General features: G+C 68.2%; 50 protein-coding genes and 3 pseudogenes (2 of these 53 running past the window's edge). 29 read left to right on the top strand and 24 right to left on the bottom strand.

The window, feature by feature from the left end:
- Positions 1 to 493, top strand: the end of a protein-coding gene (locus FB390_RS24135) for an AurF N-oxygenase family protein (protein WP_141811001.1). Its footprint begins 497 nt before the window's first position; only the last 493 of its 990 coding nucleotides appear in the window; its start codon lies beyond the left edge, outside the window; it ends in the stop codon at positions 491 to 493.
- 16 nt (positions 494 to 509) lie between these two features.
- On the opposite strand, the gene FB390_RS24130 is transcribed toward FB390_RS24135, so the two are convergent.
- A complete protein-coding gene (locus FB390_RS24130; protein ID WP_246124344.1) occupies positions 510 to 1,238 on the bottom strand; it encodes a TetR/AcrR family transcriptional regulator in 729 nt (242 codons plus the stop codon).
- Positions 1,239 to 1,615: 377 nt separating this feature from the next.
- Between FB390_RS24130 and ctaD the strand changes: the two genes are divergently transcribed.
- The gene (ctaD, locus tag FB390_RS24125; RefSeq protein ID WP_141810999.1) at positions 1,616 to 3,370 is read left to right on the top strand and encodes an aa3-type cytochrome oxidase subunit I; all 1,755 of its coding nucleotides are present in this window, start codon (positions 1,616 to 1,618) and stop codon (positions 3,368 to 3,370) included.
- A gap of 13 nt (positions 3,371 to 3,383) precedes the next feature.
- On the opposite strand, the gene FB390_RS24120 is transcribed toward ctaD, so the two are convergent.
- A complete protein-coding gene (locus FB390_RS24120; RefSeq protein WP_141810998.1) occupies positions 3,384 to 3,941 on the bottom strand; it encodes a TetR/AcrR family transcriptional regulator in 558 nt (185 codons plus the stop codon).
- A complete protein-coding gene (locus FB390_RS24115) occupies positions 3,938 to 5,158 on the bottom strand; it encodes a cytochrome P450 (RefSeq protein ID WP_141810997.1) in 1,221 nt (406 codons plus the stop codon). The genes FB390_RS24120 and FB390_RS24115 overlap by 4 nt, the downstream gene beginning before the upstream one ends.
- Positions 5,159 to 5,371: 213 nt before the next feature.
- Here FB390_RS24115 and FB390_RS24110 point away from each other — a divergent pair, with 213 nt between their 5' ends.
- Entirely contained in the window at positions 5,372 to 6,991 is a 1,620-nt protein-coding gene (locus FB390_RS24110) for an amidohydrolase (protein ID WP_141810996.1), read from the top strand.
- A 140-nt stretch (positions 6,992 to 7,131) separates the two neighbouring features.
- A complete protein-coding gene (locus tag FB390_RS24105; protein ID WP_425465879.1) occupies positions 7,132 to 8,448 on the top strand; it encodes a PucR family transcriptional regulator in 1,317 nt (438 codons plus the stop codon).
- Positions 8,449 to 8,488: 40 nt separating this feature from the next.
- Here the strand turns inward: FB390_RS24105 and FB390_RS24100 are convergent, their stop codons facing one another.
- The 3 genes from FB390_RS24100 to FB390_RS24090 all read right to left on the bottom strand — a co-directional run bounded on the left by FB390_RS24100 (position 8,489) and on the right by FB390_RS24090 (position 13,347).
- Positions 8,489 to 9,814: a family 1 glycosylhydrolase gene (locus tag FB390_RS24100; RefSeq protein WP_141810995.1), complete on the bottom strand. Its 1,326-nt coding sequence runs from the start codon at positions 9,812 to 9,814 to the stop codon at positions 8,489 to 8,491.
- Between the two features lie 399 nt (positions 9,815 to 10,213).
- A complete protein-coding gene (locus FB390_RS24095; RefSeq protein WP_141810994.1) occupies positions 10,214 to 11,014 on the bottom strand; it encodes a class I SAM-dependent methyltransferase in 801 nt (266 codons plus the stop codon).
- A 110-nt stretch (positions 11,015 to 11,124) separates the two neighbouring features.
- Positions 11,125 to 13,347 carry an MMPL family transporter gene (locus tag FB390_RS24090; RefSeq protein WP_141810993.1) on the bottom strand — a complete coding sequence of 741 codons (2,223 nt, stop codon included), beginning with the start codon at positions 13,345 to 13,347 and terminating at the stop codon, positions 11,125 to 11,127.
- Positions 13,348 to 13,647: 300 nt separating this feature from the next.
- On the opposite strand from FB390_RS24090, the gene FB390_RS24085 reads away from it, so the two are divergent.
- Positions 13,648 to 14,124, top strand: coding sequence for a nitroreductase family deazaflavin-dependent oxidoreductase (locus FB390_RS24085; RefSeq protein WP_141810992.1), 477 nt, complete (start codon positions 13,648 to 13,650; stop codon positions 14,122 to 14,124).
- Positions 14,125 to 14,130: 6 nt separating this feature from the next.
- On the opposite strand, the gene FB390_RS24080 is transcribed toward FB390_RS24085, so the two are convergent.
- Positions 14,131 to 15,003, bottom strand: coding sequence for a LysR family transcriptional regulator (locus FB390_RS24080; RefSeq protein ID WP_141810991.1), 873 nt, complete (start codon positions 15,001 to 15,003; stop codon positions 14,131 to 14,133).
- A gap of 70 nt (positions 15,004 to 15,073) precedes the next feature.
- Between FB390_RS24080 and FB390_RS24075 the strand changes: the two genes are divergently transcribed.
- Both FB390_RS24075 and FB390_RS24070 read left to right on the top strand, forming a co-directional pair.
- The gene (locus tag FB390_RS24075) at positions 15,074 to 15,976 is read left to right on the top strand and encodes a 4-hydroxy-tetrahydrodipicolinate synthase family protein (RefSeq protein ID WP_141810990.1); all 903 of its coding nucleotides are present in this window, start codon (positions 15,074 to 15,076) and stop codon (positions 15,974 to 15,976) included.
- 88 nt (positions 15,977 to 16,064) lie between these two features.
- The gene (locus tag FB390_RS24070) at positions 16,065 to 16,772 is read left to right on the top strand and encodes a TylF/MycF/NovP-related O-methyltransferase (RefSeq protein WP_221639356.1); all 708 of its coding nucleotides are present in this window, start codon (positions 16,065 to 16,067) and stop codon (positions 16,770 to 16,772) included.
- 1 nt (position 16,773) lies between these two features.
- Here the strand turns inward: FB390_RS24070 and FB390_RS34420 are convergent, their stop codons facing one another.
- Positions 16,774 to 17,634, bottom strand: a complete 861-nt coding sequence (locus FB390_RS34420; RefSeq protein WP_246124184.1) for an HIT domain-containing protein — start codon at positions 17,632 to 17,634, stop codon at positions 16,774 to 16,776.
- Between the two features lie 49 nt (positions 17,635 to 17,683).
- Positions 17,684 to 17,728: pseudogene (locus FB390_RS34415) on the bottom strand (hypothetical protein); the annotation flags it as partial.
- Between the two features lie 16 nt (positions 17,729 to 17,744).
- Between FB390_RS34415 and FB390_RS34410 the strand changes: the two are divergent.
- Positions 17,745 to 17,927 carry a hypothetical protein gene (locus FB390_RS34410; RefSeq protein WP_246124183.1) on the top strand — a complete coding sequence of 61 codons (183 nt, stop codon included), beginning with the start codon at positions 17,745 to 17,747 and terminating at the stop codon, positions 17,925 to 17,927.
- Between the two features lie 118 nt (positions 17,928 to 18,045).
- Positions 18,046 to 19,662 (top strand): FAD-dependent monooxygenase, encoded by a 1,617-nt coding sequence (locus tag FB390_RS24055; RefSeq protein WP_141810989.1) that lies wholly within the window; start codon positions 18,046 to 18,048, stop codon positions 19,660 to 19,662.
- Positions 19,663 to 19,750: 88 nt separating this feature from the next.
- Here FB390_RS24055 and FB390_RS24050 read toward each other — a convergent pair whose 3' ends face one another.
- Positions 19,751 to 21,202: an APC family permease gene (locus FB390_RS24050; RefSeq protein ID WP_141810988.1), complete on the bottom strand. Its 1,452-nt coding sequence runs from the start codon at positions 21,200 to 21,202 to the stop codon at positions 19,751 to 19,753.
- Positions 21,203 to 21,514: 312 nt separating this feature from the next.
- Here FB390_RS24050 and FB390_RS24045 point away from each other — a divergent pair, with 312 nt between their 5' ends.
- The gene (locus tag FB390_RS24045; protein WP_141810987.1) at positions 21,515 to 22,258 is read left to right on the top strand and encodes an oxygen-binding di-iron domain-containing protein; all 744 of its coding nucleotides are present in this window, start codon (positions 21,515 to 21,517) and stop codon (positions 22,256 to 22,258) included.
- A 189-nt stretch (positions 22,259 to 22,447) separates the two neighbouring features.
- On the opposite strand, the gene FB390_RS24040 is transcribed toward FB390_RS24045, so the two are convergent.
- From FB390_RS24040 to FB390_RS24030, 3 genes are all read right to left on the bottom strand, one after another.
- Positions 22,448 to 22,990 (bottom strand): GNAT family N-acetyltransferase, encoded by a 543-nt coding sequence (locus FB390_RS24040; protein ID WP_185757153.1) that lies wholly within the window; start codon positions 22,988 to 22,990, stop codon positions 22,448 to 22,450.
- Entirely contained in the window at positions 22,950 to 24,542 is a 1,593-nt protein-coding gene (locus FB390_RS24035; protein WP_141810985.1) for an amidase, read from the bottom strand. Before FB390_RS24035 ends, FB390_RS24040 begins: the two co-directional genes overlap by 41 nt.
- 247 nt (positions 24,543 to 24,789) lie before the next feature.
- Entirely contained in the window at positions 24,790 to 25,992 is a 1,203-nt protein-coding gene (locus tag FB390_RS24030; RefSeq protein ID WP_141810984.1) for a site-specific integrase, read from the bottom strand.
- A gap of 234 nt (positions 25,993 to 26,226) precedes the next feature.
- Between FB390_RS24030 and FB390_RS24025 the strand changes: the two genes are divergently transcribed.
- Complete coding sequence (locus FB390_RS24025; protein ID WP_141810983.1) at positions 26,227 to 27,084, top strand: TIGR03619 family F420-dependent LLM class oxidoreductase; 858 nt, start codon at positions 26,227 to 26,229, stop codon at positions 27,082 to 27,084.
- 124 nt (positions 27,085 to 27,208) lie between these two features.
- Here the strand turns inward: FB390_RS24025 and FB390_RS24020 are convergent, their stop codons facing one another.
- Positions 27,209 to 28,426, bottom strand: coding sequence for a pyridoxal phosphate-dependent aminotransferase (locus FB390_RS24020; protein WP_425465878.1), 1,218 nt, complete (start codon positions 28,424 to 28,426; stop codon positions 27,209 to 27,211).
- Positions 28,427 to 28,508: 82 nt separating this feature from the next.
- Between FB390_RS24020 and FB390_RS24015 the strand changes: the two genes are divergently transcribed.
- The gene (locus FB390_RS24015) at positions 28,509 to 29,084 is read left to right on the top strand and encodes a winged helix-turn-helix transcriptional regulator (protein ID WP_425465877.1); all 576 of its coding nucleotides are present in this window, start codon (positions 28,509 to 28,511) and stop codon (positions 29,082 to 29,084) included.
- 84 nt (positions 29,085 to 29,168) lie between these two features.
- Here the strand turns inward: FB390_RS24015 and FB390_RS24010 are convergent, their stop codons facing one another.
- Both FB390_RS24010 and cynR read right to left on the bottom strand, forming a co-directional pair.
- A complete protein-coding gene (locus FB390_RS24010; protein ID WP_141810980.1) occupies positions 29,169 to 30,206 on the bottom strand; it encodes a fused (3R)-hydroxyacyl-ACP dehydratase subunits HadA/HadB in 1,038 nt (345 codons plus the stop codon).
- 166 nt (positions 30,207 to 30,372) lie between these two features.
- Positions 30,373 to 31,257 carry a transcriptional regulator CynR gene (gene cynR, locus FB390_RS24005; protein ID WP_141810979.1) on the bottom strand — a complete coding sequence of 295 codons (885 nt, stop codon included), beginning with the start codon at positions 31,255 to 31,257 and terminating at the stop codon, positions 30,373 to 30,375.
- A 104-nt stretch (positions 31,258 to 31,361) separates the two neighbouring features.
- On the opposite strand from cynR, the gene FB390_RS24000 reads away from it, so the two are divergent.
- Positions 31,362 to 32,105, top strand: coding sequence for an ankyrin repeat domain-containing protein (locus tag FB390_RS24000; RefSeq protein WP_141810978.1), 744 nt, complete (start codon positions 31,362 to 31,364; stop codon positions 32,103 to 32,105).
- Between the two features lie 13 nt (positions 32,106 to 32,118).
- On the opposite strand, the gene sigJ is transcribed toward FB390_RS24000, so the two are convergent.
- Positions 32,119 to 33,009 carry an RNA polymerase sigma factor SigJ gene (gene sigJ / locus FB390_RS23995; RefSeq protein ID WP_141810977.1) on the bottom strand — a complete coding sequence of 297 codons (891 nt, stop codon included), beginning with the start codon at positions 33,007 to 33,009 and terminating at the stop codon, positions 32,119 to 32,121.
- 142 nt (positions 33,010 to 33,151) lie between these two features.
- Between sigJ and FB390_RS23990 the strand changes: the two genes are divergently transcribed.
- Positions 33,152 to 33,652 (top strand): YybH family protein, encoded by a 501-nt coding sequence (locus FB390_RS23990; protein ID WP_246124182.1) that lies wholly within the window; start codon positions 33,152 to 33,154, stop codon positions 33,650 to 33,652.
- Positions 33,653 to 33,714: 62 nt separating this feature from the next.
- On the opposite strand, the gene FB390_RS23985 is transcribed toward FB390_RS23990, so the two are convergent.
- Both FB390_RS23985 and FB390_RS34910 read right to left on the bottom strand, forming a co-directional pair.
- Positions 33,715 to 35,214, bottom strand: a complete 1,500-nt coding sequence (locus FB390_RS23985) for a carboxylesterase/lipase family protein (protein ID WP_141810976.1) — start codon at positions 35,212 to 35,214, stop codon at positions 33,715 to 33,717.
- Positions 35,215 to 35,303: 89 nt separating this feature from the next.
- Positions 35,304 to 35,455, bottom strand: a pseudogene (locus tag FB390_RS34910) (transcriptional regulator); the annotation flags it as partial.
- Positions 35,456 to 35,515: 60 nt separating this feature from the next.
- On the opposite strand from FB390_RS34910, the gene FB390_RS23975 reads away from it, so the two are divergent.
- From FB390_RS23975 to FB390_RS23925, 11 genes are all read left to right on the top strand, one after another.
- The gene (locus FB390_RS23975) at positions 35,516 to 36,541 is read left to right on the top strand and encodes a zinc-dependent alcohol dehydrogenase family protein (RefSeq protein ID WP_221639355.1); all 1,026 of its coding nucleotides are present in this window, start codon (positions 35,516 to 35,518) and stop codon (positions 36,539 to 36,541) included.
- 79 nt (positions 36,542 to 36,620) lie between these two features.
- Positions 36,621 to 37,139 carry an HAD domain-containing protein gene (locus FB390_RS23970; RefSeq protein WP_141810975.1) on the top strand — a complete coding sequence of 173 codons (519 nt, stop codon included), beginning with the start codon at positions 36,621 to 36,623 and terminating at the stop codon, positions 37,137 to 37,139.
- A gap of 770 nt (positions 37,140 to 37,909) precedes the next feature.
- Complete coding sequence (locus FB390_RS23965; RefSeq protein WP_141810974.1) at positions 37,910 to 38,854, top strand: coiled-coil domain-containing protein; 945 nt, start codon at positions 37,910 to 37,912, stop codon at positions 38,852 to 38,854.
- Positions 38,855 to 38,927: 73 nt separating this feature from the next.
- Complete coding sequence (locus tag FB390_RS23960; RefSeq protein WP_246124181.1) at positions 38,928 to 39,548, top strand: maltokinase N-terminal cap-like domain-containing protein; 621 nt, start codon at positions 38,928 to 38,930, stop codon at positions 39,546 to 39,548.
- Between the two features lie 265 nt (positions 39,549 to 39,813).
- Positions 39,814 to 40,206, top strand: coding sequence for a DoxX family protein (locus tag FB390_RS23955; RefSeq protein WP_141810972.1), 393 nt, complete (start codon positions 39,814 to 39,816; stop codon positions 40,204 to 40,206).
- 234 nt (positions 40,207 to 40,440) lie between these two features.
- Positions 40,441 to 41,040, top strand: a complete 600-nt coding sequence (locus FB390_RS23950) for a DUF308 domain-containing protein (RefSeq protein ID WP_141810971.1) — start codon at positions 40,441 to 40,443, stop codon at positions 41,038 to 41,040.
- A gap of 37 nt (positions 41,041 to 41,077) precedes the next feature.
- Positions 41,078 to 42,541, top strand: coding sequence for a S8 family peptidase (locus FB390_RS23945; RefSeq protein WP_141810970.1), 1,464 nt, complete (start codon positions 41,078 to 41,080; stop codon positions 42,539 to 42,541).
- 342 nt (positions 42,542 to 42,883) lie between these two features.
- Positions 42,884 to 44,257 carry a three-helix bundle dimerization domain-containing protein gene (locus tag FB390_RS23940; RefSeq protein WP_246124180.1) on the top strand — a complete coding sequence of 458 codons (1,374 nt, stop codon included), beginning with the start codon at positions 42,884 to 42,886 and terminating at the stop codon, positions 44,255 to 44,257.
- Between the two features lie 199 nt (positions 44,258 to 44,456).
- Complete coding sequence (locus tag FB390_RS23935) at positions 44,457 to 45,212, top strand: hypothetical protein (protein WP_141810969.1); 756 nt, start codon at positions 44,457 to 44,459, stop codon at positions 45,210 to 45,212.
- A gap of 119 nt (positions 45,213 to 45,331) precedes the next feature.
- A complete protein-coding gene (locus FB390_RS23930) occupies positions 45,332 to 46,549 on the top strand; it encodes a DUF418 domain-containing protein (RefSeq protein ID WP_141810968.1) in 1,218 nt (405 codons plus the stop codon).
- A 193-nt stretch (positions 46,550 to 46,742) separates the two neighbouring features.
- Entirely contained in the window at positions 46,743 to 48,371 is a 1,629-nt protein-coding gene (locus FB390_RS23925) for a TlrC/CarA/OleB/SrmB family ABC-F type ribosomal protection protein (protein ID WP_141810967.1), read from the top strand.
- Positions 48,372 to 48,450: 79 nt separating this feature from the next.
- Here FB390_RS23925 and FB390_RS23920 read toward each other — a convergent pair whose 3' ends face one another.
- Entirely contained in the window at positions 48,451 to 48,633 is a 183-nt protein-coding gene (locus FB390_RS23920) for a hypothetical protein (protein ID WP_342780429.1), read from the bottom strand.
- Here FB390_RS23920 and coaD point away from each other — a divergent pair.
- Positions 48,627 to 48,944 (top strand): annotated as a pseudogene (coaD, locus tag FB390_RS23915) (pantetheine-phosphate adenylyltransferase); the annotation flags it as partial. The gene FB390_RS23920 and the pseudogene coaD overlap by 7 nt on opposite strands.
- Positions 48,945 to 49,303: 359 nt before the next feature.
- On the opposite strand, the gene FB390_RS23910 reads toward coaD, so the two are convergent.
- Entirely contained in the window at positions 49,304 to 50,050 is a 747-nt protein-coding gene (locus FB390_RS23910) for an NADPH-dependent F420 reductase (protein WP_141810965.1), read from the bottom strand.
- A 156-nt stretch (positions 50,051 to 50,206) separates the two neighbouring features.
- Between FB390_RS23910 and FB390_RS23905 the strand changes: the two genes are divergently transcribed.
- On the top strand, positions 50,207 to 51,052 hold the full coding sequence (locus FB390_RS23905; RefSeq protein WP_141810964.1) for a helix-turn-helix domain-containing protein: 846 nt from the start codon (positions 50,207 to 50,209) through the stop codon (positions 51,050 to 51,052).
- Between the two features lie 69 nt (positions 51,053 to 51,121).
- Here FB390_RS23905 and FB390_RS23900 read toward each other — a convergent pair whose 3' ends face one another.
- A complete protein-coding gene (locus FB390_RS23900) occupies positions 51,122 to 52,036 on the bottom strand; it encodes an RNA polymerase sigma-70 factor (protein WP_141810963.1) in 915 nt (304 codons plus the stop codon).
- Between the two features lie 334 nt (positions 52,037 to 52,370).
- Between FB390_RS23900 and FB390_RS23895 the strand changes: the two genes are divergently transcribed.
- Together FB390_RS23895 and FB390_RS23890 are read left to right on the top strand one after the other, a co-directional pair.
- Entirely contained in the window at positions 52,371 to 53,108 is a 738-nt protein-coding gene (locus tag FB390_RS23895) for an SDR family NAD(P)-dependent oxidoreductase (protein WP_141810962.1), read from the top strand.
- Positions 53,109 to 53,280: 172 nt separating this feature from the next.
- Positions 53,281 to 54,933 (top strand): hypothetical protein, encoded by a 1,653-nt coding sequence (locus FB390_RS23890; protein WP_221639354.1) that lies wholly within the window; start codon positions 53,281 to 53,283, stop codon positions 54,931 to 54,933.
- Positions 54,934 to 54,992: 59 nt separating this feature from the next.
- Here the strand turns inward: FB390_RS23890 and nuoN are convergent, their stop codons facing one another.
- Both nuoN and FB390_RS23880 read right to left on the bottom strand, forming a co-directional pair.
- Complete coding sequence (gene nuoN / locus FB390_RS23885) at positions 54,993 to 56,612, bottom strand: NADH-quinone oxidoreductase subunit NuoN (protein ID WP_141810961.1); 1,620 nt, start codon at positions 56,610 to 56,612, stop codon at positions 54,993 to 54,995.
- Positions 56,609 to 57,671, bottom strand: the 3' portion of a protein-coding gene (locus FB390_RS23880) for an NADH-quinone oxidoreductase subunit M (protein ID WP_185757152.1). Its footprint extends 560 nt past the window's final position; the window shows 1,063 of its 1,623 coding nt (coding positions 561-1,623); the start codon falls outside the window, past its right edge — the gene reads right to left on this strand; its stop codon occupies positions 56,609 to 56,611. The genes nuoN and FB390_RS23880 overlap by 4 nt, the downstream gene beginning before the upstream one ends.

Here is a 57,671-nt window from a genome sequence, read left to right as displayed (position 1 = left end):
GCACGTCATCCTGTTCATCGGCATTCTCGGCGGCGAGGAACCGATCGACCACTATCAGAAGGCGATCATCCGCGACGGCGGCAACATCCCGCCCGCCGTGCTGCGCACCATGGAGATCCACATCGCCGAGGAGGCTCGGCACATCTCCTTCGCCAACGAGTTCCTGAAGGCGCACATCGATCGGATGAGCCCCGCGGGTAAAGCCGTGTGCGCCTTGGCCTTTCCGTTGGCCATGCGCTGGCTGGCCGGGGAGATCATGGTGCCGCCGCGCTCGTTCGCCAAGGAGTTCGACATCCCGCGCGAGGTGTTCCGCGACGCGTTCTGGCGGGCGCCGCAGTCGCGCCGGATCCTGTCCGGCTACTTCGGCGACATCCGCAAACTCGCGAGCGAACTGGGTCTGATGAACCCGGTCACCAAGCGGGTGTGGTCGATGCTGCACATCGACGGCGACGCCGCGCGCTACCGCAGCGAACCCGAACGCCGCATCGCCTGAGGTCTTTCGCGGCGCGTCAGGAGGAGCTGTCGACGCTCGCCAACCGAGTGAGCGCGGCGAGCAGCGGTTCGTCGGGATCCAGCGCGAGATGGTGCGCCCGCGCGACTCCGTCCAGCACGCTCCACGTGTAACCGGCGAGCTCGGCGACGAGTTCGTCGCGGCTCATCGGGCGTTCCGGAGCGCGCGCCCAGCGCGACACGGTGGCCTCCGTCATGGACACGATGGCGAAGGTCATCGTGTCCGCGGCCGCCTCGTCCACCACGCCGACCACTCCGGCCAGGCCGGAGACCAGCTGGCGGGTGCGTGCCGCGATCCGGTCCTTCAGGCTGCTCACGCCGTCCACGTCGTTGGGGTCGCCGAGCGCGGGACCGCGGCGCAGGAAGTCGTAGAGACGCGCGTGCTGGTCGATCCAGTCCACCACCTCGGCGATGGTGCGGCGCAGGATGACGTGGATGGAACCGTCGGAGATGTCGAGCGCGGCGTCGATGTCGTCGGTGAACCGATCGCCGATCACCGTCCTGGTGCGCCGGTCGAGTTCCTCGCGACCTGAGAACTGCCGGTACACCACCGATTTCGACAATCCGGAGCGCTCGGTGATCCGCTGCATCGAGACCTCGACGCCCATCGGCGTCTCCTCGATCAATTCGATCAGGGCCGTCACGATGAGCTCGCGCCGCCGAGTGTTGTGCGGCTGCCAGCGCGCCTGCCTGCCACCGGTGGGCTGCGGGGCGGGTGACGACGTCATCGACACGGCTCGAGTTTAGAGCACCGGTGAGATCGCGGGTGGGGATGGCCATGACCGCCGGACCCGCAGGGTGGTGTCGCAAGGGCACCGAGCCCGGCGGTCATGACGTGCCGACCCTAACCGAGTTGTTCGCGGTTCTCTGGAGAATCGCGGTCGGCGCGGTGTGTCACCGGGAATCGACGCGAAACCGCACCGCGAGCCAAACGTATGCGGTTCACATTTACGCAGGTCGGACGGCACACAACGACACGGCAACAAGGTGCCCGAAACTCCACTCTTGCGTAATTGCTCGGCGTATGCTCGCCGTCGTTCGATCGTGGGGATCCGCAGCGGAAACTCGAGCTACGGACCGGAATATGACGCGCGAGGAGGATGTGGTGACTGCCGTAGCTCCCAGGCCGGAGTCGGAACTCGAGGCCGTCCGGCCGTATCCGAGGCGGGTGGGGCCGAAGGGGTCGTTCATCTTGAAGTTGGTCACCACGACCGACCCGAAGGTGCTCGGCACGATGTACCTGACCACATCGATGTCGTTCTTCATGATCGGCGGCCTGATGGCGCTGCTGATGCGCGGCGAACTGGCCAGGCCTGGCATGCAGTTCCTGTCCACCGAGCAGTTCAATCAGCTGTTCACCATGCACGGCACGATCATGCTGCTGTTCTACGCGACGGCCGTGGTGTTCGCCTTCGCCAATCTGATCCTGCCGCTGCAGATCGGCGCACCCGACGTGGCCTTCCCGCGCCTCAATGCCTTCAGCTACTGGCTGTACCTGTTCGGTGCGACCATGGCGACCGCGGGTTTCATCACCCCGGGCGGCGCCGCCGACTTCGGTTGGACCGCGTACCAACCGCTCAGCGACATGATGCACTCGCCGGGAGTCGGCGGTGACATGTGGATCCTCGGTCTGGCGGTCTCGGGTCTCGGCACCATCCTCGGCGCGGTCAACATGATCACCACCGTGGTCTGCTTGCGCGCGCCCGGCATGACCATGTTCCGCCTGCCGATCTTCACCTGGAACATCGTCGTCACCAGCGTGCTGATCCTGCTCGCCTTCCCGATCCTCACCGCCGCGCTGTTCGCGATCGCCTACGACCGCCACCTCGGCGGGCACATCTACGATCCGGCCACCGGCGGGGTGATCCTCTACCAGCATCTGTTCTGGTTCTTCGGCCACCCCGAGGTGTACATCATCGCGCTGCCGTTCTTCGGCATCGTCTCGGAGATCTTCCCGGTCTTCTCCCGCAAGCCGATCTTCGGCTACACCACGCTGGTCTACGCGACCCTCGGCATCGCCGCGCTGTCCGTCGCGGTGTGGGCGCACCACATGTTCGCCACCGGTGCGGTGCTGCTGCCGTTCTTCTCGTTCATGACCTTCCTCATCGCGGTGCCCACCGGCGTGAAGTTCTTCAACTGGATCGGCACGATGTGGCGCGGTCAGCTGACCTTCGAGACGCCGATGCTGTTCTCGATCGGCTTCATCGTCACGTTCCTGTTCGGCGGTCTGTCCGGCGTGATCCTGGCCAGCCCGCCGCTGGACTTCCACGTGTCCGACTCGTACTTCGTGGTCGCGCACTTCCACTACGTGCTCTTCGGCACCATCGCCTTCGCGACGTACGCGGGCATCTACTTCTGGTTCCCGAAGATGACCGGCCGCATGCTCGACGAACGGCTCGGCAAGTGGCACTTCTGGACCACGTTCGTCGGCTTCCACATGACCTTCTTGGTGCAGCACTGGCTCGGTAACGAGGGATTCCCGCGCCGCTACGCCGACTACCTGCCCTCGGACGGATTCACCGGCCTGAACACGGTTTCCACCATCGGGTCGTTCATCCTGGGCGCCTCGCTGCTGCCGTTCGTCTGGAACGTCTTCAAGAGCGCCCGGTACGGCGAACCCGTCACGGTGGACGATCCGTGGGGCTATGGCAACTCGCTGGAGTGGGCCACCACCTGCCCGCCGCCGCGACACAACTTCTACGAGCTGCCGCGCATCCGTTCCGAGCGTCCCGCGTTCGAGCTGCACTACCCGCACATGATCGATCGCATGCGCGCCGAAGCGCACGTGGGCTGGGGTGCGCCGCGGCACGGTGAAGCCGTCATGGAACCGGTCGCGGGCGCGCCCGAAAAGAAGGCCTAGGGTCGCCGAGCGGTCAGGCGGAGGCGAACAGCGGCGCGACGAAATGCTCCAGCATGGCGCGTTCGTCCGCGTCGTCGACGCCGGGGACGGTGAGCAGCGAGACGATCAGCCGGGTCAGCCAGCGCGCCAGCCGCGGCCGGTCGTCGCCGATCGAATCCGGTAGGAAGGCGGTCGCGAGCGCCTCGATCACTTGCGAGGACTGACCGATCTCCACGGCGAGTCCCGCGTCGGCGGGCCGGAACCAGGCGATCAGCAGCGGCTCCGCGCGGACCGCGCGCACCGCGGTGAGCATGGCGGTCACGATCCGCTCGCCCGGATCGGCGATCCCGTCGACCTCCGCGACCACCGCCGCACCGACGCGCCGCGCCTCCCGGTGCACGAAGGCGAGCCGCACCGCGTGCCGGTTCTCGAAGTACCGGTAGACCGTCGCGCGGGAACAGCCCGCCGCCTTGGCGATATCGGCCATCTGGGTGTCGGCGACGCCCCGTTCGGCGAACAGGCGCGCGGCCGCGTCCAGGATCCGTTGCGCGGCCAGTTCGGTGCGCTGCTCGGCCAGCCAGTCGGTGTTCATGCGCTCGCCACGAACGGGACGTGCACCGGCCACCGCACGTAGTTGCCCTCCGCGTAGCGGACGCCGTCCAAGTCGACGGTGAAGTCCGGGCAGCGGGCGAGCAACTCTTGCAACGCGATGGTGGCCTGCATGCGGGCGGCCGCCGCGCCGAGGCAGTGGTGGTTGCCGTGGCCGAAGGTGAGGATGGTCTTCGGCCTGCGGGTGACGTCCAATTCCGCGGCGTCCGGGCCGAATTCGCGTTCGTCGCGGTTGGCCGAGGCGTAGAGCATCAGCGCCCGCCTGCCCGCCGGAATGGTGACGCCCTCGATCTCCACGTCCCTGGTCACGGTGCGGGCCATGTTCTGCACCGGCGAGGTCAGCCGAAGAAACTCGTTGACCGAATCCGGGATCAGGCTCGGATCGTCGATGAGCCGCTTGCGCTGGTCGGGATAGGTGGTCAGCAGCTGGACCGCACCGCCGAGATTTCCGGTGGTGGTGTCGTTGCCGCCGGTGATCATGGTGAAGGCGAAGCCGATGATCTGCAGGATGCCGGGAATGTCGTCGGGTTCGCCGAGGCCGGAGGCCACCAGGTGGGTGATGGTGTCGTCGGCCGGTTCGAGGCGGCGGCGTTCGATCATCGCGGTGAAGTACTGGGTGAGCTCGCCGACGGCAGCCTGCGCCGAGTAGACGTTGCCGCTGGCCGAGGCGGCGACAATGCTGTCGGTCCATTCGTCGAACTTCGGCCTATCCGCGGCTGGTACGCCGAGATAGTGCGCGACCACCATGGTGGGCAGCGGCTTGAACAGCTCGACGGAGATGTCGCCGCCACCGGCTTCGCGCAGCCGCTCGATGCGCTCGACGACGAATTCCCGTACGGCGGGACGGATCTCCTCGACCTGCCGCGGAGTGAAACCCTTGGCCACCCGGCGACGGAAGATCGTGTGGTCGGGGGCATCGGTGAACACGAACGGCTTGTTCTCGCCGAGGCCGATCTTCTCCAGATCGTGATAGTCGACCGTGATGCCCGAGGCCGAGGAGAAGGTCTCGGCGTCGCGCACCGCGTCGTAGACGTCGGCGAAACGGGACAGCACGTAGTAGTCCTCGTCGGGGCGATCCGCCGGAATCACGTGGTGGACCGGATCGTGATCGCGCAGCTCGGCGTACATCGGCCACGGATCGCGCCAGGTCTCGCCGGACCGTAATTCGAACACGCCGTTGTGTGACAAACCCGCTTGCATATATCGACGGTAAGACAAACGATCCATTTTGTCTAGAACGTGTTTCAATGCGATTCCTCGCGCTTCTCATCGCCGCCAAGGGCGATCAGCAAACATCAGTTGTCAACGCAAATCACCTGTACCAACTGTTATCGTCGAAGCTCGCACGCTCTTCGCAATCGAGTGGCAAAGCGGCTTCCGTCCGCTGGCCCGGCCCGTTCGACGGAGGTTTCGATGAGCACAGCCGATCTGATCTTCACCGGCGGCACGATCCTCGCGATGGATCCCGAGCGCGAGGGGGCGCGCGCGGTCGCGGTGTCCGACGGGCGCATCGCCGCGGTCGGTGGAGACGACGTGCTGGCCATGCGCGGACCCGGGACCGAGATGATCGACCTGGGCGATCGCTGCCTGATGCCGGGCTTCGTGGAGGCGCACACCCACCCGACCCAGGATCAGATGCTGTACTCCGACATCGTGATCGACATTCGCCCGGTCACCACCTGTCCGAGCGCCGAGGACGCGCACGCCGAGATTCTGCGCGCGGTCGCCATGGCTCCGGCCGGCCGTCCGTTGATCTTCTACGGCTTGGATGTGCTGTTGCAATCGGGTTTTCCGGAGCCGACCAGGGCGTGGCTGGACGAACTCGGACCCGACCGGCCGATCGTGATCTGGCAGAACTCCGGGCACCTCGCGTGGGCGAACGGGGCGGCCATGCGGTTCGCCGGTCTCTCCGACGACCTGCCGGATCCGGCAGGCGGGCACTACGTCAGGGACGACTACGGCCGGCTCGCCGGCAAGGTCTACGAGACCCCCGCCGTGCTGTCGGTCATCGGGCCCATGCTCGCCGAGCAACTCGCGGGCCCGGAACTGCTCGCCCGCGAACACGCCGACCTCGCGAGCCGCGGTGTCACGCTGTGCAGCGACATGGCCTTCGCCCAGCAGATGCGCCCGCTGACCAGCGCGCTCTATCAGCAGCAGCGAGGCAAGGTGCGGATGCGGGTCTACGAGATGGCCGATCCGGGCGGGGAGTCGTACTGCCCACTGGAGAACGGCGACGACCTGTTCCGCCAGATCGGCATCAAGATCTGGGTCGACGGATCACCGTGGGTCGGCAACATCGACACCTCGTTCCCGTATCTGAACACCCCCGCCACGGCCGCGCTCGGACTCGGGCACGACCACCGCGGCCACGCCAACTACACCGCGGACCAACTGCACCAGATCGTCGGCGCGTACTACCCGATGGGCTGGCAGATCGCCTGCCACGTGCACGGCGATCACGGCGTCGACACGATTCTCGACGTCTACGAGAACGCGCTGGCTCGCCATCCGCGCCGGGATCACCGGCTGCGCTTGGAGCACTGCGGCGCGATGACGCCCGAGCAATTCCGGCGCGCCGCGCGACTCGGCATCACCTGCAGTTTGTTCGTCGATCACGTCTACTACTGGGGCGACGTGCTCGTCGACGACCTGTTCGGCCCCGAGCGCGGCGCCAACTGGGTGCGCACCCGATCGGCACTCGACGCGGGTATGCGCGTGTCGTTCCACAACGACTGCCCGGTCACCGAGGAGGAGCCGCTGCGCAACATGGCGGCGGCGGTGACGCGGACATCGCGCAGCGGACGCGTACTCGCACCGGCGGAAAGGATCACCGTCGACCAGGCGCTGCGTGCCCAGACCATCGACGCGGCGTATCAGCTGTTCGCCGACGACATCACCGGATCCCTCACTCCCGGCAAGTACGCGGACCTGGTCGTCCTGGCCAGGGATCCCCGGCGGGTGCCACCGGAGGAACTGGCCGACATCGAGGTGCGGGCTACGTACTTGGCGGGGGAGCCGACCTTCCAAACCTGACCCCCCGTCTTTTGTGCTCAGTCACAAAAACACTGGAGATTTCGACTCAAGTTTCACAATCCGTGATCGACCCGGCCCACGGCGCAGGCGAATCCCGTTACGTTTGATCGCTGTGCAATTCCGGCCGGAAGGACCCGCTCGTGACCGCTCCCAACATGGCCGATCCTGATCTCATCGTCTCGGGCCGTCCGGTCTCGACCCATCTCAAGGACACCAGGACCCTCTCCCAGCGCATGGTCGGGCACTTCGTGAAGAACGTGGTGCCCTGCGGCACGCTACCCGGCGAGGCGCTCAGCGGCGACGTGACCGCGGTGACCCGGGTGTGTCTGGAACTGGCCGTGCGGATGCTGGACGGCAACGAGGTCGGCGAGGACATCGAGCGAGTCGGCGCCGCGGCCGCGGGCTGGGCGCGCGAGGGCATTCCGATCGACACCATCCAGCACGCCATCCACGAGGGCTTCAAACTCGGCTTCGATCTGATCCTGGCCAATGCCACCACCCAGGACCACGAGAGCCTGGTGAACGTGGCCCGCCGCTTCATGGACATTCTCGACACCATCATCGCGACGGTGTCGGTGGCGTACGTGAAGGAACTTCGCGCCGTGGTGAGCGAACACCACACGGCCGTGCACACGTTGACCTCGGCCCTGCTCGGCGGCAACAGCACCTCGACCATGGCCCGCGAATGCGGAATCCAGATCGCGGAGGCCTACCACGTGCTCGCGCTCGCGGTGCCGCCGCACCGCGACGAACGGAACCCGACGCTGGACAGCAAGGTGGTCGCCCGCCGCAAGCTACGCAGGTTGCAAGCGGAGCTGGCCACCCGGTGCGGCGACAGCGCGCTGTCGCTGCTGAGCGTGGACGGCGGCACCATCCTCATCCCGACCACCACCCTCGACGACGCGGAACTCGACGAGCTGGTCGCCCAATTGTCCAGGGCCGCGCAGGTTCCCGTGCGCGCCAGCGCGGTGGAGGCCACCCCGGAACGCATACCCCAGGCCGCCGATCAGGCGCACGAGCTGCTCGACATGGTGCACCGGATGCACAGCGTGTCGGGCCTCTACCGCTTCAACGACTTGGCGCTGGAATACCAGCTCACTCGGCCCGGCCCGGCGCGCGACTTCCTCGGCTCGCTGCTCGATCCGCTGGACGACTACCCCGAACTGCTGGAAACGCTGCAGGTGCACATCAGCACGAACCTGAACCGGCAGCGCACCGCGCGGCTGCTGCACGTGCACACCAACACCGTCGACTACCGCCTCAAGCGGATCGGCCAGCTCATCGCCTTCGACCCCACCCAGGCATCGGGCCTGTGGTATCTGCGCTCGGCCTTGGTCGCCCGGGCGCACCGCACCGGCGATGTGCCCCCGCCCGTCGGCTTCACCGAGCCGGAAGCCGGCGAACAGGAAGCCGTGGTGCACGACATCGCGGCGCCCCCGCGCGGACGGCGCCCCTGACGCCGGCGCGCGGCCCCGCACCGCACGCCGGGCGGGCGGATCAGCGGGGCACGGTCACCGGATCGGCGCAGCTGGCGAGCGCGTCCACGAACGAGCATTCCTTCGGCAGCCGCGTCGGCAGGTAGTCGGCCGGTACGCCGCCGTGGCTGGTGATGGCGCGGTAGGCCGCGACGGCGTCGGTGGGGCGCCTCGTCAGCGTCGGATCGGTCAGCACGTCGACGGTGTAGAGGCCGAAACGCGGTGTATAGGAGCCCCATTCGTAGTTGTCGGTGAGGCTCCAGTAGTTGTAGCCGATCAGGTCTATGCCGTCGGCCTTGGCGCGCTGCAGCCAGTAGACGGTGTCGCGCAGGTTGTCGGCGCGGCTGTAGGCATCCCAGCGTGGCAGACCGTTCTCGGTGGGCATGCCGTTCTCCACGATGTAGAGCGGCTTGCCGGGAAACGCGCGCGAATAATGTTGCAGCGCATAGTAGATGCCCTCGGGCTGGAGCGGGTTCTTCCACAGCTCGGTGAAGTTCGTCATCCCCGTGAGGTTGTCGGGGGAGAGGCCGTAGTAGTAGTCGATGCCGACGTAGTCCAGCTTCGCGGCGATCTTGTCGATCAGCGGCTTGTTGACCGCGTCCTCGGCGGCCGGGATGTAGGCGACGTTGCTCGTCACCATGGCGCCGGGCTGCACCGCGTGGATGTGGTCGTAGATCGCGTTGTGCGCCCGAGCGATTCGGTCGTGCATGACCGGCACGTCGGCGGGACCGATGCCGCCGTGCCGAAGCTCGTTGATCACGTACATGATCGGCTCGTTGAAGGTCACCCACAGCGGGTCCGCGTGCGCGTACCTGTCGACCACCCGCCTGGCGTTGGCCAGCCAGTCCTCGACGATCGCCGGGTTGCGCCAGCCGCCGCGGTCGACCTCCCAGCCAGGGTAGACCCAGTGGTCGATGGTCAGCATCGGCCGCATGCCCGCGTCGCGGATCGCCGCGATCACGTTGTCGTAGAAGCGGAATCCCGCTTCGTCCCACTCGCCGGGTCGCGGCTGGAGCCGCGCCCATTCGATGCCGATGCGATACACCCGGACGCCGAGCTGGCCGGCCAGCTCGATATCCGAGCGGTAGCGGCTGTGGAAGTCGATGGCGTTCTCGTACGGGTCCTGGGTCTTGCCCTCGGCGACATACCGCGACCAATTGCTGTCCGGCGCATCGCCTTCCGACTGGTATCCGGACGCGGCGACGCCCCACAGGAAATCACTGCCGAACGGCTGCACCTGCGTGGGTGGCGCGGGGCGGGCGTACGCGGGCGCGTTACCGCCGACGACCAGCGCGGCGGTGGTGGCCGCGAGGGCGGCCAGGACGTGGCGGCGACTGGGGGATCGCATCGAACTCCTGTTCCGAATGGGTGGTCGGCGCTCGTGGGCCTCCGGTGTGGGAGGGCACCGGGTCGGGTGAGACCACGGCGAACACTGTAACTGGTCGCCCGTCCGCGTCGGGGGAGGATCGCGGAGTGCCGCAGGGCTTCTCGGTGGGGTAGGGGAGGAGCTGTTCCGGCGGCAGGGACCGCCGTGGAGGCGAGGTCGGCATCAGCGATCTCGGTCTGGCAGGGGTCCGCTGGTCGGCAGTGTCAACGCCACTGGAGAACCCTAATCAACATGCCGCTACGTAGATATGCGCATCTAACTATATAAGCCCACCTTGGCAAAGCAGAACCACGCCTTACGTCAATCACCAAAGATCTGAAAGTGCCCAATCACCAAGCTCTTACCGCAGGGGGCGGGCGATCACTCCGCGACGAGGGCGGTGGCGACGACGTACCCCTTGGGATCGCGCCAGGTGCGCCCGCGGTGATGGCCGAACCAGTCTTCGACGTCGGCGCTGAGATCGGCCAGGATCGCGTCGCGATCGGGGTGGTCGCGTTCGATGCCGCGGCAGCCGAAGATGGCCTCCGCGAAGCGGATCAGCGGTGCGGGGTTGTCGAAGACGAGCGCGTTGTCGCAGCGCTGGACGTGCACGGACCCGAAGATGTCGGACATGAGCCGGGGCAGTGTTTCCGAATCGACGGTGCGCGGCGGGGCGGCGCCGGGTTCGATGCCGTAGCTCGCGGCGTGCGCGTCGACCAGTTCGCTTATGTGCGGGCAGGTTTCGGCGTGGTTGACGACAACCGCGACGGTGCCGCCCGGTTTGGTGGTGCGCCGGAATTCGTGCAGCGCGGCCGCCGGGTCCGGGACGTGGTACAGCATGTGGCGTGCGGTGAGCACGTCGAAGGTGTTGTCGTCGAACGGGATATGGCGGGCGTCGGCTCGGACGCCGCGCACGCCGGGGACGGCCTGGGCGGCGGCGACCATGGCGGGTGAGGTGTCGATGCCGAGCAGTGGACCGCGGTGGCCGTACGCCACGAGGCGAGCGAGGAACCGGGCGTCGCCGCAGCCGACGTCGGCGAGGTATTCCCCGCCGGAGAGGGCGAGTGCGGTCAGCACTTCGCCGCCCGGGTCGTGGGGTTTCTCCGAGTAGCGCTCGTGGGTGTCGATCCGCACCCGTAGCGGCGTGGGATCGGCGTATTCGGCGTCGAGACGGCTGCTCATCGGTGCACGTCCTTCGGTCCGGTCGGCGGTGGTGACGCTCCCTTCTGGCGGTGAGCGTACTCCGCGAGAGGGTGGCGACCGCGCTTTTTCCCGGGTGACTCGGCCGCCGGTCAGCTCCGCGCGGACACCGCTGCCGAGACCGGAGTCGCCTCGGGCACGGCGCGGGCCGGCGGTTCGTCGTCCAGAACGGGTTCGCCGAGGCCGATCTTGCGCTGGATCCGCCGCATCCAGGCGGGCGCCCACCAGCACTTGTCGCCGAGCAGTTTCATGACCGCCGGGACCAGCAGCATGCGCAGGATCGTCGCGTCGATGAACAGGGCCGCGATCATGCCGTAGGCGATGTACTGCATCATCACGAGGTCGGAGAAGGCGAACGCGCCGGTGACCACCAGCAGGATGAGGGCGGCGGCGGTGATGATGCCGCCGGTGTGCGCGGTGCCGACGCGGATGGCCTGGGTGGTGTCGGCGCCCTTGGCTCTCGCTTCGACCATGCGCGACAGCAGGAACACCTCGTAGTCGGTGGACAGGCCGTAGACGATGGCGATGATGAGCACCAGCACCGGGGACATGATCGGCTGCGGTGTGAAGTTGAGCAGCCCGGCTCCGTGGCCGTCGATGAAGATCCAGGTGAGGATGCCGAGCGTGGAGCCGAGGCCGAGTGCGCTCATCAGCGCGGCCTTGATCGGCAGGACGAGTGAGCCGAAGGTCAGGAACATCAGCAACGTCGTGATCAGCACGACCGTGGCGATCATGTACGGCATGCGTTCGAGCAGGGTGTCGATGCTGTCTTCTTGGATCGCGGGCTGGCCGCCGACGAGGAGGGTGAGTCCGTCGGGCACGTCGAGTGCGCGGAGGTAGTCGATCGTGGGGCCGGCGTTGCCGGAATCGGCGAGGGTGGCGCGCATGCGGTAGAGGTCGGTGCGGCCGGGTGCGGAGGCGGGCACGCTGAATTCGCTTGCGAGACCGGGTGCTTGGTTGACCTGGCGGTAGAGCGTGCCGATGGCGGCGCGGTCGTCGGAGAGGACGATGAGCTGGAGCGGGTCGGGTTGGCGTTTGGGGAACAGTTCGTCGAAGTGCTGCTGGGCGAGGCGGGTGGGGTTGTCCGGTGGCAGGTAGGTCTCGCTCATGCCGCCGAAGGCGAGGTTCTTCATCGGGATGATGAGCAGGCAGAGGCCGAGGACGAGCGGGATGGCGACGCGCAGCGGCTTGCGCATGACCCAGTCGGTGGTGCGGCCCCATAAGCCGTTCTCGATCTCGGCGGCGGTCTTGGTGCGGCGGAATCGGCTGAGGCCGAGGCTGTCCACGCGTGGTCCGAGGATGCCGAGGGCGGCGGGCAGGATCGTGATCGCGGCGAGCGCGGCGAGCAGGACGGTGGCGATGGCGCCGTAGGCGAGGGATTTGAGGAATCCCTGCGGGAAGATCAGCAGGCCGCCGAGACTGGCGACGATCATGGTCGCGGAGAAGACGACGGTGCGGCCTGCCGTGCTGACGGTGCGGCGGACGGCGGTGCGGGTGTCGTGGCCGGCGGCGAGTTCTTCGCGGAAGCGGCTGACGATGAACAGGCCGTAGTCGATGGCGAGGCCGACGCCGATCATCGAGACGACGCCGGTGACGAAGGAGTTGACCTCGGTGAAGTTGGTGAATATCCGCATGATGCCGTTGGCGCCGGTGACGGTGAGCGCGCCGATGGCGAGGGGCAGCGCGGCGGCGACGAGTCCGCCGAAGACGAAGAACAGCAGGACGGCGACGACAGGTAGTGCGACGACCTCCATGCGGTGCACGTCGTCGGTGAGTGTGTCGGTGAGGGTGCCCGCGATGGGTTGGAGTCCGGCGATTTGGATGTCGACGCCGGGAATGGGGAAGTCGTCCTTGACCTTTCGGTAGTTACGGACCATCTCGGTGTCGTCGTCGCCGCGGATGGCGATGAGGACGAAGGCGTGGCGGCGGTCGTCTCCGGCGAAGAGGGGTCCGCTGGCTTTACCGCTTTCGGTGGCCCAGTAGGCGCCGTTGATGCCGGTGATCTCGTCGGGGTGGTCGCGGGTGAGGGTGTTCAGGTGGTCGACGACGGTGCGGCCGAGTTCGGGGTCGTCGACGGTTTTGCCGTCGGGTGCGGTGATGAGCAGGACGACGTCGGATTCGTGGTCGCGGCCCCACGCTTCGTCGGCGAGGCGGCTTGCTCGGGCGGATTCGGCGGTGGGGTCTTCCAAACCGCTGGAGCTGAGGTGGTTTTCGATGCCGATGCCGTAGCCCGCGAGTGCGAGCAGCCCGGCGATGACGATGCCGAGTACGCCGAAGCGGTATCGGTGGACGAGTTCCCCCCATCGCGCGAACATCAGCGGTCTCCGCGGGGGCAGGGGTGGGCGTGGGTGGCCGGGGTCGGTCGGTGAGCCGATCCTGCTGTGCGGAAGACCAAGGGGCCGTGTCCTTTCCGTGGGAAATCGTGGATGTCTGTCATCGAAAATACAGACGGTGGTGAAATGGCGACGTTTAACTATTGAATTTCCCGGGTCCGTTCGCACATCTGTGCGGTCGATGCCGGAGTTTCGGTGTCGACCGGTGCGCGTGCGGTGTGAATTGGACCGCTTCGGCGCTCGCGGCCGGACGCGGCCGCCGCGGCGTGGCACCATGCGGTTATGGTCTCGAATCCGTTGCCGACTCTCGCCAGGCGCCTCGCGCAGCAGCGGTGGGTGATGCGCACGGCGCCGCTGGTGCTGCCGCTGGAACGGTTCATCCGGTGGGTGACTCGCGGGCGGTTCGGCGTGCTCGATCTGGTGGGGCTGCCGTCGATCGAGGTCACGGTCGCGGGACGCAAGACGGGGATGCCGCGCACCAGGTCGCTGCTGTACGTGCCGCGCGGCGCCGATTTCCTGGTGATCGGGTCGAACTGGGGCAGTGCGAAGCATCCCGCGTGGTCGGCGAACCTGCGTGCGGCCAGTACCGCGACGGTCGGGCATCGGGGTGAGCGTTTCCCGGTGCGGGTCACCGAGATCACCGGTGTCGAGCGCAAGCGCGTCTGGGATCTGGCCGTGGAGTTCTGGCCCGGCTACGAGATGGAGTACGAGCTGTCCGGCGGCCGCGAGTTCCGGATCTTCGAACTGCGCCGGGAGTGAGCGCGTTCAGTTCAGCGCGGCCCGCACGGCCGTGGAGAAGGCCGAGACTGCGGGATGCCTGCCCGCGCCCGCGCGGCACGCGATGGTCGTGGTGCGGGCGATAGGAAGCCGGACGAGACGCACGCCGGATGGGGGTTCGGTGGCGCTCAGTTCGGGGACGAGGGCGACGCCGTGTCCGGCGGCGACGAAGGCCAGCACGGTGGTGAAGTCGTCGACCTGGTGGTGGATGCGCGGGGTGAATCCGGCGGCTTGGCAGGCGCGCAGGGTCATGGTGTGGCAGCGGGTGCCCGCAGTGGCCACGATCCAGGGTGCGTCGCGCCAAGTGTCGAGCGTCGCGCCGGGGGTGGCGGTGTCGGCGGCGAGGAACATGGCTTCGCGGTAGAGCGGTTCGGTGTGCACGCCGGGTTCGGGCGGGAACGGGACCAGGTCGTAGTCGTGGACGAGGGCGACGTCGAGTTCTCCGGCGCGCAGCGCGGCGGCGACGCGAGCCGGATCCAGTTCGGTGACACGGGGTTCCAGGCCGGGGTGGGCGGCGACGAGCCTGGTGAGGGTGTCGGGGATGAAGGCCTGGGTGGCGCTGGGGAAGGCGCCGATGCGCAGCGGTCCGGTCAGTCCGGCTCTGGCGTCGGCGAGGTCGGCCTCGGCCTCTTCGAGCCGGGCGAGCACCGCGTCGGCGTGTGCGACGAGGGTATGTCCGGCCGGGGTGAGCGTGACGCGGCGTCCGGTGCGCTCCAGCAGGGCGACGCCCGCTTCGCGTTCCAGCGCGGTGAGTTGCTGGGAGACCGCCGAGGGGGTGAACGCGAGCGCCTCGGCGACGGCGGCGATGGTGCCGCGCCGGGCGAGTTCCCGCAGCAGCCGCAGCCTGCGCACGTCGAGCATCAGTTCAGCTTACGCTCAGCAGTACAAATGCGAACTGGTTCTTAATCTCTCGGTGCGGCACGCTGGCGATATGCACCGATTCCGAGGGATTTTCGTACCGCTGGTCACGCCGTTCACCGATGACGGCGCCGTCGCGTGGGACGCGCTGGAATCGCTGGCGCGCGACGTGCTCGACGCGGGCGCGGCGGGGCTCGTGGCGTTGGGCACGACCGCCGAGGCGGCGACGCTGGATGCCGAGGAACGGCGCGGGGTGATCGAGGTGTGCGCCACGGTGTGCGCGTCGACCGGCGCGCCGTTGATCGTCGGGGCGGGCGGCAACGACACCCGTGCCAGCATCGCCGGGCTTGTCGAGCTGGCGGCGTGGCCGCAGGTGGCCGCGGCGTTGGTGCCGGTGCCGTATTACACGCGGCCTTCCGAGGCCGGGGTCGTCGCGCACTACGCCCATCTCGCGCCGAGTTCGCCGGTTCCGCTGATCGTGTACCACATTCCATATCGCACCGGTCGTTCGTTGAGCGCGAGCACACTGCGGGAGCTCGCGGCCTTGGACGGTGTCGTGGGTGTGAAGTACGCGGTCGGCGGTGTGGACGCCGACGCGGTCGAGTTGCTCGCCGATCCGCCCACGGATTTCGCGGTGCTCGCCGGGGACGATGTGTTCCTCTCGCCGCTGCTCGCGTTGGGCGCGGCGGGCGGTATCGTGGCGACCGCGCAGCTGGCGACAGCGCGTTTCGTGACTCTCGAAAGCGCTTGGCGTACTGGTGATCTCGGCTCCGCACGGGCGATCGGCGCGGAGCTGGCCGGGGTGGCGACGACGGCGTTCGCCGAGCCGAACCCGACGGTGATGAAGGGCGTGCTGCACGCGCTGGGACGCATTCCAAGCCCCGCGGTGCGGTTGCCGCTGTTGCCCGCCGCGGCGGATTCGGTGGATCGGGCGCTGGCCGCGCTGGCCGCGGTGCCGGAGCTGGTCGCCCGGTAGGCCGGTCGACGTCGTTCGGCGTCGCTGGAGATAGCCGATTGCTATTCTGGCGGGGTCCGGTGTGGGAACCGCACGAGCGGAGGGCGTTGTGCACGATCGTCGCGGCGCGTTGCAGGAGTACTTGTTGCGGACCCAGCCCAGGACCGTCGATCGGGGGCGGATGACGATCGTGGAGCGTGAGCTCGTCGGCGTGGTGCGCGCGGGCGTCGCGGGTGCGGTGGTCGAATTCGGTTGTTACCGAGGCGGAATGACCGCGTGGCTGCGCGCGGTGCTGGACTCCGTCGGCGCGGACCCGCCGGTCCATGCCTACGATTCGTTTCGCGGGTTGCCCGCGCCGGGTCGCCACGACAGCGCCTATCTGGCCGAGGGGGAGTTCGCGGCCTCGGTCGGTGAGGTGGTGACGCTGCACGAACGGTTCGGCCTGCGCCGCCCGCACGTGCACGCGGGCTGGTTCGCCCACACCGTGCCCGAACAGTTGCCCGCCCGGATCGCCTTCGCCTACCTGGACGGTGATCGATACGAGTCGACGTTGCTGTGTCTGCGTGCGTGTCTGCCGCGGCTGGCGCCGGGCGCGGTTCTGGTCTTCGACGACTACGCCGATCCGGCCTCCCCGCCCGATCGCGCCGTCGCCCAACCCAAAGCGCCGGGTGTCATGAAAGCGTGCGAGGAGGTCTTCGGCACACCGCTGGCGGTCAGCGTGGTCTCCGCCGACCCGACCTGGACGCTGGGCGTGTACCGGCACGCGATCCCGCCGACTGTCTCCACGGCGGCCGTGACGAGCGAAACCGTGCGCTGAGTCAGGACGGTGTCGCCATCGCGGCGCGCAGTTGCTCCGCGAGCTCGACGGCTTGGGCGTGCGTCCACGGCAGCACGCCGTTCTCGGCCATGAGCGCGTGGAACTGCTGCTCGCGATACGGGACACCCGGTGGCAGCGGTGCGATGTGCCAGTGCAGGTGCGAATTACCTTGGTGGCTACCGAGACTCAACAGGTAGGTGCGCTCGGTGGGCACCACGGCCTCCACCGCGCGCGTCACCCGGTGCACCAGTGACATGATCCGCAGGAAAGCGTCCTCCGGCAGGTCTCGCACGACGTGCTCGAGATGGCGCTTCGGTGCGACCAGGACGGAGCCGAACAGCGTCGGATAGCGCGACAGGAACGCGAAGTTCTCCTCGTCCTCGGCGATCACCTGCTCGAGGTCGGAATCGTGTTCGCCCGCCACGATCGCGCAGACGAAGCATGGCGATGATCGGACGCGCTGGACGTAGGCGTCCACGTCGAAGGAAATGCGTTCCACCCCAACGATTCTGTCGAAGTGGACTACCAGGTGAGGACAGGTTCGACGGTCTGGGCGTTCGGGCGCGGGTCGCAGGGCGTTGAGCACCGCGCCCGCGCCGGTCTGGAATCCGCACCCGAGCGGCGCGGTGATGACCGGATCGGTCGCGGGATCGGCGACGACGGTGTTGTCCGGGGTGGTCAGCGCGTAGCCCGCGAAGCTGGACTGTCCGAAGAACTCGCCCCGCACCTGCGTCGCAGCCGCGATGACGCGCGGTGAGCGGTTGTCGCGAGAACCGAACTGGTTCACCGCGATCGAGCGATGGCAGTAGGCGCAGCCGCCGCAATGCCGGAAGGTCAGCACGACGTGATCTACCGGCCGCACGGTGGTTGACCTCGGCGCCGACCGCCTCGACCACCCCGGCGCCCTCGTGCCCGAGCAGCGGCGGCCGGGACGGTCCGCCCGCGGCGCGAGCCACGAGGTCGGTGTGGCAGATGCCGACGGCCTGCACACGCGAGGGGCTGATCACCACCGACTTCCAGCCCGTCACGCTCGTCGTCGTGCTCACCGATCTGGTCCGCGCCGCCGTGCAGGCCGCGCGGGCCGACGACCCGCACTGCATCGCCGAACGCCGCGCGGCGGTGGTGCCGGCCGCGCGGCGTCTGGTCGCTCCGTAAAGACGCGCACCGACCGGGTTGGATGCTGGGTGTTTGCCGTGAACCGGAGTGGGGCGTGGGCGACCGGGCGTAGACTCGCCGGATCGCTCCGTGAACATCCACTGCGAGGTGATGTCACATGGTCGACACAGAGGTGCTCGTCGTCGGCGCCGGTCCGGTCGGACTGACCGCGGCCATCGAATTGGCCCGGCGCGGGGTGCGGTGCCGGATCATCGACGCGGCCGTCGAACCACCGCGCTACGCCAAGGCGGTCGGTATTCAGCCACGCACGCTCGAGATCTTCGAGGGCATGGGTGTGCTGCGCCAGGTCCTCGACTCATCGATCCTGCTGCGCGGCCAGATCGTCTACGTCAACGGCGCCGAGGTCGAGCGCGTGGCGTTGACGCTGCCCGCCGACATCCCGTACCGGTTCGTCGGGCTGCCGCAATACGAGACCGAACGGATTCTGCGCAAACGTCTGGCGACCACCGGCACGCGCGTCGAGTCCGGCACCACGCTCACCCATCTCGAGCAGGACGATTCCGGCGTGCACGTGGTGCTCACCGACGAGAAGGGGGAGCGCCGGGTGCAGGCGCAGTATCTGATCGGTTGCGACGGCGCGCACAGCGTCGTGCGCAAGGGGTTGGGACTCGGCTTCGAAGGCGCGGCGTTCGCCGAGCAGTACATGCTCGGCGATGTCGAACTGGACTGGTCGATGCCGCGTGGGTACGGCATTCGATCGATGCACCGGACCGACGGGGTCACCGACGATCTGCTGGTGTGCATCCCGCTGCCCGGCAAGCGCCGATACCGGGTGTCGATGCTGGTGCCCGAGGAACTCGCGACCGCGCCGAGGAGTGGTGAAGCCGTCGAGCACGGCTTCGAAAGCGATCACCCCCCTGAACTGCACCACATCCAAGCGGTGCTCGACCGGCTCGCGCCCGAACCGGTCACCGCGTCGAGCCTGCGCTGGTCGTCGGTGTTCCGCATCAGTCACCGCATCGTCGATTCCTATTCGCGCGGAAGGGTTTTCGTCGCCGGGGACGCCGCCCACATCCATCCGCCCACGGGTGCGCAGGGCATGAACACCGGCATCCAGGACGCGCACAACCTGGCCTGGAAGCTCGCGCTGACCCTCGGCGGCGTCGGCGCCGCCGATCTGCTCGCCAGTTACGACGCCGAACGCCGACTGGTCGGGCAGGAGGTGGTCGGCCGCACCGTGCGCAGCGCGCGCGAAGGCATCGGCGCGGGGGAGAGCGACCCGGAGTACGTCATCCGCAGGGAAGCCCAACTGCTGATCGATTACTCCGAAAGCCCGCTGATCAGCCACGCACCCGACGACCAGTCCGGCCCGCGCCCCGGCCACCGCGCCCCCGACGCGGCCGGTCTGACCCGTGACGCCGTCGCCTACCCGATCCGCCTGTTCTCCCTGCTCGGCCGAACCGACCACACCGTACTGCTCTACCTCGACGACACCGCGGGCCCCGACGCGCCCGCCACCGTATGCGCCCTCACCGACGCCGCGCGCCGCGCCACCCACGGAAAAGTCGACCTCTACGTGATCACCGCCCCCACCGCCGAGCCCGACGCCTCGGCGCCACCGGTCATCCGCGACCGCGACGGTGACTTCGCCCGCGCCTACGGCGCCAAAGGCTTGTCCGCCTATGTCGTTCGGCCCGACGGCTACCTCGGCTTCGCCGAACACGACCCCACACCCGAAGACCTGACGAAGCACTTCGCGCAGATCTTCCGCTGAACCGCACCTGTCCGGGAAACCTCTGTGCCGCAGGGCAATCGGAATTCGACTTCGGGTGATCGGCTCGGCGACAGGCTGATGCGCTCGGTCAGTGCTCGAAGACGCTCACGTCGCCGGGCTCGGTCTCGAGCGCCTCGCGGTCGAAGATCAGCAGAGCGAGAAAGAACAGCCCGCCCGTGAGGAGCAAACCTGCCACGATCAGCACCGGGACCAGCGCGTCCTCGGGAGTCACCAGCACGAACAGCGCGACGGCCGACCACAGCAGGGCGGCGATCGCGACGGGAAGCTCGAAGCGCCCGAGGTCGAAGGCGCCCTTCCTGCGGTCCAATCGTTTGCGCACCGTCAGGTAGAGAACGACCGTCGAGCCGTAGATGAGGGCGGGGAGGATCGTCGACGCGGTGATCAGCTCCAGCAGGGCATCGCCCGGCAGCGCGACCATCAAGACGACCCCCACGCAGAGGATGAGGATCGTCGCCGGGACCGGCGTGCGCGTGCGCGGGTCGACCCGCCGCATCAGCCGGTGAGCGGGGAAGCGTGCGTCGCGCGACATCGCGAAAACGAGCCGCGAGCAGGCGGCCATCACCACCATCCCGGCCCCGAAGAACGAAAACGTGATGGCGACCAGCAGGATCCGTTCCATCACCGGACCGAGCTGGTCGCGCATGATCGCCGCGACCGGCGAACCGCTGGCGCTGATCTTCGGGATGTCGTCGATCGCGACGGTGAGTGCGATCACGAACAGCAGTCCCAGCACCCCGGCCGCCACGACCGACCCCACGATCGCGCGCGGGACGCTGCGATAGGGATCCTTGGCCTCCTCGGCCAGGTTCGCCGCGGCGTCGAAACCGACGAGCGTGCCCAATCCCATGATCATCGCGATCATCAGCCCACCGCCGACCGCGAAATAGTCGGCGGCGTCCTCGGTGACACCGCGCGAGGTCAGGTTGTCGGTCGTGCCGTTGCCGGTGACCGCCACGGCGACGACGAGCGCGATCGCCACCACCACGACGAGCACCAGCTCCAAGCCCACCGCGGTCGCGTTGATCATGCTGACGATGCGCGTCGAGGCGATGGCCAGCACCGCTTGCACGAGCAGCACCGCGAGGGTGATCAGGCGAGCGGTGCCCTCATCCGGCCGCATACCCAGCAGCGGCATGAACGCCTGGCTGGCCAGCGCGTTGTCGACCGCCACAACGGCGACCGCCAGATAACAGAAGGTCAGCCAACCGAACCCCCACCCGATCTTCGGGTTGGCCAACCGCGAGGCCCACTGATAGGACGAGCCACTGAGCGGGATGCGCGCGGCGAACTGCGCCACCACCAAGGCCACCAGAACCTGCCCCACCGCGGCCGCGATCCACAACCAGATCCCGACCGGTCCCGCGTTCTGGAGCACGTCGTCGTAGGTCGCGAAGATGCCGACCGCCACCGAGATGAACGCGAACGAGATCGCGAATACCTGGAACGGGCCCAGCGTCCGTTTCAGCTCCTGCTGGTAGCCACCGGCCTCCACCGAGCTCTCGCCGGTCTGCGCGGGCATGCCGGCCTCCGCCACCTCGATCACCTCACTTCTCTCGGAAGGAGCCCCGCCGACCTGGCAGCCGACGAGCCGAATAGTCGTCCGAATTTCGCTGGTGATTTCGTGCTCGGGATACGGATGAAACCCTATTCTCGCGCGCTCGACTTCGGAGAATTTCCACGCCTGCCCTCGAGTGGTGTATCGATGACCCGATCGCGAAACCGGGTCGGACGCCCTTTTCCGTGAGCTGCCGGTGCCGCGATGGTGTCGTGAGTAAACTGCGAGGTTGCGCATGGTTTTGAGCGGGGGTCGGCACTAGCACGGGATCGAGTCATGCAAACCCACACCGACGAAATCGCCGACGGCATCTATCGCATCTCCACCTATATTCCGGAGATCGGACCGACCGGGTTCACCTTCAATCAGTTCTTCGTCGACGCCGACGAACCGCTGCTGTTCCACACCGGCATGCGGGCGCTGTTCCCGCTGGTCTCCGCGGCGGTCGCGCGGATCCGGCCGGTCGAGCAGCTGCGCTGGATCACCTTCGGTCATGTGGAGGCCGACGAATGCGGGGCGATGAATCACTTCCTCGCGGCCGCACCGCAGGCGCAGGTGGCGCACGGGCTACTCGGGTGCCTGGTCTCCATCGACGATATGGCCGACCGGCCGCCGCGCCGGCTGGCCGATGGGGAGGTGATCGACCTGGGCAATCGGCGGGTTCAGCATTTCGACACACCGCACGCACCGCACAATTGGGAGGCGCGGGTGCTGTACGAGCAGACCACCGGCGTGCTGTTCTGCGGTGACTTGATGACGCAACTGGGCAACGGTCCCGCCTTGACCGACGCCGACCTGGTGGAACCGGCGACGGTCGCCGAAGACGTCTTCCACGCGACCTCCCTCGGACCGGCCGTGCCCGCCGCCCTGCATCGGCTGGCGCAGCTGCAGCCGACCACGTTGGCGATCATGCACGGTTCGAGCTTCAGCGGGGACTGCGCGACAGCGTTGCGTGACCTCGCGACGGTCTACGAGGACCGGCTGAACGAGCAAGCCCCGAGCGGCGAACCCACGGACTGAACGTCGAAGGTTCGAGGAGTGAGCATCGTTGGCGTCCGACCTGGTTCATGGTCGTGCGGGCGATCGCCGGGGTCGTGGCGGCGTTGATCGTCGTGCTGGTGCTCTTGGTCGTCTCCGGGTACGACCTGGACGCAGGCCAGGGCGGACCCGGCGTGTAGTTGCCGCCGATACCGTTGCGCGCCAGCGCTTTCAGCTGCCGAGCGTGCACGGGCCGTCGTCAACGGCGCGCCACACGGTCTGCGGGCGCGCCGGTAGGGTGAGGCGCATCTCGAATTCCAGGCGCGCGTCATCGGAGGAAATGGCGCCCGCGACGCCGGTGCGGCGGAAACCGTGGCGGTGGTAGAGGCGTTCGGCGGCGATGTTGCCGTCGGAGACCTCCAGCTGGATGCCGAGGTAACCGGTGGCGGCGGCCCAGTCGATGACCGAGCGGACGAGTAGGTCGGCCACGCCGGTGCCACGGGCTTCGGGTGCCACCCACATCGAGATCAAATGTGCGACATCGCTTTCCGCGACTGCGCCGACGGTGCCGAGGTCGTGATCACCCGCGGTGGCGAGGAACTGAGTGCGGGCGGCGAGCAGCTCGCGCCAATCCTGATCGGTGCGAGCCCGCGCCCAGGCAAGTGTGGAGCCGAAGGCGTAGGGGGCCTCGGCCAAGGCCAACAGTCGGATGCGACGGAAGCGGTGCCAATCGTCAGGGCCGAGCTGGTGGACGCGGACCGACTCGATATCCATGGCGACGATCATCCCCGACCGCGGGCCGGTGTGAACCGGTGGCGTACCCCTCCGGCCGGCGTCGCTCGGCGGGTTGCCCCGGCGCTTCTGGTTCGCGCGTAGGCGACGGTGCCTGGAAGCCGCCGATCTTCTGCTCGAGCAGTTCGGCGAGCCGCAGCGGGGTGCGGTCCTCGTACATCGGACCGATGAGTTGCACTCCCACCGGCAGGCCCTCGGGGGAGCGGCCCGCGGGTATAGCGGTGGCGGGCAGGCCGGGCATGGTGGCCACTCCGGCCCAGACGAGCTGGTCGAAGTACGGGTACTCGACGCCGTCGATGTCTATGTGCCGGTTCTCCAGACCTCCGTTGTGGTTGTGCGGGAAGGCGGGAGTGGGCGTGATGGGGCACACCACGGCATCGAACTCGGTGAATAGCTGTCGCCAGCCGTGGCGGTGGAGTTCGCGGCGGTTGTTCGCCTCGACCCAGTCGCGGTGGCTGAGCACCATGCCGTGCAGCCGCGCCGCGTCGAGACTCCGGTCGTCCGCGCTCAGGGCGGCGGCCTGGGTCCGCAGCTGTTCGTACACGTCGACGGAAAGACCCGCGGCGGCGTTCGACAGCATCAGCAGCATGTAGAGCGTCGCCGCTTCGGTCGGATCGGGCAGCAGCGGACTGCGTCGTTCGACGCGGGCGCCCTCGTCGACGAGCGCCTCGGCGACCCGGTTCACGCCCGCGCGCACCGCCGATCCGGTCGGAATGAGCGGATGGTCTTCGATGATCAGGACACGGAAGTCGGCCAGCCGCTCGTGGCGCGCGGGCGGCAGTGCGACGTCGTAGGCGACGCCGTGGGTCAGCGGGTCCGGTCCGGCCATCACGTCGAGCAGGAGTGTGAGGTCGCGGGCGGTGCGCGCCATCGGACCGACAACGGCGAGGTCGAGGTCGACCGGCAAGGCCGGCGCGGGCGGCGCGACCATGCCGCGGGTCGGCGCCAGCCCGAGTGTCGGCTTGTGCGCGTAGATGCCGCAGAAATGCGCGGGAGTGCGCAGCGAACCGGCGAGGTCGGAGCCGATGGACAGCGCGCCGAAGCCGGACGCCAGGGCCGCCGCCGAACCGCCGGAGGACCCACCCGACGTGCGGCTGTGATCCCACGGATTGTTGGTGGTGCCGTAGATTTCGTTGAAGCTCTGGATATCTCGCAGCGTCAACGGCACATTGGTCTTACCGAGGATCACCGCGCCGGCGGCTTCAAGCCGCGACACCTGTACCGCGTCCTCGGTCGGTACGTAGTTCGCGTGCTGCGGCATGCCCCAGGTCGTGGGCAGCCCGGCGATGTCGTAGGACTCTTTGACCGTCATCGGAATGCCGAGCAGCGGCCGGTCCTCGCCGCGAGCGCGCGCGTGATCGGCATCGCGTGCTGCGGCCCGCGCACGGTCGAAGTCCGGTACACAGATCGCGTTGATCGACTTGTCGTCGCGCTCGATACGGGCGATCGCTTCGTCGGTGAGTTCCACCGAAGTTACTTCACCGGCACGCAATGCGGCCGCGAGCTCCTCGGCCGACCGAAAATTCCACTCCATGAATTCGACGGTATGGGTCTGCCGCGGCGGACATAAAATGCCGCATCGCGCAAACGGGAAAGTCGAACGGTTCGAATCAACGCACTCGTTCTGTCATATCCCAGGTCACGGTGTCGGCATAGCCGACTCGATGTGCACAGGCCATGTAAGGCCGCTTCGCACAAGAGGATAGAAGTCACAATGGCTACCGCGCTCATCGCGAGAATGTGCAGTGTTGCCTTCAACGCGATTGATCGCAGTTGACGGATCACAGGCCGAGTTTGGTTACGGCATTGTCTTCCAACGGATTCGCGGTGCGGATATAGCCGTGCACGGTGCGCGGGTTGGACCAGCGCCCCTGGCGCATGATCTCGCGGTCACTGGCGCCGCCGAGAGCGGCCTGGGTGGCGAAGCCCGCGCGTAAGGAGTGTCCGGAGAAGAGGTTCGGGTCGAGGCCGGCGCGCGCGGCGTAGCGTTTCACGAGTTCGGCTACGGCGCGACCGGACATCGGGCGGTCGCCGATGCCGCCGTGGCGAGTGATGGTGGGGAACAGCGGCAGGTCGGGGTGCTGGGCGAGGGGTGTGCCGGTGAAGGCGTGGCAGCGGTGGATGCGGGGGTCCGGGGCGGGTGCGGCACAGTGGTCGCGTAATGCGAGCGGGCCTGCGGCCGTGTGGATTTCGAGGAGTTGAACCCAGGCGGCGTAGGCGCAGACCGGGCAGGTGTGGGGGCGTTGCCCGCGCGGTAGGGCGACGCGCTGTTCGGCGGCGCCGGTCGGATCGGTCTTGGTGGTCGGCAGGTGCACGAGCAGAACCGGTTCACCGGTCGCGTGATCCACGCTCACCCGGACGTCGGCGACGCGCAGCGCGGCCAGTTCGCTACGGCGCAACGCGCCCGCGAAACCGATCAGCAAGACCAGTGCGTCGCGACGGCGGGCGGGTTCGGCGGGCCAGCCCGGCTCGGGCAGACCGGCGAGCAACTGATCGAGGGTGTGCAGCAGGATCGGACGCTTGCGCGACGGCGGGGTACGGCGAGTGCGCCGAATACCCCGCAGCGTCAGCCGGACCACATCGGAGCGGGTGGGGGAGGGCAGTCCATTGGCGGCATGCACCGCGGCGATCGCCGCCGACTTGCGCTCCAGCGTGGCCGGACCGAACGCCCACTCGCCGTTCGGGCGTCGCGCGTCGGCGGCGGCCGCCAGATAGACCGCGACATCGAGCGCGTCCGCCGGAAGCGCCTGACGCCCCTCGGCCGCGCACCATCCGGCCCACGCGATCCAATCGGCGCGGTAGGCGCGCACCGTGTTCGCCGACTGCGACGCCTCGAGATACCGGCGCAGCGAACCGGCCTGGACATCGTCGAAACGCTCGCGCACCAACCGCAACGCCGCCGCGTCGACGAGCACGCTGCGCACACCGCGCCGCAACTCGCTGCGCACCACCTCCGGCAGCGCGACGACACTGTCTTCCCTCACGCGCCACCACGCAGAACAGACTGCCGCCGATCGAAATTCATCACCCCAGCCTATGCGCTGCACCCGGCCTCGCAACGCACCCGGTACATCGTGGCGAAACGGGTTCTGCCACACCCTCGGGAACCGTTCGAAGCCGCCGTCGAGGCAAGGGAATTGTCGGTTGCGATCGGAGGTTGTGCACGCGGAGAACTGTGCAGCCGCCCGAACGGATTTCGGGCCGGAAGGGATTCGGGTATGAAGTTCGCGGTCAGTTACAGCAGCGCCCATTTCGGCACCGATCCGGATCGGATCGTCGCCTACGCCCGCCACGCGGAGGCATGCGGATTCGAAGGCCTGTACCTGCCCGAACACCTGGTCCTGTATCCGGGCGCGCGACTGCACAACTTCGAGGTCCCGCCGACCCTGCCGTTTCTCGACCCGCTCGACACCCTCGCCTACGTCGCCGCGGCGACCGACCGGCTCTTGCTCGGCACCGGTGTGCTGCTGCTGCCGTATCGGCACCCGGTGGTGCTGGCCAAGCAGCTGGCGACCATCGACGTGCTGTCCAAGGGCCGGATGCGTTTGCTGACAGTGGGATTGGGTGTCGTCCCCGAGGAAGCCGCGGCGACAGGCGTCGACTTCCGCGCCCGCGGGCGACGCGCCGACGAAGCGATCGATGTGTTGCGGCTGCTGTGGGCGGGCGGTGCGGAGGGCGTCAGCTTCCACGGAGAGTTCTTCAGCTTCGACGACCTCGTGCAGTACCCCAAGCCCTACAACGCGACGACACTTCCCATCCACGTCGGCGGATCGAGCAAGGCGGCCGCCCGCCGGGTCGGCCTGCGCGGGGACGGATACTTCGCCGGTGGCGCGCTGGTCCCCCAAGAGCGAATGATCCAATGGGAGCTCGCGCGCTCGACGGCCGAGGAAGCCGGAAGGGACCCGGACGCACTCGAATACACCCGCTGGAGCGGCATCGACATGACCGACGAACGCCTCGCCGCCTTCGCCGAGCAGGGCGTCACCCGGGTGGTCGTCAGCGCCACCGCGCCGGACCCCGCCGAACAACTCGACGAACTGTCACGCTTCGCCGAACGATTCATCGCAAATAGCTGACCCAGGCGCCCTGGTCGGTTCCGCGAAAAGGCCTGCACCACAACGAATAAGCCTCGTGACGGCCGCTGCGAGCGAGCGACCGCCGAGGCCACGACCACCGGGCGAGTCCTGCGCGCCTCGACGATCACTGCCGATACGTCGCCAGGAATCGCCCGATGCGTTCGATGATCGCTTCGAGGTCGTCGGCGTGCGGCAGGGTGACGATGCGGAAGTGGTCGGGCCGGTGCCAGTTGAACCCGGTGCCCTGCACGATGTGCAACTTCTCCTGGAGCAGCAGATCCAGCACGAATTGTTCGTCGTCGTGGATCGGGTACATGTCCAGGTCGATGCGCGGGAACGCGTAGATCGCGCCCTTTGGCTTGACGCAGGAGACACCGGGAATCGCGTTGAGCGCTTCCCACGCGCGGTCGCGTTGCTCGCGCAGCCGTCCGCCGGGCAGGACGAGATCGTTGATGCTCTGATGCCCGCCGAGCGCGGCCTGAATCGCTTGCTGCGCGGGCACATTCGCGCACAGGCGCAGACCCGCGAGCATCGTCAGGCCCTCGAGGTAGTTCTCCGCGTGGTGGGTGGGGCCCGACACCACCAGCCAGCCGGACCGGAATCCGGCGGCCCGATACGCCTTGGACAGACCCGAGAACGTCAGGCACAGCAGGTCGGGGGCCAGTGCGGCGGTCGCGGTGTGGGTCAGCTCGTCGTAGTGGATCTTGTCGTAGATCTCGTCGGAGAAGACCACCAGATTGTGGCGGCGGGCGATCTCGAGGATCTCGCGCAGCACCTCCGGCGGATAGACCGCGCCGGTCGGGTTGTTCGGGTTGATGATCACGATCGCGCGGGTGCGGTCGGTGACCTTGGCGGCGATGTCGTCCACGTCGGGGAACCAGTCGGCGGACTCGTCGCAGACGTAGTGCACCGGACGTCCGCCGTTGAGCGTGGTCGCGGCCGTCCACAGCGGGAAGTCCGGCGCGGGAACGAGGACCTCGTCGCCGTTCTCCAGCAACGCCGTCAGCGCCATCATGATCAGTTCGGAGACGCCGTTGCCGAGGAACACCTCCTCGACATCGACATCGTCGACACCGAGGGTCTGGTAGTACTGCACCACCGCTCGCCGCGCCGAAAGCAAACCCTTGGAGGCGGAGTAGCCGCTCGAGGCGGGCAGTGTGCGGACGATGTCCTGCAGGAGTTCCGCGGGCGCCTCGAAACCGAACGGCAGCGGGTTGCCGGTGTTGAGCTTCACGACGTGGTGGCCCTCGGCTTCCAGTCGTGCGGCGTGCTCGGCCACCGGGCCGCGGATCTCGTACGACACGCCAGAGAGCTTGCTCGACTGCTTGACCTGCATGAACATCCCTTTCAGTGCGATTGCCGCACACTCTACTTGGTTTTTCCAAGTATGCACTTGGATTTTCCAAGCGATTCGTTACAGTGGGATGGTGCCACGCCGAAGCTATGACCACTTCTGCGCCGTGAGCCGCGCACTCGACGTCGTGGGCGACCGGTGGAGTCTGCTGGTGGTCCGCGAACTGTCCTCGGGCCCGCGCCGCTACAGCGATCTGTTCGCCGACCTGCCCGGCATCAGCACCGACGTGCTGGCCGCCCGGCTCAAGGACCTCGAGCGTGACGGCATCCTCACCCGTCGCCGCGTCGGCCCCCGTGCGGCCACCGCGGTCTACGAACTCACCGAAACCGGCCACGGCCTGCGACCCGTCCTCGACGCGCTTTCGGCGTGGGGCGCACCGCTGCTCGGCGAACGCGGCGCCACCGACGCCGTGCGCGCGCACTGGTTCGCCCTCCCGCTGGGTCGCGCGGTCGCCGAGCTGATCGCCGAAGGCGTCGTCACCGTCCACATCGGCGAGACGACCTTCCACTACGTGGTGACCGGCGCCGGAATCAGCCACCACGACGGCCCCGCCGAGGCCCCTGACCTCGAACTGCACCTCGACCTGGCCGCCGCGACCGAGGTGGTCATGGGCACGCGCGCCCTGGCCGCGCCGGTGAACAGCTAACCGCCCGCCGAACGCCGCTGACCGCCTTTGCGTTCCTTCAAGCGACGCCTGCTCAGCACCGCCCCAGCTATTGCGGTCGGAGGGTTATGCGAGGCGGACATCCGCGGTGGCGAGGCCGAAAACCTTGCGGCCGGCCGATTTCGCGACGATCACGACGACAGCCGTCCTGGTGTCGGCATCGACCGACTTGATGCGCCCGGTGAACTCCACGGTTCCAGCGGAGGCGGCTTCGATGACGGTGTAATTCGACAATCGAACCCCATATCGGATGACCGCGGCCGGATCGCCGAGCCATCCGGTGACGAATCCCGCCCCCAGGCCCATGGTGAGCATGCCGTGGGCGATCACATCCGGAAGACCCGCGAGTGCGGCGACCTCGTCGTGCCAATGGATGGGGTTCGCGTCGCCGGAGACCCCGGCATAGTTCACCAGATCGCCGCGGGTCAGTTTCACCGATCGAGCGGGAAGCTCGTCACCGACGGCGATGTCCTCGAAGCGGAGCACGGTGCGCGGGACACGCGTGCGTGAGATCGGCGAAAGACGTGCAGTGGAATCCGGATCTGTCACCGGCGGTCCGTCCACGTCGGCGGACACGGCTGTGGTGGGGGAGGTTGTGTCGAGCCCGCTCATGATGACGCGCTCGATCCTGTCGCTGATGTCGGCGTCGACGTCTCCGTCGGTGATGCCGACGACAGTGGTGTGCATGATCTGCACGATGTCACCGGTCTGATCGGTGAAAGTGTTGGTGATAGTGAGCAGGTCCTTGCCCGCGACGCGGCGGACCGAGGAGAGCTCGACATCGCTGACCAACCGGTCGCCGGTGAGCACCGGTTTGTACATTTCGAAAATCTGATCGGTCTGCACGAACATGTCGTAGCCGCTCAGGACGGTGTGGAGCAGCCTGCGGTTGGCCAGCATCGCGGCAGTGGAGATGAACGTGGTCGGTGCGATCAGGCCGGCGTATCCGAGCTCACCGGCGGCGTCCTCACTCCAGTGCGCCGGGTGGAAGTCCTGTACCGCTCGCGCGTACTCGCGGATCTTCTCCCGCCCCACCTCGTAGTAGTCGTCCACTCGATAGCGATGCCCTACCAGCCCAGCCACATCGACCGCCGCTTCCACCAAAGCCCTTCCTCCATCCGAATGTCTTCGACACTCGTCACCGGTAGCACCGGATTCACGAGTGAAACCCCACCTTCTCACAAGTCGGCGCGCTGGGTGCCGTGAAGGATTGGTCCACGAACCGCTGGGGGGCTTCCCCACTGCGAGATGCGAAGCACTGGCGCGGCGTTCAGTCCGATTGCGCGGCATCGTGGATGATCGCGGCGAACGCCCGCGCGGCGGCCGAATGGTAGGCGGTCCCTCGGCGCAGCAACTCCACGGTCCGGCTCGGCAACGCGGGCGCCAACGCGACGGGAGCCAAATCCGGGTGCGCGAGGGTGATGGCATCGGGCAGAACGGTGGCCAGCGAACCCCGGCGCACGAACTCGACCAGCGCCCCGATGGAATTGGCCTCCACCGCGATGCTCGGCGCGCTACGGCGTTCCTCGAAGTAGGCGTCGATGTAAGTCCTGGTCGCGAAGTCGCGCGTGAGCAGCGCCAGGGGAAAGCGCGCCAACTGCGCGACCGGCAGCGGCTTCGTGCGCCCGGCCAAGGCGTGGGTCGATCCGACCACCAGGCTGAGGTGTTCGGTGAACAACGCGACGCTCTCGATCCCCGCGGCATGGGCGCCCGCGAAGGCGATTCCGAGGTCGAGACGGTCGGCGAGCAAGTCGGCCTCGATGCGGTCCTGGGTGGTCTCGATGACGGTGAGCGTCACACCCGGGTAGGCGGCGTGGAACTCGTGCACCAGCGGACCGATGAAATAGGCGGTGAACGTCGGCGTCATCGCCACTCGCAGCTGCCCACGGGACAGATCCTGCACATCGTGGATCGCGCGCTCACCGGCGTCGAGGTCGCGCAGGGCCAGCCGCGCGTGCTGCGCGTAGGCCTCCCCGGCTTCGGTCAGCCGGACGGCCCGGCCGGAACGATCGAGCAGCTGCACACCGAGCGCGCGCTCGAGCTGCCGGACCTGCTGTGACAACGTCGGCTGCGAGACGTGCAGGAACTCCGCCGCGCGGGTGAAGTTTCCGTGGTCGGCGACCGCGAGCAGGTACCTGATGTGGCGCAGCTCCATGGACGAACTATAGATGCCATCTATCAGTGCCATGGGAGTTGTGTCTTGGGCGTTATCGCGATCGCTGGGCATGGTGGAAACACCACCTCAGGCAGGAGTTCTCAGTGATCCACCGACCCTTCCGAATCGCGCTGGCCGCGGCCGCGCTACCTCTCGCGATCGCCGGGTGCACCGCCGAACCACCCGGTGCACAGACCGCGCAGCCCTCGGTCGAAACCTCCGTCCCGGAGTCGTCACCGGTCCGCTCGCCGCGCGACCCGGCGCTCGGAGCGCAGCTGATGCACGCGGCCGCCGCCGACGACGCCGAGAAGGTGCGCGAGCTCATCGCCCGCGGCGCCGACATCGAGTTCCGTGGCGACCGCGATCGCACCCCGCTCGTCGCCGCGACGAAGAACCGCGCGTCCCACGCGGCGCGGGCCTTGATCGAGGCCGGCGCCGACGTGAACGCCAAGGACGACATGCAGGATTCGGCCTACCTCTACGCGGGCGCCGAAGGCCTCGACGACATCCTCGAGCTGACACTGCGCAACGGCGCCGACGTGCGCAGCGTGAACCGCTACGGGGGCACCGCGCTCATCCCGGCCAGCGAACACGGCTACCTCAGCACCGTGCGGCTGTTGATCGAGGCGGGCGTCGACATCGACCACGTCAACGAGCCGGGCTGGACCGCCCTGCACGAAGCGATCGTCTACGGAGACGGATCCGAGCGATACCAGCATGTCGTAACCGCTCTGCTCGACGCGGGCGCCGATCCCGAGATTCGCGACGCATCCGGCCGCACCGCCCTGGACAACGCGCGCCGGCTCGGGCAGTCCGCGATCGTCTCCATCCTCGACGCCGCAATTTGAGATCTGTCCCGACTCAGCCTGCCGTCCATGGCCGCAGTTTCTCCGGATTCCGGATCGCCCAGATGCGAGTGATCCGGCCGTCGGCGATGTCGAAGGCGTAGACCGAGACGATGGTGTCGTCGAGCTGGGCGACCAGACCGGGCTGGCCGTTCACCGTGCGCTCCAGCAGGGTTACCGCGGGGCCGTGGGCGGCGATCGCCATCCAGGCGTGAGCGATCTGCTCGCCGCCGATGATCGGGTCGCGGAAGGCCAGCGCCAGGCCGCCGCTGTCGGCCGTCGCGGTCGCCCGTGGATCGAGCAGGCCGATCAGCGCCTCGATGTCTCTTGTCTCCCAGGCCCGTTTGAAGTCCCTGACCACCTCGGCGCGCTGGGCTGCCGACGGGCCCTGCGATGTGCGGATGCGGCGGCGGGCGGAGGAGGCGAGCTGGCGGCAAGCCCCGGGGGTGCGTCCGACGACCTCGGCGACCTCGGCGAAGGAGTAGCGGAACACGTCGTGCAGGACGAACGCCACCCGTTCGGCAGGCGTCATGGAATCCAGCACGACGAGAAAGGCCATGCTGATCGACTCGTCGAGAGTGACCCGGTCGGCGGGATCGTCGGGGGCGAGACCATCGAGCCATTCGGACCGCCCGGGTATCGGCTCCGGAATCCATTCGCCCACGTACTGTTCCCGCCTGGCGCGCGCCGAGCCGAGCAGATCGAGACAGATCCGGCTGGCGACCGTCGTCAACCACGCGCCGGGCGCCGCCACCTCCTGCCGCTGCCGCTCGGACAGCGCGTACCAGCGCGCGTAGGTCTCCTGCACCACATCCTCGGCCTCGGCCAGCGAGCCGAGCAGTCGGTAGGCGACATTGATCAGCTGACGGCGTTCACTGATCACCGCGGGTAGATGCGGGTCGGTCATGGTCGGCTCCTTCGGTCCGTCTCTCTCACCGAGATAGACGAATCAGCGACTCGAAATGTGAGGGATGCGAAGCGTCTGGACGAGGGTTGGTGGGCGGGCGGCCTGACATTCCGGACGGCTGTGGCGTCGAAAGGTCGTAAGCATGTTCAGCAAACCAGGAGTGAGGAAGCCGGTCATGACGCCATCCAACGACCTCCAGTCACACGCGGACCGCATCCAGGCCGATGAAGCCGAGCTCCGCCGGCAGATCGACAAGGCGGTCGAAGGACTGCGAGCCAAGGATCTCGAGGCCTTGAAGCGGCTCTACACAAGCGACGTCGTGTCCTTCGATGTCGAGCCGCCACTCCAGCATGTCGGGATAGCGGCGAAACTCGAGAACTGGGTGAGGGTGTTCTCGATCTTCGAGACTGTGACCTATGAGGTTCGCGACCTGACGTTCACCGTGGGTGGTGATGTGGCATTCGGCCACGCCTTCGCTCGTCTCAGCGGCACGCTGAAGAACGGGGCGGCGACGAGCGGTATGTGGGTCCGGGTCACCTACGGCATGCGCAGGATCGACGGCACCTGGTTGATCGCGCACGACCAGGTCTCGGTGCCGCTCGATATCGCGAGCGGCAAAGGCGTGGTCGATCTCGAACCCTGACGGATCGTGCGATCCGGGCGGCGGTATTCGATGTCGCGGCGGCCGAGCTGTGGGCCGACCGGTTACTCGGTGCGAAGCAGGTCCAGGGTGTCGAACTCGTGGGCGGACCAGATGCGGCGGGAGCGTTCCTCGGGGTACGGCCGAGTCGTCGGTGTGGCGTCGTAGACGCGGGTGGTTCGCGTCCGCGGATCGTAGGGCGTCCAACCGGGCGTGCCCGTGGCCGCGAAGTTCACCCAGTCGATGCGCATGTCCGCGGAGACGTGGGTGATCTCGTTCGCGGCGTTCGGGTGGGCGGAGCGGTGGGCGCGTACCTCGTCCGCGCCGAGGGTGCCGAAGACGAGCAGGAAATCCAGGCAATGCGAGGCGCCCTGTTCCCGGTTGAAGCTCCAGCGGAGCTCGTAGAGCCACACGGGTCCGCCGCCGGCGTGGGCGGCGTCGGCGAGGTGCAGGCTGGGCATCCGAAACAGCCAATCGGCGTTGAGGAGTTCGTACCGTTCGCTCGGGGTGGCATCCGGGTAGGCGGTGCGGTAGTCGGTGGGCGCGAGGTGGTCGAATGCCGCGGTCGTTCGCGCATCGGTGGGCGCGCCGCCGGGACGGGAAGTGTAGAGCCGGTATTCGTCACGGGTGTGTCCCACGAGCAGGTCGACATCGCGCGCCGCGCCGCGGGCTAGTGCGCGCCACGGCGCTTCCGGGAGCAGGACGCCGTCGACGACGGGGGAGAACGGCGTCGGTGTCAGCGCCATGGGTCCCCAAGATTCGACTAACTCCGGCATCTTCGCGATCACCGCCTCCGTCGCGTCGGTCAGTGCGCGCGGCGGGGTTCGGGCCAGCTCGTCGACGGTGGCCTTGGCGCCCAGCTCCCCGGCGATCGTCGTGGAGATCGCGGCGGCGAGCCGTTCGGAGAAGTAGGTGCCCGGCATGCTCTGACTGATCGCACGGCGAAACAGTCCGGCCGCCGACGGCATGACGAGCAGCGCGGCGATACACGCTCCACCGGCGGACTGGCCGAAGACGGTGACGTTGTCCGGATCGCCGCCGAACGCGGCGATATTGTCCCGGACCCACCGCAGCGCGGCGATCTGGTCGAGAATGCCCCGGTTGCCCGGGGCCCCGGCGATGTGGGCGAAACCTTCCACACCGACGCGGTAGTTCATGCTCACCATCACCACACCGGACGCGGCGAGCTTCGCACCGTCGTAGTGCGGGTTGGCGCAGTTGTTCTCCAGGTACGTGCCGCCCTGAATCCACACCATCACCGGTAGATGCGCGAAACCGGGATCCGGGGACCAGACATTGAGAGTCAAGCAGTCGTCGGAACCGTCATCGGTGCGGTCGCACACCGACGACATCACCGAACTTCTGTTCGTCGCTTGGGGAACTGGCGGACCGAACGCCACCGCGTCACGAATGCCGTCCCAGCGTTGTGCTTCGACGGGTGCGGCGAACCGCCGCGGGCCGAATGGTGGTTCGGCGTAGGGGATACCGCGGAAGACCGCGACGTCACCCTCCCACCTGCCACGTACGACTCCGGCCGCCGTGCGGACCAGAGGGTCGACAGTCACTCGGAGTTCCCCCTTTCCTGGCTCGGACTGTCGCACGCCGCTGCCCGGTAGAGCAACCGAATTCCTACAGACCCGCGTCAGGGTCTCGTGTCGAGCACCGATTCGGAGATTCCGTCGACTTGCCGCGGTTCGATCTGGCTGTAGTAGCCGACCGAAGCCCGGCCAAGGTCGCGACCGCCTGGCGGCGCAGGCCGGGGACCCGGCGTTTAGCGGCGTCGTAGACAGGTAGCCCAACGGCGTCGCCTTACCCGTCGACGGTGGCTACACCCGCCGCTGACCACCCTTCCGAAGGAGAACCCTCATGCGCGGAGTAGTGATGTACGGCCCCGGCGACGTCCGCGTCGTCGACCGGGAAGCTCCGAAGATCATCGAACCGACCGACGCGATCATCCGGATCACCACCACCTGTATCTGCGGATCGGACCTGTGGCCCTATCGCGGTGTCGAGCCCGTCGACCACACCTTCATGGGGCACGAGTACGTCGGCGTCGTGGAGGAGATCGGCGACGCGGTGCAGACCTTGAAGGTCGATGACTTCGTCGTCGGATCGTTCTGCATCTCCGACAACGCCTGCGAGATCTGCCGCGCCGGCTACCAATCGCGTTGTGTGCGCGGCTCCTTCGTGGCCGCGGCGATCGGCACCCAGGCCGAGAGGGCTCGCATCCCGTATGCCGACGGAACCCTCGTTCCCACGCCGGGTCGGCCCGCCCCCGAGCTTGTTCCTTCGCTGCTCGCGGCGTCCGATGTGCTGGGCACCGGCTGGTTCGCCGCGGTCGCCGCCGAGGTCGGCCCCGGCAAGACCGTCGCCGTCGTCGGTGACGGCGCCGTCGGACTGATGGGTGTGCTCGCCGCGAAGCAACTCGGCGCCGAGCGGATCATCGCCATGTCCCGCCACGCCGACCGCCAGGCTCTGGCACGGGAGTTCGGCGCCACCGACATCGTCGAAACCCGCGGCGACGAAGGCGTGGCCGCGATCCAGGAGCTCACCAACGGTCTCGGCGCGCACAGCGTGATCGAAGCCGTCGGCACTCAGGAATCGCTGATGCAGGCCATCAGATCCACCCGCCCCGGCGGGCACATCGGCTACGTCGGCGTGGCTCACGAAGGTGTCGCCCTGCCCGCCGACGAACTGTTCTTCGCCGAAGTTCATCTGCACGGTGGTCCCGCGCCGGTCCGCAGGTTCCTGCCCGAACTGATCGACCTCATCTGGGACCGAAAGATCGACCCGGGCAAGGTCTTCGACCTCACCCTTCCCCTGGCCGAGGCCGCCGAAGGCTACCAGGCCATGGACCAACGCCGCGCGATCAAAACCCTGCTCACCCTCTGAGCAAGATCTGGCCAACGCGGAGGTTCGCGCGAAGCTCGATCGTCCATCGGTGAAGTCCTAGGCCTAGCCTGCGATGGTGATGGATAGGCTGCGTCGCCCCCTGCTATTCCTCGACGTCGATGGACCGTTGATCCCGTTCGGCGGAACACCCGGGCATGAGTCGGATTCATCGACCCCTTCCGCGCGGCAGGACGGAACCAATCCGCTTCTGACGCGTCTCGATCCCGAACTCGGGCCGCTGCTGTCGAGCCTTCCATGCGAGCTGGTGTGGGCGACTACCTGGATGTATGAGGCCAACCGTTCGGTGGGTCCGGCGCTGGGCTTGCCGACGCTGGCGGTGGTGGATTGGCCGGAGCGGTCGGACGATCGCGTCGACGAATGGTTCGGGCTGCATTGGAAGACCCGAGCATTGATCGAATGGGCGGCGGGGCGATCGTTCATATGGATCGACGACGAGATCGGTGACGGGGACCGCGAGTGGGTGTCGGTGCATCACGGTGGTCGAGCTCTTCTGCATCGCGTTGATCCTCGGATAGGACTGCAACACAACGATTTCGCCGCCCTCACCGCGTGGATTGACGCCTCCGCGGACCGATAATCGAGTCGCGGGTCGACCACCTCCGGGTCGAATTCCCAGCGCCACATCGCCTCGTCCCGCTCGAGCCACGACGCGAACTCCGCACGCGCACCGAGGGTCGCCGACCAGGACAGGCCCGAACTAGTTGCGCTGGCCCTGATGCGACGGGATCGGAGCCACCCGCTCGAACGCGACCGCCGCCGTACTCGCCAACCAACGCCGAACCTCACCGACCTCCGCGTTCAGGAAATTGGCCAGAAATGTTGAGACATTGGCCGGATACACAGTCCCGCTGGCCCGATCGACTGAGACTTGGCCAGCTTCACTGAGACAGGACATCCAGCAGCCTGATTTCCGGCTCGTCCGGAGCGGGAGTGGTACGGATGTGCCAGCGGTCCTAGTTTTCAAGGCTTTTCGTAAGCATTGCGTTTCGTTTGATGCGACCAAACGTAAACGAATCGAATCGGGCCGTATGCGGGGAAGTCTCAGATCCTGACCACCGATAATGTTCACTTATCGGCGGTCAGACCGTGGCGTCCGGCCGTTGGGTTCCTCTGTGCCGACATGGATTTCGTTTCGTGTGAATACGTTGGATTCGACGAAAACAACGCTACGATTCTCCGGTGTCCAGCACTTGTAGCTATCCGGGATGCACCCGGCCCATCACGCGCGGCGGCGGCCCCGGGCGACCGTCGGAATACTGCGAACACCCCGACCACACTCGATGGCGCGCGTGGCGGGAAAGGCAACGGCTACAACAGGAATCGGAGACACCTGCCGCTTCCGTCACTGTGACGCCACAGGGGCCGGTGACCGCGGCGCGGGCGCGGGCCGATGAGCTGCTCGCTCAGTTCCGCGGCCTGGCCGAACAATTGAGCAACAACCTCAACGCGGCCGTCGTCGAGCTCTCCACCCTGGCCGATCCCTCGATCGCCGAAGCGCAGATCCAGGCCGTTCAAGCCGACGCGGCCCGGCGCATCGCGGAGGCCGAGGTCGCGACGGTCGCCGCCGAGCAGGCGTGGCGCGAGGCCGAGGAGGCACGACGAATCGCGGAGTCCGCCGCCGACGACGCCGCCGCTGCGGCCGAACGAGCGGAAACGCTGGTCGCCGAGGCGAATACCGCGCGCGACGACGCGCTGCGCGAGGTCGAGCGGGTCAGCAAGCAGGCCGCCGACGACGTCTTCACCGCGCGCACCGAAGCCGAGGCCGAGATCCGCGCGGTGCGCCGCGAAGCCGCCGACGACGTCGAACGCGCACGTCAGCAGGCGAGCGAGGACGTGGACAAGGCTCGGCGCAAAGCCGCCGCCGAGATCGAACAGGTGCGCAGGGAATCCGCCCAGCAGATCACCGCGGCCAGCGCCGAGCGCGACCTCGCCGTGCAACGCGCCGCCGATGCCGACCGCGCCATCGACCGCGCCGAACAAGCCACCGCCGAACGCGCCCAAGCCCTCGCCGAGACCCGCGAGGAACTCACCCGCCTGCGCGCCGAACTCGACGCGACCCGAACCGAACTCACCGACCTGCGCCGCACCGCCGCCGCCGAAGCCGCCGCCTACCGCGCCGAAGCGGCCGCCTCCCTCGAACAAGCCCGCGCCGAAGCCGCCCAACGCATCGCCGCCCTGGACGACGCCCGCACCCAAACCCTGGCCCGCGCCGAACGCGCCGAACGCCAACTCGACGAATTGCTCGCCGCCACCCGCCCCGGCGCCACCACAGAACCGGCCCAAAGCCCCTGACGAAACCTGCGGCGCGGCCGAAGGTCTGGTCCGCGGGCTAGCCTGCGCTATGGCTGTCCTCCACTGCACGACCATGTCACCGGGAAAACGGGAGCTGCTCACCGAGTGGCTGCCGAGCCGCCCGTGGTATCGCGGCGGGGTGCGACCGCGGCTGGCCAAGGCCGGTGGTTTCCGGCTCGACGACCCGGCGGGAGAGGTCGGCATCGAGTTCGTGGTCGTCACCGACGACTCAGGCGCGCGACCGACGACCTACCACGTGCCGATGACCTACCGTGGCGCCGAACTGACCGAGGCCGCCGACGCGCTGATCGGCACCTCGGAGCACGGTGTGCTCGGCCTGCGCTGGATCTACGACGGCCCGCGCGACCCCGTGGCGCTCGCGCAGATCGTCGCGTTGCTGAGCGGGAACGCGCAGCCGCAGGCCCAGAGCGCCAGCGACACCCCGGACGACTCCATCAGGGTCGCGAACCCGCTAACCGCTCTCGCGGCTGGACAGTTCGCCACCGTGGACGGGAGCGAGGACACCGAGATCAGCATGATCGGCGGACCGGTCCTCCGGGTTCATCGGCGGCTCGAACCGGAAGTGGCACTGGGACCGGGCATCACGACGGTTACCGCGCCGTGGGGTAGCTCCGGCGACTCGGCGTCGCGGTCCGTGCTGCTGTCGGCGCGAAGCAAGTTTCTCCACGGGTGATGAGACCTCTGATGCGGCAGTGACCGCTCCACAAGGGCCAGGCGTGTTCACGCTCGGTTCGCCCTCGCGGTAGGGGCCATACGTGCGGTGGCGCAGGTCACGTCGCTGGTGTGTCACGCGGTCTGGGTCGGCGGTGTCTGATGCTCGACCAGCTACACCATCGGGAAGCCGACAGGGATGCCCCCGCGAACGGCAGACCGACGGCGACGAACCGCTCGGCCGGATCGAGGACGAGCCCGAGTCGCCTGCGCCTGAAGGAGAAGCAATGAACCTCGCCCTCTGGATCGTCACCGGGCTGCTTGCCGCCCTGGCCCTGTTCGGTGGCGCCGCCAAAGCGTTCATGCCCAAGGACAAGCTCGACGAATTGGGCAGGAAGTCCGGTGGCGGATGGACCGAGCACGCGAGCGCCGGTTTCGTCAGAAGCCTCGGGGCCCTCGAGATCCTGGCCGCGGCCGGCCTGATCCTGCCCGCCGTGCTCGACATCGCACCGGTGATGGTGCCGGTGACAGCCGTGTGCTGGGTGCTGCTGATGATCGGCGCGATGATCACCCACGGCCGCTACGGCCAGTACAAATATGTCGCACTGAATCTCGTCTACCTCGCTATGGCCGTCTTCGTGGCCTGGGGCCGCTTCGGCCCCGAGTCCTTCACCGGCTGAATCAGGGGAGTCGCCTATGGCCCGGCACCCTGCGGATCCGAGCGCGGTGCTACTCGATCGTGCGGCCCGACCAGTCGTAGAACGCGAACTCTGCACGCCCCCGTAATCGCTTGCCTCGTCCGAGATCCCGGCACGGCCGCGAAGAAGACCGTCCACGGTCCCGTATCTACGGGACCGGTCCGCAAAATGAGCAAACTTCAGGCTAACCATGTCTTGCGGTCATATCATGGAGCTATGCCCGGAAACGATGGTGAGGGGCGTGTGGAGTCGCGGGTCCGCGGGGGACGGGAGGCGATTCTGGTCGTGGGTGTCTGCTCCGTCGCCCTCGGCGTGCTTGTCGCGGTCTGGCCGGAGAAATCCGTGCCGACGCTGGAGCTGTTGTTCGGCCTGTATCTACTGGCCTCCGGAGCCGCGCAGCTGTGGCTCGCGGTCGGCGCGCGCTTCGCGATGCCGCTGCGGTCGCTGGTGTTCGTCAGCGGACTGCTCTCGGTGCTGATGGCCGTAACGTGTCTGCGCGGCGGCAATTCCGTGCTGCTGCTGGCCATGTGGGTCGGGCTGAGCTGGACCATCCGCGGCATCACCCAGGCCACCGTGGCGGCATGGGACGACGAGCGGCTCTCCGACGCCGGGCGGCACGAACTGTTCGGGCTGTTCACGATGATCGTCGGCATCGTCGTGCTCGTCCTGCCGCTCGAGGAAATCGACACCCTCGGACTGCTCGTCGGCGGATGCCTCGCGGTGCTCGGCGGGTTGGAGATCGCACTATCCGGCATCGGTCGCGGCAGCACGGTGCGGGTGCCGGGCGTGGCGCGAGTGCCGCTGCCGCGCAGTTGAACTGGCGGGTCGCCCGCGCAACCGGTTCACTGTCTCTATGGCACCCACGGATCAGCGGCGTAGTTCGGCACGGCCACCGGTACCGGGTTCGACGCGATCGCCGGCGGAACTCATCGTCGTCACCCACGGCGCGGCGCGTCCCATCGGCCCGATCGCCTTGCGAGACAGCGCCGCCGGTCGATCCCATCTCCAAGCGGCACTGCCCGGCGGTGCCCGGCTGTCTCCCATTTTCGGCCCCGCCGATCGGCTGCCGGGGCGGTTGCGCGGCACCGACCAGGAATCGATCGGCGCGCACTACCTGAACTACTTCGCCGTGCTCGGCGTCGCCGACGACCTAGAAGCGGTTGCCGAACAGTTGCGGGATGACGACGCGGTGGCCGGCGCGTACGTCAAACCACCGGCGGAACCGCCCATCGCACCGCTGTCCACGGTGTCCGTCTCGACGGCCGCCGCGCCCGCGGTGACACCGGATTACCAAGCCAGGCAAGGCTATCTGGACGCCGCGCCGACCGGAATCGACGCCCGCTGGGCGTGGGGCAGGCCCGGTGGGCGCGGAACGGGCGTGCGGGTGATCGACATCGAAGGCGCGTGGCGCTTCACCCACGAGGACCTCACCCAGAATCAGGGCGGCGTCATCGGCGGCGAACCCGCCGCCGACCCGGGCTGGCGCAACCACGGCACTGCGGTGGCGGGGGAAATCAGCGGCGACGTCAACGCTTTCGGTATCACCGGCATCGCGCCAGAGGCCACCATCCGCGCCGTCTCGGTGTTCGGTCCCGGCTCGGCCACGGCGATCCGCACCGCCGCCGACGCGTTGAACCCCGGCGACATCATCCTCCTCGAACTGCACCGGCCCGGTCCGCGCCGCAACTACCAGAGCCGCCCCGACCAGCTGGGCTACATCGCCATCGAATGGTGGCCCGACGACCTCGCCGCCATCCGCTACGCCACCGCACGCGGCGTCGTCGTGGTGGAAGCGGCGGGCAACGGCGGCGAGGACCTCGACGCGGCGCTCTACGACGCCCGCCCGGACGGTTTCCCGGAAACGTGGCGCAACCCGTTCCGCGGTGGGGCCGCCGATTCCGGCGCGGTGCTGGTCGGCGCGGGCGCACCGCCACCCGGCACGCACGGCCGCGACCACGGCCCGGCCCGGTCACGACTGGCCTTCTCCAACTACGGCTCGCGCGTGGACGCCCAAGGCTGGGGACGCGAGGTGACCACCACCGGCTACGGCGACCTACAGGGCGGCGGCGACGAAGACTACTGGTACACCGACGAATTCAGCGGCACCTCGAGCGCGTCCCCGATCGTCGTCGGTGCGCTCGCCTGCTACCTGGGTATCACCGCCGATTCCGGCCGACGCGACCCGGCGCAGCTGCGCGAGCTGCTCCGCGCCACCGGATCCCCGCAAACCGACGCCCCCGGCCGCACCGTCGCCCAGCGAATCGGAAACCTGCCCGATATCCGCGCCATGGTGGGGGAGTACCAAGGCTCGGCGTAGGCCGCGGTCGGTCGGTGAACCGCGGCACAACACTCGGTGGCGCGCAGCCGATGCCGGGTTGAACTCTATGTTTGCCGCCGTGGCGGCGTGACTTGTGTTGGGGCGGCGGAGAACTGGGCCCGAAAGTGTCTCGCGAGGCGAGTGCATGGGCGCTGACCTGCGCCGCGACAGTGAAGTCGGTCGTCGGTGACACGCATCGAGATGCGTTCACGCGCAGCCGAATTGCCTCATCCGCACGTTTGCGAGGAGTGTCGGCCTCGCCGAAATGCCGGTATGGTTTCGGCGCGCGCAGGTGCCCGAATGCTGTCGCGAGATCCGACCGAAGCACATCGAGGAGAGCTGGTGGCTGTCGACACCGTCCGCGAAGAACAGGCGATCCGCCGGTTGACCGACAGTCTGGTCGAGAACTACACCGAAACCCATTCCGCCGAGCAGATCCAGACCGCGATCGGCTCGGCGCGGCAGCGTTTCGACGGACGGCCCGTGCGGGAGTTCGTGCCGATCCTCGTCGAACGGATCGTGCGTAGAGAGCTGGAACCCGAATCCGAAGTCGCCCCGGCCGAACGAGTCGCGACCGCTCCGGCGACCAGCGAACGTCCGGATCTCACCGCCCGGCTACGGCAGTTCCCGCTGAACAACAAACTCGCGCTGCTCGGCGGCGCGCTGGCCGTTGTCGCGCTGCTGGTCGTCGTGCTGGTGGTTCGCCAGCCCGACTCCGCCCCGTCGGCGGCTTCGGCTCCGGCGCTCACCACCGTGCACGGCGTCGTGGGTTCGGAGAAAATGGCGTTCTTCGAAGACCCCCGCGTAGTCGAAGCCCTCGCCCGGCACGGGCTGAAGGCCGAGGTCGAGCCCGCGGGTTCCCGCCAGATCGCCTCGATCGACCTGGCGAACCACAGCTTCGCGTTCCCCTCCAGCGCGCCCGCCGCCGAGCGGATCCAACGCGCACACAACGTCGCCACCAAGTACACGCCGTTCGCCTCGCCGATGGCGATCGCCACCTTCCGTCCGATCGCCGACCTGCTGACCGCGGCGGGCGTCGTGCGGCCCGGCCCGGTGCCGACCTTCGACATGGGCCGCTACCTCGAACTGGTCGGCCGCAACACCGAATGGGCGCACCTACCCGACAACACCACCTACCCGGTGCGCAAGAACATCCTGGTCTCCACCACCGACCCGCGGACCTCCAACTCCGCCGCGATGTACCTGGCCATCGCCGGGTTCGTGGCCAACGATCGCGCGGTCGTGCAGGGGGCGGACGCCGAGAAGCGGGTGCTGCCGATCGTCTCGCGGCTGTTCACCGGCCAGGGTTACGCGGAGAACTCGAGCGCGGGCCCATTCCAGGAGTACCTCACCGCGGGGATGGGGCCGACGCCGCTGGTGATGATCTACGAAGCCCAGTTCGTCGAGGCGGCCGTGCAGGGACAGCTGAAGCCGGACATGGTGCTGACCTACCCGTCGCCGACGGTCCTGTCCACCCACACGCTGGTGCCGCTGGACGAGTCCGGCGATCGGCTCGGCCGCCTGCTGTCCACCGATCCGGAGCTGCAGCGGCTGGCCGCCGAACACGGCTTCCGCACCGGAGACGCGGCGCAATTCGCGCAGGTCACCGCGGAGAACAAGGTGTCGGTGCCCGCGAATATGATCGATGTTGTCGACGCGCCGACGTTCGAGACCATGGAACATCTGCTCGACGGGGTCACCCAGTCCTATAACTGAGATGTTGCGTTCGGGCGGGTCGCGACGATGATCCAAGTGTAAACGGAAGTGTGACCGAGGGCCCGAGCGCGCAGCGCACGGAGCGGCCCCGGCGAGTAGCCGGAACACGGGGAATCGAGTAGCCCGGCACTCGTGGCTGTGACCGGGTTTGGTGCCACTCTCCCTATCTATAGGGGTTGGAGAGAGAGGAGCCCCATCGATGTTCGGCATACACACCCACGCGATCGAGCGATCGAGCGCCACGGTGGAGGCCACCGGCACGCACGCGATGCTGGTGTTCGGCACGGGCGTGGACTGCTACCTGTCGTATCTGCCGACGTTCGAGGCGCGGCACAACTTCCAGGTGCTGCTCGCGGTCGAGCTCGACGAGCACGGACGCCGCGCGCTGGGCGCCGACCGCAGGATCGGTTATGAGGGATTCCACACCTTCGAACCCGAGTTCTTCCCGCTCACGGAGCTGAATCCGCACGGCGATCGGCCGCGCACCGAGTTGCGCGGCACCCTGTACCGGGGGCATCTGGAACGCGGCGGGCCGATCGTCGCGCGCGATGTCGTGGCCACGGTCCACAACGTCGTGTACTTCGCCGAACTCCAGCCGTACGGCGGTGACGAGCTGCTGACGCATCTGTGCTTCGGCCGTCCCGGTCGGCTGTATCTCGCGCACCGCATCGCGCGGCGGCCCAGCTTCGATCAGATCGTTGCCGTACGCCTCATCCCCGGCACGGTCACCGACATGCTCGGCAGGCGGTTGTCCGACGACGTGCACGAGCGCGGCTTCGACACCGCGCAGCCGATCATCTTGGGACAGCGCGAGTTCCACGGTCAGCGCCTGCGGACCGGGGAGATCGCGGTCGCGGCGTTCCGCGCCACGCCGTCGGCCGGCGGTGCGCAGGGGTTCCTCGCCGAACTCGCGGTCGAACGCCAGATCTACCTGGAGGTCGCGGATCTGGGCTGACGCGTCCGATCCCGCGTGGTCAATACGCCGGAGGTCGCGAACCGGCCGGATTTCGGCCGGTTCCCGAATCCCTCCGACGGAGGACGCGTGCGCGCCGGTGCGACCGTTAGCGTCGAATCATGTCCGGTGCTACCGAATCCGTGCTGCCCGCCGCGACCACCGGACGGCGGATCGCGGAACTAGACATCCTGCGCGGTTTCGCGCTGTTCGGAATTCTGATCACCAATGCCACCGTCGCCACGGTGCTGTGGTCGTTCGACGGAACCCGAGACCAACCGCGCGAGCATTATCAGGGCACCGTCGACCACCTCGTCACCGGTGTCGTGGACGCGCTGTTCGCCGGACGGTTCTACCTGCTGTTCGCGTTCCTGTTCGGCTACTCCTTCACCCTGCAGATCGCGGCGGCGCAGCGGGCGGGGGCGTCGGCCAACGCGCGACTGCTGCGGCGGTGCGCGGCGCTGACGGCGATCGGGCTCGCGCACGTCTTCCTGCTCTGGATCGGCGACATCCTGACCCTGTACGCGATGCTGTGCCTGGTCCTGATCCTGTTGCGGAAGCTGCGGCCGCGCACCGCGCTGATCACCGGAAGCGTGCTGTACTCGCTGTGGTGTCTGTGGGCGTTCGCGCCGGCGTCCGGCGGCGACATGTACCAGGAGCTGGCGAAGTTCATCGACCTGCCCGCGATGCGCGAGGGCTACACCGGTGGTTTCGCCGACACCCTCGACACGCAACTGTCCTACGCGCCGCTCTTTCTGTTGCTGACCTTTCTGGCGCAGGGAGTGACAAGCCTCGGGCTGTTCCTGATCGGCATGGCCGCGGGTAAACGGGGCTTGTTCGAGGACGGCCAGACACTGGATCGATGGGCGCCGCGCGTACTGGCGATCGGGCTGGGGATCGGTGTGCCGATCTCGGCGGTGACGTTCGCGATCTCGGTCGGCCGGTTGCACGGGCCGTGGTGGTGGGTCGGGGTGCAGGAGTTGGTGAATCCGGTGATGACCTTCGCCTACATCGCGGGCATCGTGTTGCTCGCCCGTGCGCCGCGCACCGAGCGGGTGATCGCCCGGCTCGCACCCGCTGGACGGATGGCGGCCTCGAACTACATCGGGCAGTCGGTCGTGTTGATGGTGCTCTACACCGGTTACGGATTCGCGCTCGCCGACAAGGTGCCGCCCGCCGGGGTGATCGGACTGGCGCTGCTCACCTACGCGGCGCAGCTCGTGCTCAGCGCGTGGTGGTTGCGCGACCACCGGTACGGCCCGGTGGAATGGCTGTTGCGGGCGGTCACCTACCTGCGCGTACCGGCGTGGCGTAATCCGGAGCCTGTGAAAGAGGGTTGACGCCAGAGGGATTGGGCCGCTAACTTGGCAAACCTCATGGGTTTGATTTTTCTGTTCTCGTGATCGCGCCGCACGCGTCGAGCCTCGCTCCGCGTCGGTAATCCCCGCACTCCGCATGCCGCTGTCGCGGTCGTGTCCTCGTGTGCGGGTTCCCCATCGATCCGGCCGATCGGCCGAGAACAGGAGGTCGCCCATGCTTACCGCTGCTCAACTCACCCTCTCCGACGTCACCAAACGCTACGACGAACGGATCGTGCTCGACCAGGTCTCGCTGACCATCAAGCCAGGCGAGACCGTCGGCATCATCGGCGACAACGGGTCGGGCAAATCGACGCTGCTGAAGGTCATCGCCGGGCGCGAACGGCCGGACAACGGGACGGTGACCGTCACCGCTCCCGATGGAATCGGTTATCTCGCACAGACTCTCGAACTCCCGGGAGCGGCAACGGTGGCCGACGCGATCGACCTGGCGCTGGCCGACCTGCGCGAGCTCGAGGACCGACTGCGGGCCGCGGAGGCGGCGCTCGCACGACCAGGTCCCGTCGAGGAACAGCTCGACGCCTACGGCGAATTGCTCGCCCGCTTCGAGGCTCGCGGCGGCTACCATGCCGACACCCGCGTCGACATCGCGCTCACCGGCCTCGGTCTGCCCGGCCTGGATCGCTCACGACGGCTGGACACCCTGTCCGGCGGTGAACGATCCCGGCTGGCGTTGGCCGCGACCCTCGCGGCCGCGCCGGAACTGCTGCTGCTCGACGAGCCGACCAACGACCTGGACGACCGAGCCGTGGCGTGGCTCGAACAACACCTGCGCGGGCATCGCGGCACCGTCGTCGCGGTGACCCACGATCGGGTGTTCTTGCAACGCATCACCTCAACCATCCTGGAGGTGGCCGAAGGCGCGGTGACCCGGCACGGCGACGGCTACGCGGGTTACCTCGCTGCCAAGGCCGCGCAGCGTCGTCGCCGCGAGCAGGAGTACGCCGACTGGAAGGCCGAGCTGGTCAGGAACCGTCGCTTGGCCGAGTCCAATGTCGTTCGCCTCGAGGCGATTCCGCGCAAACTGCCGCTCGCGGTGTTCGCCGCGGGACCGTTTCGCGCGCGCGGGCGCGACCACGGTGCGATGTCGCGGATCCGCAACGCCAAGGAGCGGGTCGCGCGGCTGACCGACAACCCGGTCTCCGCACCGCCGGATCCGCTGCGGTTCGGCGCCGACCTCGCCCGGGCGAGCGAGCTCGAAATGCCCGGTCCGATAGTGGAACTCGCCGACATCATCGTCGAGGGCAGGCTGCGGCTCGACGGGCTGCGCATCGCCGACGGAGAACGGCTGCTCGTCACCGGACCCAACGGTGCGGGCAAGAGCACCCTGCTTCGGGTCCTCGCCGGTGAGCTCGCACCCGACCGAGGGTCGGTGCGGGTCGCGGGGCGCGTCGGTTTCCTGCGGCAGGAGGAACTGCCGTGGCCGCCGCGGCTGACGGTGCTGGAGGCGTTCGCGCTTGGTCGCCTCGGGCACCCGGACGAACACGCCGACACTCTGCTGGCCATGGGACTGTTCCGTCCCGCGGAACTGCGGCTGCGCCTCGGCGAACTGTCCTACGGCATGCGCCGCAGGCTCGAACTGGCCCGGCTCGTCGCCGAACCCGCCGACCTGCTGCTGCTCGACGAGCCGACCAACCACCTCGCCCCGGCCCTGGTGGAGGAATTGGAGGCCGCGCTCGCGGACTATCCCGGCGCGGTCGTGGTGGTGACCCACGATCGCGCCATGCGAAACCGCTTCGGCGGCAGGCGAATGGAGATGTCGATGGGCGGTGTCGCGGCATGAAGGTGCCGCGCCGCCCGGACACACCTGGTGCGGTATCTCCACGAGATGCTGACACCGCGCGGCTGACGCAGCGGTCCTGTCAGGCGGCGAAGACGGCGCGGACGACGGACTCGTCGCCGTCGATCTCGATCAGTCCGAGGGTGCGGGCGTCGCTGAGGGTGAGGGCGCCGGCGGCGAGGCCGAGGACGTAGGCGGGCTCGATAGCGGCCAGACCCCGGCCTGCGACACGACGCCGTCCGTGTAGCTTCTGTAACCATGTCAAAAGCCCTGTGCACCGGGTCTTTCGACCCGGTGACCAATGGCCATATCAACGTATTCGAGCGGGCGGCAGCTCAGTTCGACGAGCTCGTGGTCACGGTCATGGTCAACTCGAACAAGAAGACGATGTTCACCATCGACGAGCGCATCGAGATGCTGCGCGAGGTCACTGCCTACATCGGCAACGTGCGGGTGGCGTCCTGGCCGGGGCTGTTGGTGGACTTCGCGCGCGAACAGGAGATCACCGCGATCGTGAAGGGGCTGCGCCACGGCGACTTCGACTACGAGGGCAACGGCGTGCGTACCGATCGCACTTCTACGCCTGGGATCTGACATTCGAGGAAACCGCGCGGCGCCACGAGAACCGGCCGCAGTCAGCCGAGTTCACGGTTGCGGACATGCGCTCGTGGTACCGCGGCTGGCAACCATTGCCGTTCGTGAACGAGACGCGGATCCAGGCTACGTGGAGCTTGGACACGACCGTTGAACGAGTCTGTTCGGAGCTCCTCGCGGTCGATGAGGCCGCAGCGGACGCGGGCGCTCCCGCCATCGACTGACCGATTTCCGCCTCGACGCCGGACGATTTACCTACGCGCGATGCCCCGCGCTGGAAAGCGACCTTTCACGACCGGCTGACCGACCTCGACCCGAGAGGTGCACGCAGTGCTTACGCGTCAGTCGGCGCTCGGGAGTTTGGCCTCGCCCGGCTTTTGGCGGACCGCGGTTCTGACGAGTTCGGCGATTCGTGCTGCGGGGACGGGGACGCCGGGGGTTTGTTGCGTCCAACGGAAGAACTCCTCGAGGTTCATCGCGGGGCGCTCGCCGAGGTAGGGCTCGATGTAGGCCGGGGTGTTGGGTTCGCTGCGCCAGCTGGTGGCGAGGGGGCCGATGTCCACTGCGTCGTAACCGAGGATGTTCAGCAACCGGGTGGCTTCGGTTTTGGCGTCGGCGTAGTCGCCGGCGATGGGTAGGGCGCTGCGGTCCGGTGCGTTCGCGGGGCGGCCGAGGGAGACCAGTTGGTGCGGCGTGATGTTGTTGAATGCCTTGACGACGCGGGCTTCGGGAAGATGGTGCTGGAGGAGGGCGCTGGAAGTCAGTGTGGCCGTGTCGAGTTCGGTCAGGTGACCGTCGCGCTCGGGGTAGTAGTTGGCCGTGTCCAGCACCGTTTTGCCGGACAGTGCGGCGGCGGGGAGATGTGCGAAGGCGGTGAGGGGGATGGCGGCGACGACCAAATCCGCGGCACGCGCCGCTTCCGCCGGGGTGGCCGCTCGGGCGCGCGGGCCGAGTTCGGCGACCAGGTCGGCGAGGGTCTCGGGCTCTCGTGAATTACTCAAGAGGACCTTGATTCCGGCCGAAACGGCAAGCCGGGCAACGGAAGAACCGATCATTCCGCTGCCGATGAGTCCGAGGGTGTGCGGCACAGCTTCTCCATTCGTTGGTGTGGATACCGGAACCGGCGAGGGCGTGAGGCGCCTGGCTCGTCTGACAGCATGGAACCGCCACGATCACCCCACCAGGCCCGAATCTTGCGTACTCACGGCGTGATCACCCGCCGCGCTCGGGCGTAGCGTTGTCCCGTGGACGACCGGACAGAGCTGAGCGAGTTCCTCAAATCGCGCCGCGCGCGCCTGCGCCCGGAGGACGTCAGGCTGCGCGACTACGGGGGAGTGCGCCGGGTCGCCGGTCTGCGGCGGGAGGAGTTGGCGCGGGTCGCTGGCGTCAGCATCGCGCACTACACGCGCCTGGAACAGGGCAGAAGCGAGAGTGTCTCGAACGAGGCGTTGAACGCGATCGGCACGGCACTGCGCCTGGACACCGACGAATTGGCCTACCTGCACCGGATCGCCAGGCGCCCCGAGCCATGTGCGGAGGACACGGCCGCGCCGGACGCGCTCGCGGGCTTGCGCTACCTGCTGAAGTCGTTCGTGATGACACCGGCGTTGCTGGTCGGCAGGCACACCCAGATCGTCGGCTGGAACGACCTCGCGGTTGCGGTGTTCGGCGACTTTCCCGCTCTGCCGGACGACCGCCGCACGCTGTCGCACCTACTGTTCACCGAGCCCTACCTGCGCGACCTGCACCGCGCCGAGTGGACGCGAGCGGCACGCGAGCACGTGGCGCACCTGCGCGTGCTGCTCGGACGGCACCGCGGCGACCGCGATCTCGCGGCACACATCGAGCAGATGCGTGAACTCAGCACGGATTTCGCGCGGATGTGGTCGGAGCACTCCGTCGCGCGGCTCCGGTCGGGGACGTACGTGCTGCACCACCCGATCGCGGGAGAACTCACGCTGCACCGCGAACTCGTCGCACTGCCCGACGCGCCGTCGTGCTGCGGGCTCGACCTGTTCGCCGCCGAACCGGGTTCCGCGTCCGAGCGGGCGCTGCGGAGACTCGGGGGGCTGCCGGTGGCCGCCGACTAGGCAACCCGTCGAGCTATCGGCGCGAATGTGTCGGCGACGCCCCGGCTCTCGACGACGACCCCCAGCGACTCACCGGCTCACCGCGTTCTCGCGCCGCACATGCGACAGCTTCGCGGGATTGCGCACGACGTAGAGCCCGGTGATCAAGCCGTCGTCGATCCGTACCGCGACGACACTGTCGAGCTCGTCGTCGAACCGGACGAGCAGCGCGGGCCAGCCGTTGACCTGCACCTGCTCGACCGACACCTCCGCGTCGACCCGACCCAAGCCCACGCCGAGCAATCGCGCGACCCGGTTCGCCCCGACGACGGGCCGCTGCACGGCTTGCACGACGCCACCACCGTCGCCCAGCAGAACGACGTCCGGCGCGAGAATGTCGACCAGACTCTGCAAATCGCCCGTCTGGATCGCCCGCTGAAACGCTTCGAGCGCATCGCGGGTCTCGGCCGGCGAAACGACACCGCGCGGCCTGCGCGCGGCGACGTGTTCCCGCGCGCGATGGGCGATCTGGCGGACCGCGGCCGGGCTCTTGTCGACGGCCTCGGCGATCTCGTCGTACCCCACGTCGAACACCTCGCGCAGCACGAACACAGCGCGCTCGGTCGGCGTGAGCGTCTCGAGCACCAACAGCATCGCCATCGAGACGCTGTCGGCCAGCTCCACATCCTCGGCCACATCGGGCGAGGTCAGCAGCGGCTCGGGCAGCCACGGACCGACGTAGGACTCCTTGCGGCGGCCGAGCGTACGCAACCGGATCAGCGCCTGACGGGTGGTGATCCGAACGAGGTACGCACGCCGATCCCGCACCTCGGCCAAGTCGACGCCCACCCACCGCAGCCAGGTCTCCTGCAGGACGTCCTCGGCGTCGGCGGCCGAGCCGAGCATCTCGTAGGCGACGGTGAAGAGCAGGTTGCGGTGGGCGACGAACGCCGCAGTGGCGGCGTCGGGTCCGCCGTCCTCGGTCCGCGGCAACGTGCTGGCCATGGGTGGCTCCTGTCTCTTCGCTCTCGACTATGTCACCCACCAGACGCCGACCCCCACCGTTTTGTGACACTCCAGCGGCAATGACCTACATCACGCCCGCACCCATGTCGCGTAGATCCGCCCTCGGCGGGCACGGTTGGCTCCTCTGCCGCGCGGATTCGGCCTCGCCCTGTCGCCATCCCGGATCAGGGGCGCCGCCCAGTCCGCCGGTGGGCGTGCGGCGGCCGTCGCCGCGGCGGATCGCGGGCGGCCGTTGCGACGAGATCCGTTGTGGCACCGCGTGCAACACGGCAGTGGCCGCGACATGGCAAGCTCGGAGCATGGTGATCGAGGGATGAGCCGGGCGGTGCTGGTGACGGGGGCGTCGCGGGGGATAGGCCGGGCGATCGCGACCATGTTCGCCGAACAGGGCGACCGGGTGGCGGTGCACTACGCGTCGCGGCGGGCCGACGCCGGGGAGACGCTGCGCGGGCTGCCCGGCTCCGGTCACCTGCTGGTGCACGGCGACGTCGGCTCGCCGTCCGCGGCCGAAGCGATCGTGGCCGCCGCCGTCGACGGGCTCGGCGCCGTCGAGGTCCTCGTCAACAACGCCGCGCTGAACCTGCCGCACCCGCTGCCGAGCACCGCCTACGACGAGTGGCAGCGGATCTGGGAGCAGACCGTCTCCGTGAACCTGCTCGGCACCGCGAACGTCAGCTACTGCGTCGCCCGCCACATGATCGAGCGCGGCATCGCCGGTCGCATCGTCAACATCGGCTCACGCGGTGCATCCCGCGGCGAACCCGATCATCCCGCCTACGGCGCGACCAAGGCGGCCGTGCAGGCGCTGGGCCAGTCGCTGGCGGTGTCGCTGGCGCCGCACGGAATCGCCGTCGCGTCGGTCGCCCCCGGATTCGTCGCGACCGAGCGCGTGGCCCACCGCGTCACTGCGGAGGTCGAGGCCCAGAGCCCCTTCGGCCGCGTCGCCGAGCCGGTCGAGATCGCGGCGGCCGTCCGCTACCTCGCCTCTCCGGAAGCCACCTGGACCTCGGGCGCAGTGCTGGACGTCAACGGGGCCTCCTACTTGCACTGAGCGCGGAAAGTGATCTTGTGGCGGCGCGCGTCGTGTTAGCGTCGCGAAGCCGAAGCGTCTTGTCTCAGTTCGTGTGGTTCCGCTGATCGCCGTCGGCGCTGTTCCGCTCGACGGCTCCGTTCGTCAGCCCCAAATCGAACGCAGTACCCGTCGCGAGAACAGGAGCACTGCTGTGCGCAAGTATCGATCTTCCCTCGGTATCGCGGTCCTGGCCGCGGCACTCGCCTGCGCGGTACCCGGCTGCGGCGACGATAGGTCGAACTCGTCCGATCCCAGCCCGGCTGTGAGCAGCACGGGGCACGGTCCGGCGAAGAACCCGTACCTGGCCGCCGAGAAATACGCCGTCACCCACCTCGACCCCGGCCAGTCCGACAGCTTCGCCGATCCGGTGCCGCGCGGCACGTTCCGGGTCGACCCGCAACAGATGCCGCGTGTGGCCACCGGCCCGGTCAACATCATCACGCTGGCCTCGCCGTCGGAGAAGTACATGTGGATCTCGTCGAGCTCCGGCGTGCGGTACGTGGATGTCTCGGACCGCGGGTTCCGTGAGGTCGCGTCGATGGACGCCCCCGGCGTGCAACCCATCCCGCCGCACGCGCTGGACGAGGTGCTCGGCCAGACGTTCACCGACACCGCCCAGATCCAGAACGCCATCCGCGACGACTGGGGCGGGGCGACCTGGCAGCGCATCGCCAACGGCGTGTACGGCTTGGTGGACAAGGACAATCGCGTCTACTACACCACCCAGAACTCCGAACTCGTCGTCTTCGGCTTGAAGAACAACGACAAGCCCGAAGAGGGCATCCAGATCGTCAAGAGCTTCGACTTCGAACCGCTGCTCGGCGCGGGCGGCACCTCGCTCGGCATCCCCGAGAGCATCGTCGGCGTGAACATGACCTACGACGGTCACCTCATCGTCGTCTCCTCGCGCGGTCTCATCGCCGTCGACCGCGAACTGTCGGGACAACCGCAGCAGATCCGCTTCGGCGACGACGAGACCATCTCCAATTCGATCGCCGTCGACGAGAAGGGCGGCATCTACGTCGCCTCCGACAAGATCATGCGCAAGGTCGTGTGGACCGGCTCCAAGCTGTCCACCGAGGAAGCCGACGGCGCCTGGTCCGCGCCCTACGACTTCGGCCGCCAGCCACCCGCGGTCAAGCTCGGCATCGGCACCGGATCGACGCCCACTCTCATGGGCTTCGGCGAGGGCTCCGACGAACTCGTGGTGATCACCGACGGCGCCGACCACATGAAGCTGGTCGCGTTCTGGCGCAACGAGATCCCCCAGGGCTTCCAGCCCAAGACAGGGACCAAGTCCAACCGCATCGCCGACCAGATCGAGGTGACCGCCGGCCTGCCGGACCCGAAGCCGGAGTTCATCCAGAGCGAGCAGTCCGTGGTCGTGCACGAGTACGGTGCGTTCGTCGTGCAGAACATCGGCGCGGGCGGCAACCCGGATCGGTTGGTCGACGTGCTGGCCAACGGTCCGGTCGACGAACCGCCGCACGGCATGCAGCGCTTCGAATGGGATCCGGCCGCGGACAAGTGGACCTCGGCGTGGGAGCGCGGTGACGTGGTGTCCACCTCGATGGTGCCCGCGGTGTCGACCGAGGCCGGGGTCGTGTTCGTCAACGGCTACAGCAAGGCCGACGGCTGGGAGGTCACCGGTCTGGACTGGAAGAACGGAGAGACCGTGCACCGCACCATCTTCGGGCAGTCGAACTACGGCAACGGCGCGTACGCGATCATCGAGGCATTCCCGAACGGCGACCTGCTGTTCAACAGCGTCGGCGGCCCGTTCCGGGCGAAACTCGACAAGTAGCGCGAAAGCGGTGGCCCCGACCGAGTTTCCGGTCGGGGCCACCGCCTGTGCTCGACAACCTAGCGCACGAAGGTCGACGCTCGCTCGGCCAGATCCAGCAGCGGCTGGGGGAACACACCGAGCACCAGGGTCGCCACGGCGGTCAGCAGGACGAGTGCCTGCGTGAGCGCGGGCGTGACCACCACCGGGGCATCCGTCGGGGGATCGGTGAAGAACATCAACACGATCACGCGGATGTAGAAGAACGCCGCGACGGCGCTCGAGATGACGCCGACGATGACGAGCGTCACGGCATCACCGGAAGCGGCCGCCTCGAACACGGCGAACTTGCTGACGAACCCGCTGGTGAGCGGCAGACCGGCGAAGGAGAGCAGCAGCAGCGCGAAAACCGCGGCCAGCCAAGGGGAGCGGCGGCCGAGCCCGGCCCACTGCGCCAGCGCGGTCGCCTCGTCACCGCTGGGCTCGCGGACCAGGCTCACCACCGCGAACGCGCCGAGCGTGCCGAGCCCGTAGGCGACCAGATAGAACAGCACCGCCGCGACACCCGCGTCGTTGGCGGCGACCAAACCGGTGATGATGAAGCCCGCGTGCGCCACCGACGAATATGCCAGCATGCGCTTCACATCGGTCTGGGTCACCGCGAGCACTGCGCCGACCACCATCGTCGCGATCGCGACTGCGGCGAGCACCGGCCGCCAGTCGTCCCGCAAGCCGGGCACGGCGACCTGCAGGATGCGCAACAGGGCACCGACCGCGGCGATCTTGGTGGCGGCCGCCATGAACGCGGTGATCGGGGTCGGCGCGCCCTGATACACGTCGGGGACCCAGGATTGGAACGGCACCGCGCCGATCTTGAACAGCAGCCCGACCGCCAGCATCGCCACACCGAGCAGCGCCAGCATCGCATCGGACGGGTGCGCGGCGATCGCGTCGGCGATGCCGGCCAGCCGCACCGTGCCCGCCTGCCCGTACAGCAGCGCGACGCCGTACAGGAAGAACGCCGACGAAAAAGCCCCCAGCAGGAAGTATTTCAGCGCCGCCTCCTGGGAGAGCAGTCGCTTGCGCCGCGCCAGCCCGCACAGTAGATACAGCGGCAGCGACAGCACTTCCAGCGCGACGAACATCGTCAGCAGATCGTTCGACGCGGGGAAGAGCAACAGCCCGCCGACCGCGAAAAGGGTGAGTGGGAAGACCTCGGTCGTCGCGATGCCCGCGCGGACCGCGGCCTGCTCGTCCGCGCTGCCAGGGACCGCCGACGCCTGCGGGGTGAACGCGTCCGCGCCGCGACCGACGGTCGCCGCGGCCAGGCTCCAGGTCCCCGGACCGGATCGCGCCTGCGCGCGCGGTTGCGCGCCGCGTTCGGCGATGAACAGCACGCCGAGGATCGAGACCACCAGGATGGTGCCCTGCAAGAACAGAGTCACCCCGTCGATCGCAACGGCACCGGCCACCGCGGTCGACTCGGTGCCCGCCAACCGGACGACGGCCGCCAACGCCGCCGCGAGACCGATCAGGCTGAGCCACACCTGGGTGCCGTAGCGGTACCGCCGCGCGACGAACGCCTCCACCAGCACCGCGGCCACCGCGACGCCGAACACGATGAGCATCGGTGCGAGCGCGCCGTATTCGATGCTGGGCGCGGGCACGGACGCGGCGAGCGGGATCGAGTGGGTGCTCACTTGTGCCCTCCTTCCTGGAGGTTCGCCGCGCCCGCTGCGGGCGCCGGAACCGTCGGCGCGGGATCGTGGCGGCCGATGGTGGTCAGTGTCTGGCCGACGGCGGGATCGATGAAGTCCAGCACCGGTTTCGGATAGAGGCCGAGGAACAGCAGCGCCGCGATCAGCGGTGCGACGACGAGCATTTCTCGGGGTACCAGATCGTGGAGGTTCTCGTTGCCCTTCTGCACCGGACCCGTCATCATCCGCTGGTACATCCACAGCACGTAGATCGCGGCGAGCACCAGCGCGGCGGTCGCGATGATCGCGGCCACCTGGTAGCGGCTGAAAGTGCCGACCAATACGAGGAATTCGCTGACGAACGGCGCGAGGCCGGGCAGCGACAGCGTGGCCAGACCCGCGATGAGGAACGTCTCGGCCAGCACCGGCGCCACCTTCTGCACCCCGCCGTACTCGGCGATGACCCGGGTGCCGCGCCGCGAGACGAGGAACCCGGCGATCAGGAACAGCGCGGCGGTGGAGACGCCGTGGTTGATCATGTAAAGCGTCGCGCCCGTCTGCGCCTGACTGGTCATGGCGAAGATGCCGAGGATGATGAAGCCGAAGTGCGAGATCGAGGTGTAGGCGATGAGCCGCATCACGTCGGTCTGGCCGATCGCCAGCAGCGCACCGTAGACGATGCCGACCACCGCGAGCGTGATCACCAGCGGCGCATAGGTTCCCGAGGCGTCGGGGAACAGCAGCAGGCAGTAGCGCAGCATGCCGAAGGTGCCCACCTTGTCGACCACCGCCATCATCAGCACGGCACTGGACGGTGTCGCGGCGACCGCCGCGTCGGGCAGCCAGGTGTGCAGCGGCCACAGCGGCGCCTTCACGGCGAAGGCGAACATGAACCCGAGGAACAGGGCGTTGAGCACCGCCGGACCCGCGCCGAGCTCGCCGGCATTGGCGGCGGCGACCACGGTGCGGAAGTCGAAGGTGCCCGCACCGTCCGCGCCGATGCCCTCGCGTGCGGTCAGCACGTAGAGACCGATGACCGCGGCCAGCATGATCAGTCCGCCG

The organism is Nocardia bhagyanarayanae (assembly GCF_006716565.1).
Lineage (GTDB): Bacteria > Actinomycetota > Actinomycetes > Mycobacteriales > Mycobacteriaceae > Nocardia > Nocardia bhagyanarayanae.
This window is presented reverse-complemented; position numbering and strand designations above follow the sequence as displayed.

Bases quoted from the DNA above. Each gene is read 5' to 3' on its own strand.
- FB390_RS23935 (WP_141810969.1), top strand. From the start codon at position 44,457: ATGTTCGGCATACACACCCACGCGATCGAGCGATCGAGCGCCACGGTG.
- FB390_RS24040 (WP_185757153.1), bottom strand. From the start codon at position 22,990: ATGGATATCGAGTCGGTCCGCGTCCACCAGCTCGGCCCTGACGATTGG.
- FB390_RS23925 (WP_141810967.1), top strand. From the start codon at position 46,743: ATGCTTACCGCTGCTCAACTCACCCTCTCCGACGTCACCAAACGCTAC.
- FB390_RS23975 (WP_221639355.1), top strand. From the start codon at position 35,516: ATGCGCGGAGTAGTGATGTACGGCCCCGGCGACGTCCGCGTCGTCGAC.
- FB390_RS23930 (WP_141810968.1), top strand. From the start codon at position 45,332: ATGTCCGGTGCTACCGAATCCGTGCTGCCCGCCGCGACCACCGGACGG.
- FB390_RS24045 (WP_141810987.1), top strand. From the start codon at position 21,515: ATGCAAACCCACACCGACGAAATCGCCGACGGCATCTATCGCATCTCC.
- FB390_RS24100 (WP_141810995.1), bottom strand. From the start codon at position 9,814: ATGCGATCCCCCAGTCGCCGCCACGTCCTGGCCGCCCTCGCGGCCACC.
- FB390_RS24075 (WP_141810990.1), top strand. From the start codon at position 15,074: ATGCACCGATTCCGAGGGATTTTCGTACCGCTGGTCACGCCGTTCACC.
- FB390_RS34410 (WP_246124183.1), top strand. From the start codon at position 17,745: ATGCCGACGGCCTGCACACGCGAGGGGCTGATCACCACCGACTTCCAG.
- FB390_RS24020 (WP_425465878.1), bottom strand. From the start codon at position 28,426: ATGTTCATGCAGGTCAAGCAGTCGAGCAAGCTCTCTGGCGTGTCGTAC.
- FB390_RS24025 (WP_141810983.1), top strand. From the start codon at position 26,227: ATGAAGTTCGCGGTCAGTTACAGCAGCGCCCATTTCGGCACCGATCCG.
- FB390_RS24115 (WP_141810997.1), bottom strand. From the start codon at position 5,158: ATGCAAGCGGGTTTGTCACACAACGGCGTGTTCGAATTACGGTCCGGC.
- FB390_RS23955 (WP_141810972.1), top strand. From the start codon at position 39,814: ATGAACCTCGCCCTCTGGATCGTCACCGGGCTGCTTGCCGCCCTGGCC.
- FB390_RS24055 (WP_141810989.1), top strand. From the start codon at position 18,046: ATGGTCGACACAGAGGTGCTCGTCGTCGGCGCCGGTCCGGTCGGACTG.
- sigJ (WP_141810977.1), bottom strand. From the start codon at position 33,009: ATGACCGACCCGCATCTACCCGCGGTGATCAGTGAACGCCGTCAGCTG.
- cynR (WP_141810979.1), bottom strand. From the start codon at position 31,257: ATGGAGCTGCGCCACATCAGGTACCTGCTCGCGGTCGCCGACCACGGA.
- FB390_RS23970 (WP_141810975.1), top strand. From the start codon at position 36,621: ATGGATAGGCTGCGTCGCCCCCTGCTATTCCTCGACGTCGATGGACCG.
- FB390_RS24090 (WP_141810993.1), bottom strand. From the start codon at position 13,347: ATGTTCGCGCGATGGGGGGAACTCGTCCACCGATACCGCTTCGGCGTA.
- FB390_RS24120 (WP_141810998.1), bottom strand. From the start codon at position 3,941: ATGAACACCGACTGGCTGGCCGAGCAGCGCACCGAACTGGCCGCGCAA.
- FB390_RS24050 (WP_141810988.1), bottom strand. From the start codon at position 21,202: ATGCCCGCGCAGACCGGCGAGAGCTCGGTGGAGGCCGGTGGCTACCAG.
- FB390_RS23990 (WP_246124182.1), top strand. From the start codon at position 33,152: ATGTTCAGCAAACCAGGAGTGAGGAAGCCGGTCATGACGCCATCCAAC.
- FB390_RS24035 (WP_141810985.1), bottom strand. From the start codon at position 24,542: ATGGAGTGGAATTTTCGGTCGGCCGAGGAGCTCGCGGCCGCATTGCGT.
- FB390_RS24110 (WP_141810996.1), top strand. From the start codon at position 5,372: ATGAGCACAGCCGATCTGATCTTCACCGGCGGCACGATCCTCGCGATG.
- FB390_RS23945 (WP_141810970.1), top strand. From the start codon at position 41,078: ATGGCACCCACGGATCAGCGGCGTAGTTCGGCACGGCCACCGGTACCG.
- FB390_RS24080 (WP_141810991.1), bottom strand. From the start codon at position 15,003: ATGCTCGACGTGCGCAGGCTGCGGCTGCTGCGGGAACTCGCCCGGCGC.
- FB390_RS24015 (WP_425465877.1), top strand. From the start codon at position 28,509: ATGGTGCCACGCCGAAGCTATGACCACTTCTGCGCCGTGAGCCGCGCA.
- FB390_RS23900 (WP_141810963.1), bottom strand. From the start codon at position 52,036: ATGGCCAGCACGTTGCCGCGGACCGAGGACGGCGGACCCGACGCCGCC.
- FB390_RS24085 (WP_141810992.1), top strand. From the start codon at position 13,648: ATGGTCTCGAATCCGTTGCCGACTCTCGCCAGGCGCCTCGCGCAGCAG.
- FB390_RS24130 (WP_246124344.1), bottom strand. From the start codon at position 1,238: ATGACGTCGTCACCCGCCCCGCAGCCCACCGGTGGCAGGCAGGCGCGC.
- FB390_RS23960 (WP_246124181.1), top strand. From the start codon at position 38,928: ATGTCACCGGGAAAACGGGAGCTGCTCACCGAGTGGCTGCCGAGCCGC.
- FB390_RS24095 (WP_141810994.1), bottom strand. From the start codon at position 11,014: ATGAGCAGCCGTCTCGACGCCGAATACGCCGATCCCACGCCGCTACGG.
- FB390_RS23895 (WP_141810962.1), top strand. From the start codon at position 52,371: ATGAGCCGGGCGGTGCTGGTGACGGGGGCGTCGCGGGGGATAGGCCGG.
- FB390_RS23950 (WP_141810971.1), top strand. From the start codon at position 40,441: ATGCCCGGAAACGATGGTGAGGGGCGTGTGGAGTCGCGGGTCCGCGGG.